Origin of the sequence: Acinetobacter sp. YH12137, assembly GCF_013418535.1 — a bacterium.
Taxonomy (GTDB): Bacteria; Pseudomonadota; Gammaproteobacteria; order Pseudomonadales; family Moraxellaceae; genus Acinetobacter.
Genome location: NZ_VPBW01000006.1, coordinates 57,362 through 115,032, shown reverse-complemented (window position 1 = coordinate 115,032; position 57,671 = coordinate 57,362). Strand labels below are relative to the sequence as shown.

The 57,671-nt window shown below is 44.1% G+C and carries 54 protein-coding genes and 1 riboswitch (2 of these 55 running past the window's edge); of the genes, 17 read left to right on the top strand and 37 right to left on the bottom strand.

All coding sequences use genetic code 11. From position 1 onward, the window contains the following. Positions 1-814, top strand: the 3' portion of a protein-coding gene (locus FTU72_RS05305; protein WP_180052521.1) for a deoxyribodipyrimidine photo-lyase. The gene continues 596 nt to the left of window position 1, outside the view; the window shows 814 of its 1,410 coding nt (coding positions 597-1,410); its start codon lies off the left edge, out of view; its stop codon occupies positions 812-814. 56 nt (positions 815-870) lie between these two features. Here FTU72_RS05305 and FTU72_RS05300 read toward each other — a convergent pair whose 3' ends face one another. Together FTU72_RS05300 and acs are read right to left on the bottom strand one after the other, a co-directional pair. Then, a complete protein-coding gene (locus FTU72_RS05300) occupies positions 871-2,052 on the bottom strand; it encodes an acyl-CoA dehydrogenase family protein (protein ID WP_180052520.1) in 1,182 nt (393 codons plus the stop codon). Between the two features lie 130 nt (positions 2,053-2,182). Then, on the bottom strand, positions 2,183-4,129 hold the full coding sequence (acs, locus tag FTU72_RS05295) for an acetate--CoA ligase (RefSeq protein WP_180052519.1): 1,947 nt from the start codon (positions 4,127-4,129) through the stop codon (positions 2,183-2,185). Positions 4,130-4,390: 261 nt separating this feature from the next. Here acs and FTU72_RS05290 point away from each other — a divergent pair, with 261 nt between their 5' ends. Both FTU72_RS05290 and FTU72_RS05285 read left to right on the top strand, forming a co-directional pair. Further along, a complete protein-coding gene (locus FTU72_RS05290; RefSeq protein ID WP_034170236.1) occupies positions 4,391-4,966 on the top strand; it encodes a DUF805 domain-containing protein in 576 nt (191 codons plus the stop codon). A 107-nt stretch (positions 4,967-5,073) separates the two neighbouring features. Further along, positions 5,074-6,054, top strand: a complete 981-nt coding sequence (locus tag FTU72_RS05285; protein ID WP_159123798.1) for a mechanosensitive ion channel family protein — start codon at positions 5,074-5,076, stop codon at positions 6,052-6,054. Here FTU72_RS05285 and FTU72_RS05280 read toward each other — a convergent pair. The 5 genes from FTU72_RS05280 to prfB all read right to left on the bottom strand — a co-directional run bounded on the left by FTU72_RS05280 (position 6,028) and on the right by prfB (position 11,022). Further along, positions 6,028-6,741 carry a 16S rRNA (uracil(1498)-N(3))-methyltransferase gene (locus FTU72_RS05280; protein ID WP_180052518.1) on the bottom strand — a complete coding sequence of 238 codons (714 nt, stop codon included), beginning with the start codon at positions 6,739-6,741 and terminating at the stop codon, positions 6,028-6,030. The genes FTU72_RS05285 and FTU72_RS05280 overlap by 27 nt on opposite strands. Before the next feature lie 276 nt (positions 6,742-7,017). Further along, the gene (locus FTU72_RS05275) at positions 7,018-8,298 is read right to left on the bottom strand and encodes a 3-deoxy-D-manno-octulosonic acid transferase (protein WP_180052526.1); all 1,281 of its coding nucleotides are present in this window, start codon (positions 8,296-8,298) and stop codon (positions 7,018-7,020) included. Between the two features lie 81 nt (positions 8,299-8,379). Further along, positions 8,380-9,465, bottom strand: coding sequence for an alkene reductase (locus FTU72_RS05270; protein ID WP_166139484.1), 1,086 nt, complete (start codon positions 9,463-9,465; stop codon positions 8,380-8,382). A 15-nt stretch (positions 9,466-9,480) separates the two neighbouring features. After that, positions 9,481-9,780, bottom strand: a complete 300-nt coding sequence (locus FTU72_RS05265; RefSeq protein ID WP_121979733.1) for a helix-turn-helix transcriptional regulator — start codon at positions 9,778-9,780, stop codon at positions 9,481-9,483. Between the two features lie 146 nt (positions 9,781-9,926). Continuing rightward, a protein-coding gene (gene prfB / locus FTU72_RS05260; protein ID WP_166139482.1) for a peptide chain release factor 2 occupies positions 9,927-11,022 on the bottom strand; the annotation gives its coding sequence in 2 pieces (ribosomal slippage) (positions 9,927-10,949 and positions 10,951-11,022; 1,095 coding nt in all). Between the two features lie 504 nt (positions 11,023-11,526). On the opposite strand from prfB, the gene FTU72_RS05255 reads away from it, so the two are divergent. Both FTU72_RS05255 and FTU72_RS05250 read left to right on the top strand, forming a co-directional pair. Continuing rightward, a complete protein-coding gene (locus FTU72_RS05255; RefSeq protein ID WP_180052517.1) occupies positions 11,527-12,312 on the top strand; it encodes a putative porin in 786 nt (261 codons plus the stop codon). Positions 12,313-12,484: 172 nt separating this feature from the next. Next, positions 12,485-13,285, top strand: a complete 801-nt coding sequence (locus tag FTU72_RS05250) for a putative porin (protein ID WP_179991927.1) — start codon at positions 12,485-12,487, stop codon at positions 13,283-13,285. Positions 13,286-13,344: 59 nt separating this feature from the next. On the opposite strand, the gene recJ is transcribed toward FTU72_RS05250, so the two are convergent. From recJ to FTU72_RS05200, 10 genes are all read right to left on the bottom strand, one after another. After that, on the bottom strand, positions 13,345-15,048 hold the full coding sequence (gene recJ / locus FTU72_RS05245; RefSeq protein ID WP_180052516.1) for a single-stranded-DNA-specific exonuclease RecJ: 1,704 nt from the start codon (positions 15,046-15,048) through the stop codon (positions 13,345-13,347). 2 nt (positions 15,049-15,050) lie between these two features. Further along, complete coding sequence (gene pdxH, locus FTU72_RS05240) at positions 15,051-15,707, bottom strand: pyridoxamine 5'-phosphate oxidase (protein ID WP_180025271.1); 657 nt, start codon at positions 15,705-15,707, stop codon at positions 15,051-15,053. A 15-nt stretch (positions 15,708-15,722) separates the two neighbouring features. Continuing rightward, complete coding sequence (gene glmM, locus FTU72_RS05235; protein ID WP_004781506.1) at positions 15,723-17,054, bottom strand: phosphoglucosamine mutase; 1,332 nt, start codon at positions 17,052-17,054, stop codon at positions 15,723-15,725. Positions 17,055-17,176: 122 nt separating this feature from the next. Continuing rightward, on the bottom strand, positions 17,177-18,643 hold the full coding sequence (guaB, locus tag FTU72_RS05230; protein ID WP_034170242.1) for an IMP dehydrogenase: 1,467 nt from the start codon (positions 18,641-18,643) through the stop codon (positions 17,177-17,179). A 262-nt stretch (positions 18,644-18,905) separates the two neighbouring features. Then, positions 18,906-19,271 carry a YkgJ family cysteine cluster protein gene (locus FTU72_RS05225; protein WP_166137458.1) on the bottom strand — a complete coding sequence of 122 codons (366 nt, stop codon included), beginning with the start codon at positions 19,269-19,271 and terminating at the stop codon, positions 18,906-18,908. 99 nt (positions 19,272-19,370) lie between these two features. Next, a complete protein-coding gene (locus FTU72_RS05220; protein ID WP_159123793.1) occupies positions 19,371-20,168 on the bottom strand; it encodes an MBL fold metallo-hydrolase in 798 nt (265 codons plus the stop codon). A 186-nt stretch (positions 20,169-20,354) separates the two neighbouring features. Beyond that, positions 20,355-20,930, bottom strand: coding sequence for a TMEM165/GDT1 family protein (locus FTU72_RS05215; RefSeq protein WP_159123792.1), 576 nt, complete (start codon positions 20,928-20,930; stop codon positions 20,355-20,357). Positions 20,931-21,003: 73 nt separating this feature from the next. Then, positions 21,004-21,144, bottom strand: a riboswitch (yybP-ykoY riboswitch). Positions 21,145-21,232: 88 nt separating this feature from the next. Further along, positions 21,233-23,260 (bottom strand): 2-oxo acid dehydrogenase subunit E2, encoded by a 2,028-nt coding sequence (locus FTU72_RS05210; RefSeq protein ID WP_180052515.1) that lies wholly within the window; start codon positions 23,258-23,260, stop codon positions 21,233-21,235. Positions 23,261-23,262: 2 nt separating this feature from the next. Beyond that, positions 23,263-25,965 (bottom strand): pyruvate dehydrogenase (acetyl-transferring), homodimeric type, encoded by a 2,703-nt coding sequence (gene aceE / locus FTU72_RS05205; protein ID WP_180011097.1) that lies wholly within the window; start codon positions 25,963-25,965, stop codon positions 23,263-23,265. 350 nt (positions 25,966-26,315) lie between these two features. Then, positions 26,316-27,005 carry a M23 family metallopeptidase gene (locus FTU72_RS05200; protein ID WP_034170247.1) on the bottom strand — a complete coding sequence of 230 codons (690 nt, stop codon included), beginning with the start codon at positions 27,003-27,005 and terminating at the stop codon, positions 26,316-26,318. Between the two features lie 110 nt (positions 27,006-27,115). On the opposite strand from FTU72_RS05200, the gene FTU72_RS05195 reads away from it, so the two are divergent. Further along, positions 27,116-27,556, top strand: coding sequence for a DciA family protein (locus FTU72_RS05195; protein WP_004781492.1), 441 nt, complete (start codon positions 27,116-27,118; stop codon positions 27,554-27,556). Between the two features lie 99 nt (positions 27,557-27,655). Here FTU72_RS05195 and lpxC read toward each other — a convergent pair whose 3' ends face one another. From lpxC to murG, 7 genes are all read right to left on the bottom strand, one after another. Further along, entirely contained in the window at positions 27,656-28,558 is a 903-nt protein-coding gene (gene lpxC / locus FTU72_RS05190; RefSeq protein WP_180052514.1) for a UDP-3-O-acyl-N-acetylglucosamine deacetylase, read from the bottom strand. Positions 28,559-28,684: 126 nt separating this feature from the next. Continuing rightward, positions 28,685-29,872 carry a cell division protein FtsZ gene (gene ftsZ, locus FTU72_RS05185; protein ID WP_179991920.1) on the bottom strand — a complete coding sequence of 396 codons (1,188 nt, stop codon included), beginning with the start codon at positions 29,870-29,872 and terminating at the stop codon, positions 28,685-28,687. A gap of 159 nt (positions 29,873-30,031) precedes the next feature. Continuing rightward, positions 30,032-31,294 carry a cell division protein FtsA gene (gene ftsA / locus FTU72_RS05180; protein WP_159123790.1) on the bottom strand — a complete coding sequence of 421 codons (1,263 nt, stop codon included), beginning with the start codon at positions 31,292-31,294 and terminating at the stop codon, positions 30,032-30,034. Positions 31,295-31,365: 71 nt separating this feature from the next. Continuing rightward, the gene (locus FTU72_RS05175) at positions 31,366-32,220 is read right to left on the bottom strand and encodes a cell division protein FtsQ/DivIB (RefSeq protein ID WP_159123789.1); all 855 of its coding nucleotides are present in this window, start codon (positions 32,218-32,220) and stop codon (positions 31,366-31,368) included. Positions 32,221-32,223: 3 nt separating this feature from the next. After that, complete coding sequence (locus FTU72_RS05170; RefSeq protein WP_159123788.1) at positions 32,224-33,153, bottom strand: D-alanine--D-alanine ligase; 930 nt, start codon at positions 33,151-33,153, stop codon at positions 32,224-32,226. Positions 33,154-33,206: 53 nt separating this feature from the next. Beyond that, on the bottom strand, positions 33,207-34,655 hold the full coding sequence (gene murC / locus FTU72_RS05165; RefSeq protein ID WP_005232692.1) for a UDP-N-acetylmuramate--L-alanine ligase: 1,449 nt from the start codon (positions 34,653-34,655) through the stop codon (positions 33,207-33,209). A gap of 12 nt (positions 34,656-34,667) precedes the next feature. Next, complete coding sequence (gene murG / locus FTU72_RS05160) at positions 34,668-35,765, bottom strand: undecaprenyldiphospho-muramoylpentapeptide beta-N-acetylglucosaminyltransferase (RefSeq protein ID WP_159123787.1); 1,098 nt, start codon at positions 35,763-35,765, stop codon at positions 34,668-34,670. Between the two features lie 409 nt (positions 35,766-36,174). On the opposite strand from murG, the gene FTU72_RS05155 reads away from it, so the two are divergent. Then, the gene (locus FTU72_RS05155; protein WP_180002590.1) at positions 36,175-37,377 is read left to right on the top strand and encodes a CynX/NimT family MFS transporter; all 1,203 of its coding nucleotides are present in this window, start codon (positions 36,175-36,177) and stop codon (positions 37,375-37,377) included. A gap of 39 nt (positions 37,378-37,416) precedes the next feature. Here the strand turns inward: FTU72_RS05155 and gshB are convergent, their stop codons facing one another. Then, positions 37,417-38,364 (bottom strand): glutathione synthase, encoded by a 948-nt coding sequence (gene gshB / locus FTU72_RS05150; protein WP_180052513.1) that lies wholly within the window; start codon positions 38,362-38,364, stop codon positions 37,417-37,419. A 130-nt stretch (positions 38,365-38,494) separates the two neighbouring features. Between gshB and FTU72_RS05145 the strand changes: the two genes are divergently transcribed. Continuing rightward, complete coding sequence (locus FTU72_RS05145; protein ID WP_180052512.1) at positions 38,495-38,689, top strand: DUF3565 domain-containing protein; 195 nt, start codon at positions 38,495-38,497, stop codon at positions 38,687-38,689. 144 nt (positions 38,690-38,833) lie between these two features. Here FTU72_RS05145 and FTU72_RS05140 read toward each other — a convergent pair whose 3' ends face one another. Both FTU72_RS05140 and pyrE read right to left on the bottom strand, forming a co-directional pair. Continuing rightward, the gene (locus FTU72_RS05140) at positions 38,834-39,145 is read right to left on the bottom strand and encodes a hypothetical protein (RefSeq protein ID WP_180052511.1); all 312 of its coding nucleotides are present in this window, start codon (positions 39,143-39,145) and stop codon (positions 38,834-38,836) included. Between the two features lie 425 nt (positions 39,146-39,570). Continuing rightward, the gene (pyrE, locus tag FTU72_RS05135; protein ID WP_125279724.1) at positions 39,571-40,221 is read right to left on the bottom strand and encodes an orotate phosphoribosyltransferase; all 651 of its coding nucleotides are present in this window, start codon (positions 40,219-40,221) and stop codon (positions 39,571-39,573) included. Positions 40,222-40,262: 41 nt separating this feature from the next. On the opposite strand from pyrE, the gene FTU72_RS05130 reads away from it, so the two are divergent. Both FTU72_RS05130 and FTU72_RS05125 read left to right on the top strand, forming a co-directional pair. Beyond that, positions 40,263-41,081 carry an exodeoxyribonuclease III gene (locus FTU72_RS05130; RefSeq protein WP_159124217.1) on the top strand — a complete coding sequence of 273 codons (819 nt, stop codon included), beginning with the start codon at positions 40,263-40,265 and terminating at the stop codon, positions 41,079-41,081. 469 nt (positions 41,082-41,550) lie between these two features. Next, on the top strand, positions 41,551-41,901 hold the full coding sequence (locus FTU72_RS05125) for a Spx/MgsR family RNA polymerase-binding regulatory protein (RefSeq protein WP_180030988.1): 351 nt from the start codon (positions 41,551-41,553) through the stop codon (positions 41,899-41,901). 86 nt (positions 41,902-41,987) lie between these two features. Here FTU72_RS05125 and FTU72_RS05120 read toward each other — a convergent pair whose 3' ends face one another. After that, complete coding sequence (locus tag FTU72_RS05120; protein WP_004781465.1) at positions 41,988-42,425, bottom strand: DUF2147 domain-containing protein; 438 nt, start codon at positions 42,423-42,425, stop codon at positions 41,988-41,990. A 155-nt stretch (positions 42,426-42,580) separates the two neighbouring features. Between FTU72_RS05120 and FTU72_RS05115 the strand changes: the two genes are divergently transcribed. Continuing rightward, entirely contained in the window at positions 42,581-43,492 is a 912-nt protein-coding gene (locus FTU72_RS05115; RefSeq protein WP_180052510.1) for an alpha/beta hydrolase, read from the top strand. A 71-nt stretch (positions 43,493-43,563) separates the two neighbouring features. Here FTU72_RS05115 and FTU72_RS05110 read toward each other — a convergent pair whose 3' ends face one another. Further along, positions 43,564-44,133 (bottom strand): FMN-dependent NADH-azoreductase, encoded by a 570-nt coding sequence (locus FTU72_RS05110; RefSeq protein WP_180052509.1) that lies wholly within the window; start codon positions 44,131-44,133, stop codon positions 43,564-43,566. A 263-nt stretch (positions 44,134-44,396) separates the two neighbouring features. Between FTU72_RS05110 and FTU72_RS05105 the strand changes: the two genes are divergently transcribed. After that, positions 44,397-45,587, top strand: coding sequence for a GGDEF domain-containing protein (locus FTU72_RS05105; protein WP_180052508.1), 1,191 nt, complete (start codon positions 44,397-44,399; stop codon positions 45,585-45,587). 58 nt (positions 45,588-45,645) lie between these two features. Here FTU72_RS05105 and dsbD read toward each other — a convergent pair whose 3' ends face one another. The 4 genes from dsbD to FTU72_RS05085 form a co-directional block, all read right to left on the bottom strand. Then, complete coding sequence (dsbD, locus tag FTU72_RS05100; protein ID WP_180052507.1) at positions 45,646-47,490, bottom strand: protein-disulfide reductase DsbD; 1,845 nt, start codon at positions 47,488-47,490, stop codon at positions 45,646-45,648. Between the two features lie 17 nt (positions 47,491-47,507). Next, positions 47,508-48,275 (bottom strand): transporter, encoded by a 768-nt coding sequence (locus FTU72_RS05095; RefSeq protein ID WP_180052506.1) that lies wholly within the window; start codon positions 48,273-48,275, stop codon positions 47,508-47,510. 24 nt (positions 48,276-48,299) lie between these two features. Next, positions 48,300-48,842, bottom strand: a complete 543-nt coding sequence (locus FTU72_RS05090; protein WP_004781453.1) for an ankyrin repeat domain-containing protein — start codon at positions 48,840-48,842, stop codon at positions 48,300-48,302. 128 nt (positions 48,843-48,970) lie between these two features. Then, positions 48,971-49,339, bottom strand: coding sequence for an HPF/RaiA family ribosome-associated protein (locus FTU72_RS05085; protein ID WP_005232722.1), 369 nt, complete (start codon positions 49,337-49,339; stop codon positions 48,971-48,973). A gap of 240 nt (positions 49,340-49,579) precedes the next feature. On the opposite strand from FTU72_RS05085, the gene FTU72_RS05080 reads away from it, so the two are divergent. From FTU72_RS05080 to FTU72_RS05065, 4 genes are all read left to right on the top strand, one after another. Then, positions 49,580-49,723, top strand: a complete 144-nt coding sequence (locus tag FTU72_RS05080) for a hypothetical protein (RefSeq protein WP_159124199.1) — start codon at positions 49,580-49,582, stop codon at positions 49,721-49,723. A 195-nt stretch (positions 49,724-49,918) separates the two neighbouring features. Next, positions 49,919-50,653, top strand: coding sequence for an outer membrane protein OmpK (locus tag FTU72_RS05075; protein WP_180017282.1), 735 nt, complete (start codon positions 49,919-49,921; stop codon positions 50,651-50,653). 97 nt (positions 50,654-50,750) lie between these two features. Next, positions 50,751-51,254: a GNAT family N-acetyltransferase gene (locus FTU72_RS05070; RefSeq protein ID WP_180017284.1), complete on the top strand. Its 504-nt coding sequence runs from the start codon at positions 50,751-50,753 to the stop codon at positions 51,252-51,254. A gap of 119 nt (positions 51,255-51,373) precedes the next feature. Then, on the top strand, positions 51,374-52,102 hold the full coding sequence (locus FTU72_RS05065) for a hypothetical protein (protein ID WP_180052505.1): 729 nt from the start codon (positions 51,374-51,376) through the stop codon (positions 52,100-52,102). A gap of 62 nt (positions 52,103-52,164) precedes the next feature. Here FTU72_RS05065 and parE read toward each other — a convergent pair whose 3' ends face one another. After that, complete coding sequence (gene parE, locus FTU72_RS05060; RefSeq protein ID WP_166137506.1) at positions 52,165-54,045, bottom strand: DNA topoisomerase IV subunit B; 1,881 nt, start codon at positions 54,043-54,045, stop codon at positions 52,165-52,167. Between the two features lies 1 nt (position 54,046). Further along, entirely contained in the window at positions 54,047-54,640 is a 594-nt protein-coding gene (locus FTU72_RS05055; RefSeq protein WP_180052504.1) for a YqiA/YcfP family alpha/beta fold hydrolase, read from the bottom strand. Positions 54,641-54,883: 243 nt separating this feature from the next. On the opposite strand from FTU72_RS05055, the gene FTU72_RS05050 reads away from it, so the two are divergent. Continuing rightward, positions 54,884-56,215, top strand: coding sequence for an alpha/beta hydrolase (locus FTU72_RS05050; RefSeq protein WP_166137513.1), 1,332 nt, complete (start codon positions 54,884-54,886; stop codon positions 56,213-56,215). Positions 56,216-56,303: 88 nt separating this feature from the next. Here the strand turns inward: FTU72_RS05050 and FTU72_RS05045 are convergent, their stop codons facing one another. Both FTU72_RS05045 and gshA read right to left on the bottom strand, forming a co-directional pair. Beyond that, entirely contained in the window at positions 56,304-56,831 is a 528-nt protein-coding gene (locus FTU72_RS05045; RefSeq protein ID WP_159124206.1) for a disulfide bond formation protein B, read from the bottom strand. Positions 56,832-56,849: 18 nt separating this feature from the next. Then, positions 56,850-57,671, bottom strand: the 3' portion of a protein-coding gene (gene gshA / locus FTU72_RS05040) for a glutamate--cysteine ligase (protein WP_159124207.1). 756 nt of this gene lie beyond the right edge of the window; 822 of the gene's 1,578 nt are visible here — the last part of the coding sequence; its start codon lies beyond the right edge, outside the window; its stop codon occupies positions 56,850-56,852.

Here is a 57,671-nt window from a genome sequence, read left to right as displayed (position 1 = left end):
TGCTGCCCAACTTTGGCCTGCGGAGGATCGAACTGCCTTGGATCTGCTCGATGATTTTATCGAGGACAAAATGGCTCATTATAAAACCGACCGTGATCTGCCAGCAGTTGATGGTACCAGCCGCCTCTCCCCTTATCTGAATATCGGTGTTATTTCAGTTCGCCAATGTATGCAAGCTCTTTTTCAGGATGGCTATTTCCAGATTGAGGATGTGGGTCAGCAGACCTGGTTAGATGAACTCTTGTGGCGGGAATTCTATCTACAGACCCTGTTTGATTTTCCACGTGTCTCCAAACACCAACCATTTAAGCAAAATACCAATAAGATCCAGTGGCGCAATGCCCCCGAAGATCTAGCTGCCTGGCAGCAAGGCCAGACCGGAATTCCAATTGTCGATGCTGGCATGCGGCAAATGCTGGCAACTGGCTGGATGCATAACCGGGTCAGGATGATTACTGCGATGTTCCTGTGTAAGAACTTGCTGATCGACTGGCGACTGGGTGAAAGCTGGTTTATGCAGCACCTGATTGACGGCGATCTGGCTGCGAATAATGGCGGCTGGCAATGGTGCGCATCAACCGGCATGGATGCTGTGCCCTACTTCCGGATTTTTAATCCGGTCAGCCAGTCCCTGAAGTTTGATCCCAATGGAGACTATATCCGCGAGTGGGTGCCTGAACTGGCGCATCTGGATGCCAAATCCATTCATGAACCTTATGCCAAAAATCCTGATCTGGAACTGGATTATCCAAAACCGATTGTCGATTTAAAAGCCTCTCGTGTACGAGCCATAGAAGCCTTTAAGCAGATTTAGAAGAAACTATCACTTCATCTAATATGAAAAGCCTCCAATATTGGAGGCTTTTCATATTAAGAATAAAAACTTGGATCAGGCACTTTCCCGGTCAATACCCATTCCCCAACTTCCTGATATTTATAATCTACCGGATCATGTAAGGTCTGGGTGCGAACATTACGCCAGAAACGGTCCAGATTCAGTTTGGCCGTGGTCGCACGCGCGCCCATCACCTGAAAAATATTCTGGGTGATATAAAGAGATGTGTTGGTGGCCGCGATTTTGGCTGTGGCAATCGCCACTGAAACTTCACCACGCTGCTCAGCAGTGAGATCACTTCCCAGATCCCAAGCAGCCTGTAAGGTTTGAATCGCTTTATCAGCTAGCAGACGTACACTTTCCAGTTGCACGTAGAACTCGGCAAAATGCTTCTGGGTAAAGGGGTCATTCACTGCATCTTCTACCAATGATTTTGACCAGGCTTTTTGAGTCTGTACGGTTTGTTTGGCCACTTCAAACGCACCTTCTGCTACCCCGAGGAACATGTGTACAAAGATCAGCTGGGCAATCAAAGGACGTAAGCTTGAATATGGTGTACTGAGTGGACCCGGATTTAACAGTAATTCATCTTCATGAATTTTGACCTGCTCAAAATGGCTGGTGCCGCTATCGGTCTGGCGTTGACCCATATTATTCCAGTCACCGAGAAAACTTACGCCCTTACGTGCTGTTGGAATTACCCCGATCAGTAATTTTCCAGCGTCGTTATAGCCTGAGCACAGTAAAATATCGGAATCAATGGAGCCAGAACAGAAACTTTTATTTCCATCAAAAATATATTCTTTTTCAGCAACTTTTGTTGCGGTAGTACGACGGTCCAGTGGATTTAAGGTATTGCCCCAGAACAGGTTTTCCCGAGCGGTCTGTTCAAACCATGGGCCATATTGTTCTGGTTGGGAAAATAATTGAACCGTTGCAATCAGCAAATGATGAAACCCATAAACATGTGCTAATGAACTATCAACTCGGGCAATAATTTGAATGGTTTTAAAAATTGTCTGCCAGTCTGCTTCCTGACCGCCGTACTGTTTTGGAATAGACAGGCCCAGTAAACCGCTCTGACGAATCAGATCACGCTCGGCTTTAGGATTACCGCCCTGCTTGTCACGAGCTGCGGCTGTTTGGGCAAAAGTTTCTGTCAGTTGCTGGGCAATTTGCAGGGGAGATTGATCTAGATATTGTTGTCGTACATTCATTCTTTTGACCTAAGTTCAGCATAGTTTTAGCTTAGCAGATTGCAGCTTGGCACTATATTCGAAAGCATGCAGAGCTTATTCCTGAGACAAAAATACCGGCAAATAATGCCGGTATTTGAACGTCCTAAACTTATGCCTGATTACGCTGCACTTCAGCAATTAACTGATCCACGACTTGTGGCTCAGCCAGAGTCGAGGTATCGCCCAGACTGTCCAGTTCATTGGCAGCAATCTTTCTTAAAATCCGGCGCATAATTTTTCCTGAACGGGTTTTAGGTAAAGCGGGTGCCCAGTGCAAGGCATCTGGCGTTGCCACTGGCCCTAAAATTTTACGTACCCAAGCTACCAGTTCACCGCGCAGCTGTTCAGTACTTTCAGTCCCTGCCTGCAAGGTGACAAAGGCACAAATCCCCTGACCTTTGATGTCATGCGGCATACCCACTACGGCAGCTTCGGCAACTGCCTCATGTGCAACCAATGCACTTTCAATTTCTGCCGTACCCAGACGATGGCCTGAAACATTGAGTACGTCATCGACACGACCGGTAATCCAGTAATAGCCATCTTCATCACGACGTGCGCCGTCACCAGTAAAATAGGTACCCGGATAGGTCGAGAAATAGGCGTCAATAAAGCGGTCTGGGTCACCCCAGATGGTGCGCATCTGACCTGGCCAGGAATCCTTAATTACTAGATTCCCTTCTGCCACCCCTTCAATTTCCTTGCCTTCTGCATCGACAATGGCGGGTTGCACACCAAAGAATGGCCGGGTTGCAGAACCCGGTTTCAGGTCGGTCGCACCTGGTAAAGGCGTAATCATGAAGCCACCAGTTTCGGTTTGCCACCAGGTATCAATCACCGGACAGCGGCTTTCACCGACTACCGAGTAATACCAGTTCCAGGCTTCCGGGTTAATCGGCTCACCGACCGAACCTAAAATTCTCAGGCTGCTACGATCACTTTCCCGTACATAGGCATCCCCCTCACGCATCATGGCACGAATGGCTGTCGGTGCAGTATAGAGAATGGTCACATTGTGCTTGTCGACGATATGTCCGGTACGTGCCCAGCTCGGATATTGCGGCACTCCCTCGAACATGACCGTAGTCGTACCATTAGAGAGCGGACCATACAGTACATAGGAATGCCCGGTAATCCAGCCGACATCGGCAGTACACCAGAACACATCATCCTGTTTGATGTCAAAAACTTCTCGGAAAGTACAGTTCACATAAGTCAGATAGCCGCCTGTGGTATGCAGTACGCCCTTAGGTTTTCCGGTTGAACCCGAGGTATACAGGATAAACAGCGGATCTTCCGCATTCATCGGTTCAGGGGGACAGATCTCATTGACGGTCATGATTTCCATGTGATACCAGAGATCACGTCCCTGTTGCATTTCTACCGGATTGCCGGTGCGATGTACAACGATGACATGTTCAATCGATTCGGTACCGGCAATTTTCAGGGCTTCATCCACATTGGCTTTCAGTGGAATGGCTTTGCCCCCACGCATGCCCGAATCTGCGGTAATCACCATTTTGGCCTGACTGTCTTCAATCCGGCTGGCCAGAGAATCAGGTGAGAAACCACCAAACACCACACAATGCACTGCACCAATTCGGGCACAGGCCAGCATGGCAATTGCGGCTTCCGAGACCATTGGCATATACAGCACCACCCGGTCGCCCTTTTTAATTCCGTTCTTTTTCAGGACATTGGCGAAACGGCAGGTTTCATCATAAAGCTCATGAAAAGAAATAATCTTGTGACGGGATGGATGATCCCCTTCCCAGATAATCGCCGGTTTATAAGGATGTTCCTTAAGATGGCGATCCAGACAGTTGGCACTGACATTGAGCTGGCCATCTGCAAACCATTCAATTTTAAAATTGTCTTTATCAAAACTGGTACTTTTAACCTGGGTAAAAGGTTTGATCCAGTCCAGGCGCTGTGCCTGTTCAGCCCAGAACTGATCCGGTTGTTCAATGGATTGCTGATAACGCTCAAAATACTCTGTATCAGTGGTACGTGCGGTTTTCTTAAATTCTGCTGGTACTGGATAGATTTCTTTCATTGTTCGCTTCCTTGATCTTGTTCTATCTCATCACGAGAGCTTGATGGCATTTTGTTGATTGTTTTTTATGCATAATGGCAGTATGTACTGCATATTTCAAATCCGACAATCATGCTTTCGTCGTAGATTATTTATTCAAATTCAATCAGAATAACTTCGGATAATGCTCAGCTATGGCCAAAGTCAGCTAGATATTGCTATCGTCAAATAAAATGAGTCGCCCACTCTCGCTGTATTTTATACAGGCTTAGGATCTTGCCCATGAATTCAACTGAACCTTCCTATTTCCCTCCTCCTTTTCCTGCAGCAGATCATCCCTTATCGATCAGGGGCCGATTTGGACGTTTGAGTTTTATTGCCTGGTCTGCATTTTTACAGTTTATTTTCTTATGCAGCAGTATTGCGCTAGGTTTAAGTATTGATATTGTGAACATTGCCAGCCTATCAGTAGATTCAAACTGGCAAATCTCCCTGCACGGCCTGTCCAGCCTGTTTGCCTTAGCGATCATGCTGGTCTATCTGTATTTCGGTATTGTGATTACGGTACGACGCTTACACGATCTGGACCGCAGTGGCTGGTGGATGCTGCTATTCTTCGTGCCTTTGATCAATCTGTTTGTCTGGATTTATATCCTGCTTTTTCCAGGAACAAGAGGCAGCAATCAGTATGGCCCGATACGTACAAGCCCCGTCTGGGAAAAAATTGTGGCCTGGCTGGTAATCATTTTTACCGTACTCAGCCTGTTGGCGACGACTGCGTTATTCTCTTATATGAGTGAAGGTGAACCTTCAAGAATCCCAAGTGAAGTGAAACAAAAAACGACTGAGTTCTTTTAAGACAGTTGTGTCTGTTTTGCATAAATATATTGTGTATAAATTTCGCTGTTGTTAATTTTTTGCTGTAGTTGAGGCAAAATAAGCGAAATTTAAATTGTGGAGTTTTTGTGGCTGAGCAAGAGAATACTTTAAGCCAGGTAACTGAAGGGACGACTGAGCTCCTGCATCAGGCGACTGAAAAAACTGCCCAAACCGTGATCGAACATACCTCCAAGTACAATGATGCCTATAGCACCATTGACAAGATCATGGAGGGTTTCTGGGAGCGTGTGCCTTATTTCTGCATCGCACTGACAGTCATTGTCATTTTCTGGTTACTGTCAAAACTGTTTAAGTTTTTTGTCCGTAAGACTTTAGAAAACCGTACTTATACCCGACAGAATCTGGTACTGGTGCTGAACCGTGTCGGTAGTACCGTGATTGTTTTCTTTGGCGTATTAATCGGGCTGGTGATTGCGATTCCAGGTTTCACCCCAGGTCAGCTGATGAGTGCGCTTGGGATTGGTTCGGTGGCGATCGGTTTCGCATTTAAGGATATTTTCCAGAATCTGCTCTCAGGTGTACTGATTTTGCTGGGTGAACCTTTCAAGATTGGCGATGACATTATCGTGAATGGTCTGGAGGGTACCGTGGAAGATATCCAGATTCGTGCAACTTTTTTACGCTCGCCAGATGGTCGTCGTATCGTAATTCCAAATGCTACGGTCTATACCAGTGCAGTCACGGTGAATACTGCTTATACCCGTCGCCGCTGTGAATTTTCGGTCGGGATCGGTTATGAAGATGATATCCAGAAAGCCAAGGATATTATTACTGCAATTCTGGATAAAGATCCGACCATCCTGAGTCAACCTGCATTTAGCGTCAATGTGATTGCACTGGCAGACTTCTCGATTACTCTCAAAGCCTTATGGTGGGTCAATACCACTGAAACAGGCATAGGCACCTCAATCAGTGCAGTTCAGGAACGGGTGATACAAGCCTTTGCTGAACATAATATTTCGATTCCATATCCGGTGCAGGAAGTGAAAGTCTATCGTGGCGATGGCCATGAAGATGCCTCAGCTCGCGCTAAACAGTCGACCTAAAACATATGAAATCGCCGTTTCAGTACGGAGAATACGGTTGCCAAGGCTCACTGCCTGGCAGCCGTTTTTTATGAGCAAATCAACTTCATACGGAATAAAGCCACCTTCGGGGCCAATGACAATCGTGCAAGGATGCTGAAGTGCATATGGCATCGGCTGTTCGGCATAAGGATGTGCAATAAAGGCTGGACGGTCTGCTGTAATGAGTCCCGGCAAGATATCTTCGACAAAAGGTTTAAAGCGTTTATACAGCTCAATTTTCGGAGCAACCGTATCTCCTGCCTGTTCTAGCCCGAGATCGATATAATGATTCAGTTGCTGCAAAAATGGGGTCTGCCAATAGCTTTTATCCACCCGGTAGCTATGCAGTAAAATGATCTTTTCTACCCCCATGGTCACAGCATCCATGATCAGACGACGCAAAACTTTAGGACGTGGTAAAGCTACAATTAGAGTAACAGGCAGCTTTGCAGGAACTGATTCTTCTTGAATGGGTTTCAATAAAATCGCTTTTTCAGAAATTTCGACAACTTCAGTTAAATACCGTTTCCCTTCCCGAATCCCGACTTTCAACGTATCGCCCACCTGAACCTCCAGGTGCTGTTGTAAATGTTCCAGCTGCCGCTTTGACGTAATTGACCACAGTTCAGATTCGGTTTGGTGGGGATTAAGCAGGACGATATTCATAAAAAATTAACTCAACAAATCCATCACTGGATACGCGGAAACGTCATCCACAACTGTCCGAGGCAGGACTCTTTTTGCCTGATATAGGTTCTGCGATATCTTTGCAAAAAGATGGTATATGACGAGTTTTGTGGATGACAAATGGTTTTGTTACTTTTGCCGAAACAAAAGTAAAAGAAAGAAGAGCGCTAGCATTAAATCTATAAAGATAAGGCTTAGTTTTAACCTTATACAATCAATCCATGAAAATCAGCTTCTTCACAAATCAGAATATAATCAAAGATATTGATCAATCACCTGAATATGCCTTTCAAGTGAACCCTGATTTTGCTGCATAATCTTTTGTGCAGCAGTATTCAAGCTTTCAGCTTTAGCTGAATTATTCAGAATTTCTAGCAAAGTCTCAGCAGCCTGCTTAGCATCCTGCATCACTTCTACGGCATGCGCCTGGACAAACTCATCGACAATCGTCTGAAAGTTAAAATAGTTTTTACCCAGAATCGTTGGAACATTTAGCGCAATCGGCTCCAGAATATTATGCCCACCACCTGGTTCATTTAGAGAACCACCAACATAACAGGCTTGGCTCAAGGCATACCAGAGCCACATCTCGCCCATGGAATCTGCAAGATAAATCTGAGTATCAGCTTCAATGCGCTGTCCCAAGCTACGGCGCTGGGTCCTTAAACCTAAGGACTGTGCAGCTTGGAACACCTCATCGAAACGTTCCGGATGGCGTGGCACCACGATACAAACTAATGTCGAATCTGCATCCAGCGCAGATTTAAGTTCAGCCATTAATTGCTGTTCTTCAGGCGCATGCGTACTGGCGAGAGTAATGATCTTCCGGCCTTGCAGAGACCATTCCTGTTTCAATTGGGCAGCATGATTAATAAATTGCTGCGGTGCCGTGATATCAAACTTGATATTGCCCAAGACCTGAGTTTTTTCTAAAACTATACCTAGATCAATATAACGCTGCTGGGTTGCTGTATCCTGAGCCAAAAGACCTGTTAAATTCTTAAGCATGCCACGGGTTAGGCCTTTGACTTTGCCATAGCCTTTGGCGGATTTTTCAGAAAGACGGGCATTCAGTAACAGACATGGCACATTAAAATTCGGTGCCTGGTCAATCAGATTTGGCCAGAGCTCAGTCTCCATCAATAACAGCAATTTAGGCTGATATTTTTGATAAAAATCACGAATCAGGGTTTTCTGGTCAGCTGGCAAATATACAGCCTGGAATAAGTCTAAATAAGGTTCTTTCAAGAAAAGTGATTTAGCACGTGCCTGCCCAGTCTTGGTGGTATTAGTCACTAGAACCGGATGCCCAAGTTTTAAGTAATGTTCAATTAAAGGTTGAGCGGCATTGGTTTCCCCTACGGATACCACATGAAACCAGATCGCCTGCAGATTTTTAGGGGACTGGAAAGGACCAAAACGTTCCAACAGTTCTTGTTCTAATTGTTCCGGACTGGTCGCACGTTTACGTATACGGGATTGATAAAGCGGTTTCGCTAGCGCCAAGGCTGCGTTATACCAGAATGGAGTAGCCACATTGCGCCCCAAAACAGATTCAATCGGCAAAATATAACAGAGCCACATCGACATGTTAATCGATGTGGCTCTTATTTCGAATTATTCTATGGTGCTTAATACTCTAACTTCTGCCAAAGTTGGATAATCAATATAACCTTCAGCCACCTGACTGCCGATCATATTTTCCATTTTCAGCTCATTAAGCGGTGCATTATCAAGCAGACGTTCGTATAGATCAGGATTTGCAATGTAGGCTTTACCAAATGCGACTGCATCTGCCTTTTCAGCTGCCAACAGCTCAATCGCATCTTCACGACTCAGTTGCATATTGGCAATATAAGGTACTCCACCTGAACGCTCTTTCATATATTCGGAAATACTGTCTTCAGCCAGATATTCACGGGTAAAGAAGAAGGCAATCTTGCGCTTGCCCAGCTGCTCCATGGCATAGCCAAATGTTTCACGTGGATCATTATCACCCATGTCATGGTCATCACCACGCGGAGCAAAATGCACCCCTACACGATCCGCACCCCATACTTCAATCAGTGCATCAGTTGCTTCTAGCAGGAACCGTGTACGGTTTTCGACTGAACCGCCGTATTCATCTTCACGCTGATTGGTTTTGCTTTGCAAGAACTGGTCAATCAAATAACCATTGGCAGCATGTAATTCAACACCATCAAAACCGGCTTCTTTAGCACGAATCGCGGCTTGTTTGTATTGCTCGGTAATCGCGTGAATTTCAGAAACTTCCAAGGGACGTGGCGTAACGTATGGACGTTTTGGACGTAATAAGCTGACATGACCCGCCTGTTGTACTGCACTTGCAGACACTGGTGTTTCACCATTTAACAGATCCGGATGTGATACACGACCAACATGCCAAAGCTGGGCAACGATTAAACCGCCCTTCTCATGAACCGCTTGAGTGACCTTTTTCCAGCCTTCGACCTGAGCATCGGTAAACAGTCCTGGAGTATTTAAATAACCGTTGGCTTCTTCGGAAATCACTGTAGCTTCAGAAATGATCAGACCAGCACTTGCACGTTGCGCATAGTACTCAACCATCATGGGGGTTGGAACACGATCAGCAGTTGCGCGGCTACGGGTCAGCGGCGCCATGATGACACGGTTTTTAAGCTCTAACGCACCGAGCGTTAAAGGAGAATTTAATTCAGCCATCGTTACTCCCACCTGTTAAAGGTGTTGTTGTAGGTGTTCGATAAATTGCTGAATCAAAGTTTCATTGCGGGAGAAATATGACCACTGTCCATGCTTGGTCGCAGTAATCAGGCCAGCCTGCTGTAATACCGACAGGTGATTGGACATGGTGGACTGTGAAACCTGGCCCAAACGTTCAATTTGACCTGCACAGACCCCACGTTGAAAGCCACCACACTCTTCCGCAGACAGATATTGCTCCGGAGATTTTAACCACTCCAGAATTTGTCGACGGGTCGGATTGGCTAAGGCTTTAAAAATTAGATCAAGGTCCATAGGCACATCACAATCAGTGGCGCAACGAAACTTCATTCAGCGTCTGTGATCATTATATCGTATTTTTTCGATTTATATATCGAATAATTTAGATATAAGAGTCACAGTCTGTTAAAGCTTTGTTACGCCAGCTTTTAAACGATTTCTTACAGGCCCTGTTTCAGGCTTGCTTCGATAAATTTGTCCAGATCACCGTCCAGAACTGCGCCAGTATTGGAATTTTCCACTCCTGTACGCAAATCCTTAATACGTGAATCATCGAGAACATAAGAACGGATCTGGCTACCCCAGCCAATATCGGACTTAGAATCTTCCAATGCCTGTGCAGCTTCATTACGTTTATTCATTTCCAGCTCATACAGCTTGGCACGCAACTGCTTCCAAGCATGGTCACGGTTGGCATGTTGTGAACGCTGGTTCTGACACGCCACCACGATACCAGTTGGAATGTGGGTTAAACGCACGGCAGAGTCAGTTTTGTTAATGTGCTGACCACCCGCGCCTGACGCACGGTAGGTATCGGTACGGACATCTGAAGGATTGATTTCAATTTCGATATTGTCATCTACTTCAGGTGAGACAAACACGGCAGAAAATGACGTATGACGACGGTTGCCCGAGTCAAATGGTGATTTACGCACTAAACGGTGTACACCAGATTCGGTACGCAACCAGCCATAAGCATACTCACCTTCGACACGAATCGTCGCAGATTTAATCCCGGCAACATCCCCATCAGATTCTTCCATCAGTTCAGCTTTAAAACCATGACGTTCGATCCAGCGCATGTACATACGTAGCAGCATAGATGCCCAGTCCTGTGCTTCGGTACCGCCGGAACCTGCCTGAATTTCCACATAGCAAGGGTTTGGATCCATCGGATTGCTGAACATACGACGGAACTCAAGCTTCGCCAGTCCTTCTTCAGCCGCATTCAGCTCAGCCTGCACATCTTCCAGCATGGTCTCTTCATCTGCTTCAACCGCAAGGTCAAGCATTGCTTGGGCATCTTCAAGCTGGGTCGTTAAGCCGTCCAGTACATTAAGTACATTTTCAAGCTCACCTTTTTCTTTGGCCATGGCCTGAGCACGACTCTGGTCATTCCAGATCGCCGGGTCTTCTAATTCACGCAGGACTTCTTCTAAACGCTCTTTTTTCAGATCGTAGTCAAAGATACCCCCGTAGTGTTTGACCACGTTCGTTTAAGTCTTTTAATTGGTTTAGATACGGATTAATTTCCACGTGAATTACTCTCAATCAAAATTAGGTATAAATTCTTAGGTCAATATTATATCACAGTCTATTTCGCCAATTTATAGCGATAAATCCATCTTTAAAGCTAAGCAAGAAAATGTCACTAGCACATTTTTTAATTACAAAATTTGTCAGCCCGATAAAATAGCTAAATATTATTTTTAATACTTTCTCATTCTATTCTTAAATATATTTCGCTGTATTTTTATACTCAGTTTTTGATTCATTTTAAAACCCTAAAAACCCTACAAAATAAGATAAAAAATAGCATTTTCAATACATTCCACAATATCTACACACTTTTAATAAAACAAAACATTTCATTTTTAGTTTTTGAATTCAATTAGTTATTAAATGAAAATTACATAATATTACCTTACTCACAATGTAGTAACTTTCCTTTGATTGACGATTATTGGAATTGGTCTAGACTTAAAGTTGTAACAAAAAGTGTATTAATTTTAGCCATATTTTTCAGAGGGGAGTATCCGCATGAAAAAACTAGCAATCGCTTCAGCATTACTTTCAGCCGTAGCTCTTACAGGTACAGCAGCTCATGCTTATCAAGTAGAAGTGGGTGCATCTGCAGGCCTAACAGACCCGGATAATGGTAGCTCAAGCGGCTCTTTTGGTGTTGATGGCACATACTACTTTAATCCAGTTCAAACACGTAATGCGCCATTGGCCGAAGCAGCTTTCCTTGATCGTGCAAGTAATGTGAAAGCTCAATATCAATATGATGATTACGACTCTTCAGAACGTCACCGTTATGGTGTAGGTGCTGAATACTTCGTACCAAACTCAGATTTTTATTTGAGTGGTAGCGTAGGTCGTGATGATTCTAAATACGACTATGCACCTGATTTTGACGAAACCGTTTATAGTGCTGAAGTCGGTTATTTACCTGCACCAGGTCTGTTAATTGCAGCAGGTGTGAAAGGTTATGACAATGACTATGATGACGGTGTAGATCCAACTTTACGTGCTAAATATGTGACTACCTTAAGCAATGGTAAAGATATTAACCTTGAAGCTGGCGCTGCCTTTGGCGACCTGGATGAGTACAACTTAAAAGCTGACTACTTCATCGACAAAACTTTAAGTGTTGGTGCTGATTATCAAAGCAAAGATAATGGCCCATATGACTCAAATGAATTTGGTGTAAGTGCACGTAAATTCTTTAATGAACAAGTGAGCTTGGAAGGCCGTGTAGGTTTTGGTGAAATTGGTAACCAAGACTACAACAAATTTGGTCTAGCTGCGAAATACCGCTTCTAATCCAAACTAAGAAATTTCATTATAAAAAACCCATCTTCGGATGGGTTTTTTATTGCACTTTAAACAAGCATTTAGGTAGTTTTTGCACATTGACGGGGCGATTATTATCTGTACAATTTGTTACAACTGTTAATAAAACAGCCATATTTTATAACAAAGAGAGAAAATCTAAATGTTTAAGAAACTTGCTCTTGCTACAGCACTTCTTGCTAGCCTAGGAACTGCACATGCTTACCAAGCTGAACTTAATGTAGGGTATGAAAACACTGATATCGATAACCTTGGGGATCTAGATACATTTTTCATCAATGGAAAATATTATTTAAATGATGTTCAAGTTAAGAACTCTCCACTTGCAGAAGCGGCTTTCCTAAATAAAGCAAGCAATATTGGCTTAGGTTATGCAAATGCAAGCGGTGATGGCGATGAAGATATTGATGTGTTTGGTGTAAGTGGTGAGTTTTATATTCCAAATACTCAATTTTATGTAAGCGGTACTATTAACCAAGTTGATTTTGCAGGTGACGATAATACCGGTTATGCGCTTGAAGTAGGTTACCTACCAGTTACTGGCTTGTTGCTAGCAGTAGGTGCCGCAAATGAAAGCGTAGACCCAGTTCAAGTGGCAAACTATGGTTTCACCGCAAATCTTTCAAATGCACTTACTGTAGGTGATGACACTGCATTATCTTTACGTGCCAAATACGTGACTCAAATTGGCAATCATTTCACCAATTTTGAAGGTTTAACTTATATTGGTGATGAAACAACCTATCGCTTAGCTGCTGATCTTTATATCGATCCAACTCTCAGTGTAGGTCTATCTATTGCTGATTCTACTGCAGATGGTTCAGATACACTGTTCGGTATTAAAGCTCAAAAATTCTTTACGCCAACTATTGCAGCAGGTGTAAATTACCACACAACTGACGGTATTGACTCGTTTGGTATCAATGGTACTTTCCGCTTCTAATCTCTCCGATTAGAAGTCAAAAAAACCGCTCAATTGGGCGGTTTTTTTATTTGAATAATTTATTGTTCCAGATGAGCAATTCGCATTTGCAGGCTGACATTGCCATTAAAGACATTTTTATCCAGTTCATAGACCAGACGTACATGCTGCTTCATCGGATCAAACTTGTATTTATCGATGGCACTAAAGGCAATCGCATCAACAACCTGTCCATTCTCTAAGGCAACACGTAATTTCAGATGTACATCCTTGAGCCAGCGGTAATCCAGAATCTTAAAGATGCCTTCAAAAATCGGTTGAGGAAACTTTTGTCCCCATGGACTTAAGTTTTGCAGTAAATCGACCGTTTCAATTTGGAAAGCTGATGCCGGTAGTTCCCCATCAGTCCACAGCGTAGCGGTAAATAGGCTTTCATCCATCTGTGCAATCAGCTGTTCAAAGACCTGTTTAAATTCAACAAAATGCTGCTTTTTAATGGTTAGTCCCGCTGCGGCCGCGTGCCCACCAAAATGGCTGACCAGATGCGGATACTGCTCTGCTATCCGTTCAATACTATCCCGGATATGAATCCCTTCAATGGAACGTGCTGAACCTTTGATATGAATCCCATCTTCATCTGCTGCGAACACAATACTTGGACGATGGAACTGTTCTTTTAAACGCCCCGCCACAATCCCGATCACACCCTGATGCCAGTGCTGTTCAAACATGATCAGCGCGGCTGGCAAAGTATTCTCATCCAGCTGGATTTTTTCCAGTTCAGTCAAAGCTTCTTGCTTGATTTTGCCTTCTACCTGACGACGTTCGACATTGAGTTTATTCAGCTGTTCTGCGAGTGGATAAGCGGTTGCCAGATCCGGAGCAAGCAAACACTCGATCCCGATATCCATGGTTTCCATACGACCCGCTGCATTAATGCGTGGGCCAAGCACAAAACCCAGATCCTGCGCTTTGAGCGTAGCTGCATCACGACCAGCAATCTCTAGCAAGGCACTGATGCCAGGTCGGCAAAGATGATGTTGAATCCGTTTTAAGCCGGCATCCACCAGAATACGGTTGTTATAGTCCAGACTTGCGACATCTGCATAAGTACCTAAAGCGACCAGATCCAGATAATTGGTAATAACCGTTGAAGATTTACCCAACTTTTTACGATGAGTCGATAGATTTGCCAGAACATAAAAAGCTACCCCTACACCTGCCAAAGCCTTACTTGGAAAATCACAACCCAGCTGATTGGGATTGACCACAGCCTCTGCTGCAGGTGTAGGCTTGGTAGTTAAGTGATGATCGGTAATAATCACCTGCATACCATGATCTTGCGCCTGTTTCACACCTTCATGACTGGAAATCCCGTTATCCACCGTGATTAAGAGATCCGGCGTAAAATTGGCAAAAGCCAGATCCGCAATCGCAGGTGTCAGGCCATAACCATACTTAAACCGGTCAGGAACCAGATAGTCGACATGAGCACCCATATCACGCAGAGCAAGTACCATCAGTGTGGTACTGGTCGCCCCATCAGCATCATAGTCACCGACAATTACGATTTTCTGGCCGGCATCTATAGCCTGATCAATCAGCTGGACCGCTTCCGTTAAACCTTTCATGGTCGGAGCCAGCAGATGCTTGAGTTTCAGCTCCAGCTCCTGTTCAGATTCCACGCCACGGCGTGCCAGAATGTTAGCTACAAATGAAGGCACGCCCTGAAAAGATTCAGGGCGTGTCAGTAAAGGTCTTTGCTTGATTTCAAGTTTAGGCATTGTTATGGCATCAATCGTTGTAGTTTCCACGCCCCATCGATTTTTTCATAACTCAGGCGGTCATGTAAACGGTTTGGACGGCCCTGCCAGAATTCATAATAATCTGGCTGCAAACGATAGCCGCCCCAGAATCCCGGCTTATCCAGCTCTTCCTGATTAGCGACCTGCTGATGCAGATCCCAGAAACGTTGCTGTAGTTCTTCACGACTCGCAACCACACCACTTTGCGGAGTACTGATATGAGCAGCGATCTGACTTTCACGTGGACGTTTATGATAATAATCAGTCGATTCTTCTTCCGAAATTTTAACTACCTTACCGCTAATCCGGATCTGACGTTCCTGTTCCTGCCAGTAAAACAGCAGTTCAGCATACGGGTTTTCGGCCAGATCCAGACCTTTTTGACTATCATAATTGGTATAGAAATCATACCCTGCTTCAGTCGCACCACGCAGCAACACTGTGCGCACATGCGGACGACCTTGTGCATTTGCGGTTGCCAATGACATGGCATAAGGTTCATGCAGCTGTGCAGCAAGTGCATGGTTAAACCACTGCAAAAACTGCATATGCGGATTGGGATTGACCTGATCTTCATGTAGCTCGCCTTTTTGGTAGTTCAGACGCAGTTCACTCAGATCCTTAATCAGATCGCTCATTCACTCTTCCCCCATTTAAGCGGCGTTGGCACGTACCGCATCAGCCAATGAATTTGCCAGTGTGGTCACTTCAGCAAGATCCTCGCCTTCCACCATGACACGGATCACCGGTTCAGTCCCTGATTTACGGATCAGTAAACGGCCACGACCTTTGAGCTGCTCTTCAGCTTTGTTAAATTCTGCAGTCAAAGCAGGCACTGAGTACGGGTCAAACATGGTATTCAGACGTACATTCACCAACACATTCGGCAATAATTTAAAGTCAGCCACTAACTCGTGCAGTGCTTTCTTCTGCTCGACCATCACGGTTAAGACTTGCAGCGCAGCAATAATCGCATCGCCTGTAGTGCTCTTGTCTAAAGTCAGGATATGACCTGATGGCTCGCCACCAATCGACCAGCCTTTTTCTTCCAGACCTTGCAGTACATAACGATCACCGACTTTAGCGCGCAACAATTCTACTCCGGCTTTTTCGAGGGCCAGTTCTAGTGCCATATTGCTCATCAAGGTACCAACAATCCCAGCTGGCTTATTTTTTGCCTGAGTCGCGAGGATATACAGAATATGATCACCAGTAATTTGCTCACCGTTTTTATCGACCATAATCACGCGGTCAGCATCACCATCAAAGGCTATGCCTAAATCAGCACCATGCTCAACCACTGCTTTTTGCAGATTTTCCGGATGAGTCGAACCACAGTTCTCATTGATATTCAGACCGGTCGGTTCATCATAGATGGAAATGACTTTAGCACCCAGCTCACGGAAAACCGCAGGACCTACGCTATAGGCTGCACCATTGGCACAGTCAACGACAATGGTTAAATCATTCAGGTCTAAATGGTATGGGAAAGTCGACTTACAGAATTCAATATAACGGCCATTGGCATCTTTCACACGGAAACTTTTACCCAAGTTCGCGTTATCTTCGATCACCAGTTCTTTTTCCAGTTCCTGGTTGATCTCATCCTGCAAAGCATCAGGCAGTTTTTTGCCTTCACTCGAAAAAAATTTAATCCCGTTATCGAAATACGGATTGTGTGATGCAGAAATGACAATACCGAGACTGGCATGCAAAGCACGGGTTAAATGGGCAATAGCCGGCGTTGGCAACGGTCCAAGCAGATGCACATAAACACCTGCCGCATTGAGTCCTGCCTGTAGCGCAGATTCCAGAATATAACCCGATAAACGGGTATCTTTACCCAGTACTACCAATGGTTTGTTTTTTTTGCTATTTCGTTTTAATACTTTTCCTGCCGCAAAACCTAATTTCAGGGCAAATTCAGGTGTAATTGGTAACTCACCAAATTTTCCACGAATACCATCGGTACCAAAATAACTCATGCTTTGTCTCACTTCTTAGCGGGTGATTTACATCATCCTTTTTCATTGTGCAACACTGTACACCAAAACAAAAAAGCCGTCATGAGGATGACGGCTTTTTTAGAGTAAACAATCAGCGAAAGTTAGCCCATACGGTAGTTTGGCGCTTCTTTGGTGATGGTTACATCATGCACGTGAGACTCAGACATACCGGCAGATGTGATTTTCACAAACTTGGCATTTTGACGAAGATCATCAATCGTTGCAGAACCGGTATAGCCCATAGAAGAACGCAGACCGCCCATCATCTGATGCACGATATTGCCCATTGGGCCTTTGTACGGTACGCGACCTTCAATACCTTCAGGAACCAGTTTTTCAGCACCGGCTTTAGAATCCTGGAAGTAACGGTCAGCAGAACCAGTTGCACCGGCCATCGCACCCAAAGAACCCATACCACGGTAAGCCTTGTAGTAACGGCCCTGGAAGAATTCAACTTCGCCCGGTGCTTCTTCAGTACCGGCCATCAGTGAACCCACCATGATGGTACTTGCACCAGCGCCAATCGCTTTTGCCATATCTCCAGAGAAACGGATACCACCATCAGCAATCAATGGAATCTGTTCTTTCAATGCACGTGCAACAGAATCAATTGCAGAGATTTGTGGCATACCAATACCAGCCACAATACGAGTTGTACAGATTGAGCCAGGACCGATCCCCACTTTTACGGCGTCCGCACCCGCATCAAGCAAGGCAAGCGCAGCATCACCAGTGGCGATGTTACCGCCAATCACTTGAACTTGCGGGTAGTTCTGTTTGACCCAGCGTACACGCTCGATCACACCCGCAGAGTGACCATGTGCAGTGTCCACAACGATCACATCTACACCAGCATCAACCAGTGCTTCTACACGGCTTGGTGTTTCAGCACCCGTACCGACTGCTGCACCTACACGTAGACGACCTAGATCATCTTTACAGCTATTTGGATAAAGTTCCGCTTTACGGAAATCAGTTACCGTGATCAAGCCTTTTAATTCATTGTTTTCGCCAACAACGATCACTTTTTCAATACGGTTTTTTTGCAATAAGGCCTGAATGTTTTCTTTCGATTCGCCTTCACGCACAGTCACCAGACGGTCTTGGCCAGTCATGATATTGCTAACCGGCTGTTCCAGATTGGTTTCAAAACGTGTATCACGACCTGTCACGATACCAACCACTTTACCGTCTTTAACCACGGGTACGCCACTGATGTTATTCGCTTGAGTTACAGCGATCAGTTCACGTACTGTAGTTTCTGGGGTAACTGTGATCGGATCTTTCACCATACCGGCTTCAAATTTTTTCACACGGCGTACTTCTGCGGCCTGGGCAGCAATATCCATGTTCTTGTGCAGAATACCGATACCGCCATTTTGTGCCATCGCAATTGCCATACGTGACTCAGTCACAGTATCCATAGCTGCTGAAACAAGTGGGATATTCAGGTTAATGCCGCGAGTCAGGCGTGTCTTTAGAGAGACATCTTTTGGGAGAACAGTAGAGTAGGCAGGGAGTAATAGGACATCATCGAAGGTTAACGCGTCTTGAACGATGGTCAACATAACAGTCTCACTGGTAATTTCCGTGCGCTATTATAAACAAATTTAGCTCTAAATTTCATTGCAATTGCAAAATTTATTTTGTCTAAATCTGGACTTAGATTTAATCCGAATATCTAAACCTGTAAATTTGACTATTCAATCAACAATTTAAATATGCCAGAGTAGTCATCATATTTATTTGCTTTACAAAATCCCTTACTAATTTTTTCTCCCATAAAAAAAGCAGAGTCCATACCCTGCTTTTTAAATCTTGAGTTTGAATTTAGCTCACCCGTTCGAAATTATCATCATTTTCGGCTTCATCCGGCTCAATCTGGATGAATGGAATCATATTGTGTGCCATCCGTGCTTTATTGCACTGGGCATCAGCGATCTGCACTTCTTTACAGGATGAGCTACGTAGCTCGTACATGCCGCAACTCACCTGCTCGCCAATCTTGCCTTCTAGCGCAACACAGCGCGGATTTTTCTGATTGGTTCCCGCCATGCATGAATAGACCGAGGTGACAGGCTCAGTATAGTGCTCAGGCATGGGAATCCCCTCTGCCCAATAAAATGAAACCCTGAAATAGGCGCAACATGCGCCACAACTTAAACATGCATCTTGTGTAGGAACTTGAGACAACATTTCTTATAAATTCTCGTCATCAAAAACAGTTTTTTTGCCGGCGGAAAATATAAAAAATGTTGTTTTTCTACTCAAGAAAAAATTTAAAATTTTCTTGAACTATTCAGGACAAGTAAAAACAGTTTCATCCATTAAATCAGTGCCACATTCCAGTGTTTCAATCCAGTCCAGAAACTGGTTAATCTGTTCTTTACCCACAAATGGTGTTCCATGTTGTGGCACAATCATGTCTACATCCATGGTACGTACCATCTGTACCCATAAACGAATCACCTTGTTATTGCACATATAGCGCTGGTGAAATCCTTTCATTTTCGGAATGTGCGCTGCAAAATTTTCCAGTGGCTTTGAAGCATCCTCGACCATTGACGCCCCCATATCACCAGAAAACAGGATCTTGGCAATCGGGTCATAAAACTGGAAATTACCGACTGAATGTAAAAAGTGCGCTGGAATAGCAATAATGCTGGATTGACCGAGTGGAATGATCTGACCATGATCCGGCAATTCAACCAGACGATCCAGCCAGTTACCTTTCATACGGTCACTCATAAAGGCTGAATTCAGATGCGGCAAGAAACGCGCCCAGAGCTTGGAAGCTACGACTTTGGCTTCGGTATAGACCAGCCAGCGCGGCATGGACGTAATAATGTCCGGATCCTGATGCGATGCCATCACATAATCCAGATTGCTTAACCGGGTATAGCGGTTCAGTTCCATGGTCAACGGTACATAAGTTAAATCACCGCCCGGATCAAGTACTGCAGCACGCTCATTGTCTAAAATCAGAAATTGGTTTGCCTGGACACCTTCACCTTTAACGAGACTGGTAAAACTAATACATTTATGTGTCCCATTATCAAACAAGACTTGCGATGTGGTGCGCTCGAAGGCCATCAGTAATCCCCAATTTTTTTCGTTTAGGATGGTTTTTCTATAGGCATATAACATATAGGGAATTAAATGAACTTACAATCAATAAAACTGGATATATAACTTTATTTATCAGCAAATTGAGCACAATTTCACAATAAAAAATCCCGAGTTTTTAGCTCAGGATTTATACGAAATTGATTTTTATTTTTAAAATAAATAATGTTGTGCCAAGGTGCCGACACCGATGATCAAGAAAATACTGGCGCCAATTTTATGAATCAGGCCGATTGGAAGTTTATTCGCCAGTTTATCACCGATAAATACCGCAGGTGCGTTGGCAATCATCATTCCGACGGTAGTACCCATCATCACCCAAAGCACACTGTCAAAACGTGCTGCCAGTGCCACTGTCGCAATCTGGGTTTTATCGCCAATTTCAGCCAGGAAGAACAGCACAAAAGTCGCACCAAACACGCCGTACTTTTGCCATTTATTGATACTGTCGTTCTCATCCCCTAATTCATCCGGAATCAGCATCCAGATTGCCATCCCAATAAAACCGACTGACACGATCCACAGCAAAATTTCTGGCCCAATAACGGTAGTGACCCATTGCCCCAGGGCTGCTGAAAGACCATGGTTAATCAGGGTTGCCAGTAAAATTGCAATTAAAATCGGTGTCGGTTTGCGGAAACGTGCTGCAAGAAGCAAAGCCAGTAACTGGGTTTTATCACCCATTTCGGCAAGTGCAACGATGGCCGTGGAAAGCAGGAATTCGTACATGCGGTCTTTCTCTGGCTGGCATTTTCTACCGATGATTCACCCTTCCCGCCAGCCAAAATCTGCAGAATGGTAAATCAAAGGTCTTGCCAACAAAAGAAAGCTTCGAGAAGCTTATTTGGTTCTTTGCTATGATGACCATGCCCTGTTGAGCAAATATGTTGACCATCACCCTTCTGCTTTGCGCAAAAGGCGGCTACTCCCCAATGAAGTGCGCCCATTATAGCCAACCGTGTTTATATTTACAAATTGTCATATAAAAAAACCCTGCCGGAGCAGGGTTTTTATTTTCATACATTCATGAATCAGATCAAGAGTGTACGAATATCCTTTAACAGCTTGGTCAGCTTATTGGTAAAGCGTGCAGCATCGGCACCATTAATTACGCGATGGTCATAAGACAGTGACAGTGGCAGCATCAAACGTGGATCAAAGCCCTCCCCATTCCATACCGGTTGCATGGTCGCAGGAGAAATACCCAAGATCGCCACTTGCGGCCAGTTCACCAACGGCGTAAATGCTGTACCGCCAATTGAGCCCAAGCTGGTGATGGTGAAGTTCGCACCTTGCAGATCTTTAGGTGATAATTTCTTATCACGCGCTTTCTGGCTTAACTCACCGAGCTCAATAGCGATCTTCTTGATCGACTTCTGGTCCGGGTTACGTAATACAGGAACAGTCAGACCATCTGGCGTCGCAACCGCAATGCCCATATGGATCTCATTCCGTAGCAATACCGATTTACCGTCATCAGACAGGTGACCGGCAAACTCACGCTCTTCTTTGAGCAGATAAGCTACAGCCTTGATAATGAAAGCCATGATGGTCAGGCCAATACTTTCTTTTTTGAAGTTGCCTTTCAGCTCATTACGCCAAGCTTCCAGCTCAGTGATATCGGCTGCATCAAACTGGGTCACTTGTGGGATGTAGTTATTTAAAGATAACTGCGGAATCGAAACCTGTTGCAGACGCGTCAAGGCTTTCTCTTCTACCCCACCAAAAGCACTGAAATCAGGCAGTTTTGGTAAGCCAGCAGGAGCTGTAGCTGCCGCAGGTGCGGTTGTTGTTTGCGGTGCAGTCAGACGATCTTTCACATACGCAAACAGGTCTTCTTTCATTAGACGCTCATGCGGACCAGAAGCTTTCACTTCTGCCAATACCACACCCAGTTCACGAGCCAGTTTACGCACAGCAGGACCAGCATAAACTTTGGCATTGGCAGCGTTCTGCTCTTTGGTGAGCTTGTCTGCACTATGCGTTTCAGGTGTCGCAGCAGGTTCAGCTTTTGGAGCTGTGGCTGGTGCAGGCGTAGCTTTGACTGCAGGTGCTTCTGATTTTTCCGCTGGAGCTGCAGCAGGTGATGCTTGTCCTTCAGCTTTAATCGTAATCAGTGCCACACCTTCAGAAACACTCTGGCCCAGCTCAACATGAATCGCCTTAATCACTCCGGCAGTCGTGCTTGGCACTTCTACTGTCGCTTTATCCGATTCGACCACGATGATGCTCTGGTCTTTCTCCACCGTATCACCGACCTGTACCAGAATTTCTGCTACAGCAGCCTTGTCGACACCCAAGTCAGGTACTTTTACTTCAATATCGCCTGCAGGGGATGCCGCCTGTTGTGGTGCTGTTTCAGTTTTGGCTTCAGGTGTTGCTTGAGCTTTTGGCTTTTCTTCTGCTTGAGGCGCTGCTTGCTCAGCAGCTGGTGCTGAATCTGCAGTTTTCACTGTCAGAATCAGCACCCCCTCTTTGACTGAATCACCTTCCTGAATATGAATCGCTTCTACAGTACCTGCAACTGTACTTGGTACTTCAACTGTTGCTTTATCCGATTCAACCACGACCAGGCTTTGATCCACCTCAACTTCATCGCCAACCTGAACCAGAATTTCACCCACCAGGGCCTTTTCTACGCCAATATCCGGCAATTTCACTTCTACAGTAGATGTAGAAGCCGATTGAGAGGCCTGTTCACTTTGGCTAGAGGCTTTAGGCTGATGTGCCGCCACTTCCTGCAGGATTTCCTCATCAGGCAATTCAGTTGGAGTATTTTCCGAAGTTTTGTCAGCAGCATCAGCTTCCTGACTTTCTACCGTACTGGCATCATCTTCAGCCTGCAGTTCAATCAGGACAGTACCTTCAGATACTTCATCACCCTGATTAATCAGAATATTTTTGACCACACCTGCTGAAGTGCTTGGCACTTCAACAGAGGCTTTATCCGATTCCAGCAGCACAATACTCTCATCTACAGCAATGGTATCGCCCACCTTCACCAGGATTTCTGCCACAGTTGCCTTATCTACACCAATATCTGGAGTCGTAATTTGCATGATTAGTTCTCCTCTTTGTAGTCAGCAACAGCATGCAGTTCCGGGGTCGCCTGTGGCGCCCAAGCCACCGGACGATCAGTATCTAACTCAAAGCTAGAGATCGCATCTTTCACTAAACGTGCATCGACTTCACCTTCATCTGCCAGCTTCTTCAAGGTTGCTACGACAATATGTGCAGCATCGACACCAAAGTAGCTACGCAGGTTGCCACGGGTATCTGAACGGCCATAACCATCGGTACCCAAGGCTACGAATGGACGGCTATCTGGAAGATAGGCACGGATCTGTTCGCTATAGGCACGCATGTGATCAGTGGCCGATACCACAATACCGTCCTTGTCACGTAACTGCTGAGATACCCATGGTTCTTTCGCTTCTTCAGCCAGTGGATGCAGGCGGTTATATTCTTCACATGCCATACCATCGCGAGCGAGTTCGTTAAAGCTGGTCACGCTCCAGACATTGGCATGAATCTGATATTCCTCACGCAGGATTTTTGCGGCCTTGATCACTTCACGCAGAATCACGCCTGAACCCATCAACTGAACCGTCGCTTTTTCGTCTTCTTCCAGCAGATACATACCACGCTTGATGCCTTCTTCTGCACCTTGCGGCATTGGCGGATGTTCGTAGTTTTCATTCATCAGGGTCAGATAATAGAACACACGCTCCTGATTCACATACATACGTTGCAGACCATCATGCACGATCACAGCAAGCTCATAGCCAAAGCACGGGTCATAAGAGACACAGTTTGGAATGGTGTTGGCCAGAATATGCGAATGACCATCCTGATGCTGCAAGCCCTCACCATTTAAGGTAGTACGGCCAGCGGTTGCACCCAGCAAGAAACCTTGCGCCTGTGCATCACCTGCGGCCCAGGCAATATCGCCAATACGCTGGAAGCCGAACATCGAGTAGTACATGTACATCGGAATCATTGGCAGGTTATTGGTTGAATAACTGGTCGCCAAGGCTGCCCATGCGCTCATCGCACCGGCTTCGTTAATCCCTTCCTGTAACATATGACCGTCTTTGGCTTCACGGTAATGCATCAACTGTTCCTGATCTTCAGGGGTATATTGTTGACCATGCGCTGCATAGATCCCCAATTGACGGAACATCCCTTCCAGACCAAAGGTACGCGCTTCATCTGGCACGATCGGTACCACACGGTCCTTGATTGCTTTCTCTTTTAATAATGCAGAGATGAGGCGAACCATGACCATGGTGGTGGACTGTTCTTTACCGTTTGAACCTTTAAGCACAGCATCAAATACAGAAAGTTCAGGAATCGGTAAAGATTCGCTTTCTTTGCGACGTGCTGGCAGATAACCACCCAGTGCCTCACGGCGTGCCTTCATATATTTAATTTCAGGCGAATTTTCACTTGGACGGTAGAATGGAATTTCTTCCAGTTGTTCATCAGTAAATGGCAAGTTGAAACGGTTACGTACATATTTCAATGATTCCAGCTGCATTTTCTTGATTTGGTGCGTCTTGTTCACCGCTTCAATTTCATCAGACAGACCATAACCTTTTACGGTTTTCGCCAGAATGACCGTTGGTTGACCTTTGGCCTTGGTCGCTTCTGCATAGGCAGCAAAGACTTTGTACGGGTCATGACCACCACGGTTCAGATTATCGATATCTTCATCGCTCAGGTCTTTGACCAAAGCTTCTGCTTCTGGATATTTACCAAAGAAATGTGCGCGTGCATAAGCACCACCTTTCACCTGATAGCGCTGATAATCACCATCTACTGCTTCTTCCATAATCGCTTTGAGTGCACCAGATTTGTCTTTATCCAGTAGCGGATCCCAATGACGACCCCAGACAACTTTAATCACGCGCCAGCCAGCACCACGGAACAATGATTCAAGTTCCTGAATGATCTTGCCATTACCACGTACCGGGCCATCCAGACGCTGCAAGTTACAGTTCACCACCCAGATCAGGTTGTCCAGCTTCTCACGACCCGCCAGTGAAATCGCGCCTAAGCTTTCCGGCTCATCCATTTCGCCATCGCCCAGATAAGCCCAGACTTTACGGTCTTCTTCCTTAATCAGGCCACGGTTCATCAGATACTTTTGAATATGCGCCTGATAGATCGACATGATTGGACCCAGGCCCATCGATACCGTCGGGAACTGCCAGTAGTCTGGCATCAAGTAAGGATGAGGATAAGAAGGCAGACCTTTGCCGCCGACTTCACGACGGAAATTATTCAGATGCTCTTCAGTTAAGCGGCCTTCTAGAAATGAGCGGGCATAAATCCCCGGGGCACAGTGACCTTGATAGTAAATCAGGTCGCCACCGAAGCTGTCGTTATTGGCACGGAAGAAATGGTTAAAACCCACATCGTATAAAGTGGCAGATGAAGCAAAGCTGGCCAAGTGACCACCCAGGTCATCACCGGTTTTATTTGCGCGAAGCACCATTGCCAAAGCATTCCAGCGGATCAGCGCGCGAATACGGCGCTCCATGTCCTGGTCGCCCGGCATCGCAGGTTGTTCTTCTACAGAAATAGTGTTTAAGTAGGGAGTATTTAAACGCTGAATAGGAACATGTTTGGCAATTGCGCGTTGATAAAGTTTTTCAAGTAAAAAGGCGGCGCGCTCGGTTCCCATGTGTTGCAAAACGGAGTCAAAAGCGTCTTGCCATTCTTGGGTTTCTTGAGCGTCGGTATCTCCATAAAACGCCATAATCTACAGTTCCTGAAAGCCAAATTGATCACTTATATGTATCATATTTACGGCTTATGCAGATATGGCTCTGGCTGAATGCGGTTCTGGAGTACTATTTATTATCTAAATATCCATTGACACTTTCTTACACAAAGTAACAAAAAGAAGTCAATAATGGCGATTTTTTATACGACAGTTATAATTCTCGGTGATAATATAATATCTAAAAGCAATTAGACCGAACTCCTTCTCTACTCCCTGGAAGAAATGTTCAGTCTAATTGCCTTAAAAGCGGTTTGATTGATTTTTTATGAGTATCAAGTATCAGACGTATTAAAGTATTTCAGTTATTTTGAGCAAAGCTACGCTTAAGGCAACATTGCTAAATAAGTTGAAGGATTTTTACGTTGACCGTCTTTTACTACTTCATAGTGTAGATGAGGACCAGTACAACGACCTGTACAACCTACATTCGCAATATGATCACCGGCTTGCACCTGATCTCCCACACGTGCAATCAAGCGTGAAGCATGGGCATAACGAGTAAGGTATCCATTACCATGGTTAATTTCGACATACTGACCATAACCTGTACCCCAACCCGATTTGGTTACGATACCAGGACCAGTTGCATAGATCGGTGTACCGCTTGCAGCAGCCAGATCTAGACCTGAGTGATTTTCAGCACGACCACCCATGGTACGGCCGCCAAAATTTGAGCTGACACGTTTCATGTCGGGTAATGGATGAGCCACTAACCACGAATAAGGATTATTTGAAGATGCAACTTTACTGGATGAAGAATTGCCATATTTTTGAGCAATGGTCTGATTATTCAGTTCAACCGGTTTTTCACGTAGCTGAACATTTAATTTAGTTTGTGCGGGAATATCAATATCTTCAGGATGGGTATAAGAACCCTGCGATAAAGTACGTGTTAACTGCTCAAGACGGTCAGGTGTAGCATCTTGTTGATTCAGATCCACTAAATCTGCAAAAGCTACTGAAGCAGCTGAAACCGAAATAGAAAATGCCAATAGGATACGTCGCATAGGCATATGCATAAAAAACCTCTCTAAACTGCTAATCGAGTTTCTTGAAGATCTCTTCCTTGATATCCACTTTAAGAAGCGCATAAGATTAAGACATAAACATGTAGGAATTATGTATGTCGGAACCTGTCAACGTCTTTCAAAAAACAAGAAAACAGATAAAAACAGGAAACTTTTCGTTTCTCTCATCACAAGTTTCTGCATGGCAGAAGCTTACGAAACTCGTACAACCGCTATTGCCTCAACCCGAACAATGGCAAGTTGCCTGCTATCAAAATGGTGTGTTAACGATTACTGGTGAAAACCAAGCCATGATTTCTCAATTGGCCTATCTTCAAAAGCAATACATCTCACAACTCTCTCAAATAAACGAATTAAAAGATCTCACTAAAATCCAGGTTTGCTTAAGGAATCCATCCCCTGTTCAACCGGTTCCAGAAAAATCTGAAAGAGCCTTGAGTCCAGAAACACAGGAATTACTTCGCGGTGCTGCTGACTTTATAAGCGACCCTAAGCTTAGCCAAGCTTTACTACGTTTGGCAAGCAATAAAAAGTAACATTGCAATGAGATGTAATAAATTCCAATGTTGTTTTTATGTGACAGGTGTCACATTAGATGCAGCTAAGTTATAACACAAAGACACAAAGACAAGGACTTATGCCACAGTTACATAACTAATTGGACATTGAGTTACGTCATCAAATGTTACAATTTCATAGCTGCTTGGGTCACTTTTCACGTTACGCAATAGTTGATTATTCAAAGCATGCCCTGATTTGTAACCATCAAATTTGGCAATAATCTGGTGGCCTAGCAGGTATAAATCACCAACTGCATCTAGAATTTTGTGACGTACAAACTCATCCGAGAAACGCAAACCTTCTTCATTGACTACACCGGTTTCATCTACACCGATCGCATTTTCCAAGCTTGCACCCAAAGCCAGATTATTGGCTTTCAAGTAGTCAAGGTCTTTCATAAAGCCGAATGTACGCGCTTCACTGACTTCATAAACAAAGGTTTCTGTAGAAAAATCGATGCTGGCAGATTGATGTTCTTTTTTAAAGGCAGGATGATCAAAATCAATAGTGAAATTTAGCTGAAAGCCGTCATGTGGGCTGAAAATCGCCCGTTTGTCATCGATCAGGGCTTCAACAGGTTTAATAATTTTAATAAATTTCTTTGGTGCATCTAGTTCTTGCAAGCCGCCCTGCATGAGCAGATAAATGAAAGGTCCGGCACTGCCATCCATAATGGGAACTTCTGAAGCTGACACTTCAATAATCAGGTTATCAATACCTAACCCTGCAATGGCGCTCATCACATGCTCAATCGTACCCACTTTGGCATTTGACTGAACCAGGTTCGAACACATGAAGGCTTCCTGGATCAATAAGGCATCTGCAGGAATATCGACAGGTGGATCCAGATCAATACGACGAAACACAATGCCCCCATCGGCGTGGTGTGGCACAAAGTTAATCATAACCTTCTGCCCACTATGAAGACCGATTCCGCTCGCTTTCACGATACGTTGCAGGGTACGTTGTTTCAACATGCTTTTTATCATCTGTTCACCAATAAAACCGCTATACGTTAGCATATTTGGCCATTGATAAAAAACAAAAGGTGGCTCTAAAGCCACCTTTTCTGTGCAATCATCGTAAACACATGCTGTTACATATTATTTGCGCTGTTGATTTTTAAGATAATCTTGGATGCTCATTGGCGTTGGACGCGGACTAGAAACTGAAGCGGCAGGATTAGCTGCTGCACCTGCTTCATTTTGCTGACGCTGAATTGCCGGTACATCATCATCTTCAACTACTGCCTGTGATGATGATGGACGTACTGCCTGTACATTCGCGCGTTTAGTCGGCTCAACCGAATCTGCAGCATGGCGAGTCAAACCAGTCGCAATCACCGTTACACTGATTTCATCACGAGCATCAGGGTCAAATACTGTGCCGTAGAAGACCTGACCTTCGTCCAGATCCACGATCTGGTTTACAACATCAGTAATTTCTTCGATTTCACCGAAGGTTACGTCATCACCACCCGTCACGTTAATCAGAATACCTTTGGCATTCATGATGGTGACGTTATCCAGTAATGGGCTGCGAATCGCCTGTTCTGCTGCCTGACGTGCACGGTTTTCACCACGACCCAAGCCTACCCCCATCATGGCATAACCACGTGTACTCATTGCAGTTTTCAGATCGGCGAAGTCAAGGTTAATGTGACCAGGACGTACCACCAGGTCAAAGATACTACGTACCGCATTCAACAGTACATCATCCGCTTTTTTATATGCATCCTTCATTGAAATATCACGGAAGACTTTCAATAGACGCTGGTTTGGAATGATGATCAGAGAATCTACGTGCTGTTCTAACGCTTCAATCCCCTTCTCGGCAGATTGCAGACGGCGTTTACCTTCAAAGTTGAATGGTGTAGTTACGACACCAACAGTGAGGATACCCATTTCTTTAGCAATTTCAGCAACGACTGGCGCAGCACCGGTACCTGTACCACCACCCATACCGGCGGTGACAAATACCATATCGGTACCTTCAAGCTGCTGGCGGATCAGTTCACGGCTTTCTTCTGCTGCCGCTTGACCGACCTGTGGATTTGCTCCAGCACCCAGACCACGTGTACTTTGCTCGCCCAGCTGAATTTTAAATTCGGCTTCCATGCGATCCAGTGCCTGTTTGTCTGTATTGGCACAGACGAACTTTACGCCCTGGATATCGGACTGCAACATATGCTGTACAGCATTACCACCCGCACCACCTACACCAAATACAGTGAAACGGGCTTGACCATTGCTATCGCTATGATCTTCTTCGAAAAATTCAAATGAGGCCATGACCTATAAAATTCCTAATTCATAATTGGCAGTCACTAAGCCCGTATACTGCCTTAATCTTGATAAAAATTGTTTTTAAGAATGCTGCTCAAGCAAGCACTTGTCAAGTACAAGCCCGATTAACTACAACTTCCCAACAATATTCACAATAAAAATCGCTTAAAAGATCGCTTTTAACGTTTCGTTAAAACCTGACCATGCCCGTTTAATGCGCTGTGTTACTGATAACTTGTCCCCGTCTTCGGTCTCAACGAGGGTTTCCTGGGTATCACTCTGGCTAAACATCAGCAAACCAGCCACTGTTGCGTACTGGGAACGACGTAAAGCCGCCTGGTGCTGTTCATCCGCATAGACCTGTACCGGCGGATTGCCCAGATGTGCAGATACACCCAAGGTACGGCGTACAAAGCTGACCATACCTTCAATCTGACTGGCATCCCCAGTCAGCACCACACCATGATACAGTCCCTGCATCGCGCCATGGTTCACCAGTTCATCACGCACCAGACCCATGATTTCTTCATAACGCGCCATGATAATTTCAGTCAGTTCAATCCGGCTAATGGTTTGTGGTCCATCAATGCCCTGGAACTGAATCATATGCTCTGGTTTAACCACTTTTAGGTCAACACAGCCATAGAGCAATTTCAGACGTTCTGCTTCTTCTGTCGTGGTCTGTAAAACTGCTGCAATATCACGGGTCACATGTTCACCGCCACGCTGAATAGTATGGGTTAACGCCAAACGGCCATCCAAATAAACAGCAATATTGGTGGTTCCCGCACCGATATCTACCAGACACACGCCATATTCTTTTTCATCTTTCAGCAGGCTGGCTTCAGCAGTAGCTAGACAGGACACCACCATTTTCTCCACACCGATATTGGCCCCTTTTAAAGCGCGGTCAATATTCTGCATGGTGCTGATCGGTAACATCATCAAATGATAATGTCCCGTCATGCTATGTGCCGACATACGGATCGGGTTGAGTACCCATTCCGGTGCATCATCCAGCTCGAAGCCTAAAGGCACCGCACTGACCAGATAATGATCTGAGGTGACATGACTGGCTTTGGCCAGCTCAAGTGCCCGTACCACTTCACTGGTCGTAATTGAATGTTCACTATTATCAATGGTGGTACGACCCGAGGCATAAAAGCTTTTTAATTCAGCACTTGGGATCGAAATCCACGCAGAATGCACACGACATTCAGCCATATCTTCCGCTTCTTGTACGGCGTTTTTAATGGCGGTAATGACTTTATCGAGACTGACAATTTTTCCTTTATTCATGCCTCGGTTACGAGCGGTCGCCATCCCAATCACTTGGATATTGTCTGGCGCGTGTACCTTACCAATCAAAACTGAAACTTTGTGTGTCCCAATGTCAATCGCCACAACCGAGGGAACAGCTTCACTCATTATTAACTACTACCATTACGTGTTTGTTAGATTTATGGCTTTATAAGGCCTCTAGTTTTTAAAGCCGGTCATTATGGCTTTACTGTTACATTATTCTCAACGCCCGTGTCATTAATGGTTACAATAAATTGACCATTTACAATTTTAGGCGGAATTGAATTTTTCCATTGAATCGCCAATCCATTGCGATAACGCAGGTCAATCGCTGAAATTTTCGACCATACCGGTTTTAGTTCGCTATAGGACAGATGACTCAAACGTTGCAATTTACTCATGGTCTGGTCTTTATCGACAATCACACGCAAACCTGAATCAAACTGCATAAACCACGTCATTCGTTCAGTTAAATATAATTCTTTTAAACGAATACCTTGTGGTAAAAATAACTGGTTGATTTCATTATAACGTCGCATCATGGTATTTGCATGAGTAGAGGGTCCATGCAGCAACGGTAAAGCTGAATAATCTTTAGGACTGACTTCAGTGAAAATAATGCCACTATCACTTAGCAGTCGTCCTGTACCCCATCGTGCAATAGCATGATGCGGCATCACCCGGACATGAATCTTGTCTGGCCAGGCACGAGACACTACGACACGGTCCACCCAGGACAATTCCAGTGCGCGGTCACGAATCGATTCCAGGTCCGAAGTGAAATAGTTTTCAGTCACAATCGGTGAAACGTACTGCATGACCTGACGCTCTTCAGCTGCTGTACGCGTTCCTGCCACTTTCAGCTCTGCTACCTGAGCATCAGTCATCACCTTGTACAGGCCAAAAATCCCAAAAGCCAGCACCACCAGCGCGACACACAACAAGGCCCAACCACCCAGGTTGGTTAGTTTCTCTTTGCGTGTCGGCGGCTTGTCGTGAATTGAGGTAATCGCAGCACGTTTACGGCGCATGGTTGCTGGGAGTTGAGCCATAACTTAGTGTGCCGCACCGTTTAATGTTTGTTCCAGAATCGCTACACAGAGCGCATCAAAACTATAGCCGACGGCTGCTGCCGCTTTTGGTACCAGAGAATGACTGGTCATACCTGGAACAGTATTCACTTCCAGTAACCAGAACTTACCCTGTTCATCCTGCATTGCATCAATACGGCCCCAGCCACTTGCACCCACCGCCTGGAAGGCACGTAGAGCCAAGGCTTGCAATTCTTTCTCTTCAGACTCGCTTAAGCCACATGGAATGCCATATTCCACATCATTACGCTGATATTTAGCTTCATAGTCATAGAAAGCCACATCTTCTGGCGGTTGCAGACGAATGACAGGTAGGGCCTGACCATTCAGAATTACAATGGTAAATTCACGGCCTGTGATCCATTTCTCTGCCATAACCACGGCATCATGTTCAGTGGCTTTGGCAATCGCATCAGCAAAGTCTTCTACTTTTTCAACTTTACTCATGCCAATACTCGAACCTTCGTGTACAGGCTTAATAATCAGCGGCAAATCTAGAGCAGATACAATTTCTTGCGCATTCGAGTTCTTGGTCACGATACGATATGGCGCAGTAGGTAATTCTGAACCCTGCCAAACCTGTTTGGTTTTGACTTTATCCATACCAATGGCAGAACCCTGTACGCCTGTACCGGTATATGGAATATTCAACCATTCCAGCGCACCCTGAATCTGACCGTCTTCACCGCCACGACCATGCAATACCACAAACGCACGATCATAATTTACCAGCTCGGTAACACTACGCTCTTGTGGATCAAACGCTTCTGCATTGACCCCAGAACGCATTAATGCCTCAAGTACGGCGGTTCCACTATCTAGCGAAACCTCACGCTCTGCAGATTTACCACCCAGCAATACGGCAACTTTTCCGAATTTTGAAGCATTTGACACGTTTATATCCTTAAACTTTTTGAATCTGTTCAATCAGTCATAACATGACTATTTTACTTTACATATAAATGATTTTGAGCAAGTTCGATTGAGATTGCTCCAACATTACCTGCGCCTTGGGTTAATAACAAGTCATTTGCTTGCAATACCTTTTTCATCACCTGGCTCAGGTTCCCCTCAACCGGATCAATCAGGATTGGTTCAACTTCCCCACGTAAACGGATACTACGTGCCAATGCGCGGCTATCTGCACCTACAATTGGCTTTTCCCCTGCCGGATACACTTCAAGTAAGAGCAGCTGATCAACTTGTGAAAGCACTTCTACGAAGTCATCAAAACAGTCACGGGTACGGCTGAAACGGTGCGGCTGGAACATCATCACCAGACGGCGATCTGGATGGCTGGCACGAGCCGCTTTAATAGTGGCTTCTACTTCTTTTGGATGGTGACCATAGTCATCGACCAGTTTCACATCGCCGCCTTCAAGTTCGAATTGACCTTGTACCTGGAAGCGACGACCTACACCACTGAAGCCTTCCAGTGCACGGCAAATAGCTGCATCGGATACGCCTTCATCCGTTGCAATCCCAATTGCAGCCAAGGCATTGAGTACATTGTGCAGACCCGGCTGATTCACAGTCACGCGTAGCGGCTCACGATCTTTACGTAATACGGTAAAGTGGCTGCGCATACCTTCCTGTACGACATCGACGGCACGAATGTCATTATCTTCATTAAAACCATAAGTCAGTAATGGACGACCAATACGTGGCATGATTTCACGGATATTGGCATCGTCACCACACACAACCGCTAAACCATAGAATGGCAGTTTTTGCAGAAACTGGATAAAGGTATCTTTTAAAACATCGAAACTACCGCCATAAGTATCCATATGGTCAGCATCGATATTGGTCACCACGGCAGCCATTGGTTCTAGATACAGGAATGAGGCATCTGATTCATCGGCTTCTGCCACGATATAACGACTTGCACCCAAAGCGGCATTCACACCGGTACGGTTCAGCAAACCGCCGATCACATAAGTTGGATCCAGATTTTCTTCTGCCAGCATACAGGTGATCAGGCTGGTGGTTGTGGTTTTACCGTGAGTGCCTGCAACCGCGATCCCGTGACGGTAACGCATCAGCTCACCCAGCATTTCTGCACGACGGACTACCGGTGTACGGGTTTCAAGAGCTGCCTTGATTTCCGGGTTTTCCTTATCAATCGCGGTAGATACCACGATGACATTGGCACCCTTAATATTGCTGGCTGCATGGCCGATATAGACCTTGATACCATTTTCTTCTAATTGAGCCGTAGTTTTAGAGGCCTTGATGTCTGAACCAGAAACTTTATACCCCTGGTTTTTCAGTACTTCCGCGATCCCGCACATCCCTGCACCACCAATCCCTACAAAATGGATATGCTTGATCCGGCGCATTTCCGGGACTTTAATTAATTTCTTTGCTTGGTCTGCTGGGGTTACTGGAGACATAATTTACTCGGATTACAATTCTTGAATTAAACGGACCACATGCTGGGTCGCATCGGGTTGAGCCTGACGGCGTGCTTTGATCGCCATTTCCATCAATACCTGACGGTCAAGCATCGGCTCTAATAAGGTTTTTAAACTGTCTGGCGTCAAAGTAGCCTGCGGGCAGATTTTGGCTGCCTGCTGATTGGCCAGGAATTTGGCATTCGCAGTTTGGTGATCATCAACCGCACTTGGTAGCGGTACAAAAATCGCAGCTACACCAGCAGTTGCAATTTCAGTAACTGTCAGTGCACCGGCACGGCAAATGACCAGATCGGCGTCGCTATAAGCTTGAGCCATATCTTCAATAAACGGCTGAACTTCAACCTGCAAGGAGGCGGGTTTGTCTGCATAACGTGCGCGCGTTGCTTCAGCATGATTTTGACCACACTGATGATAGACATTTAACGGCACATTCAACTGTTTCAAGGCTTCCGGCACACGTTCATTTAAGGCTTGTGCCCCAAGTGAACCACCAACAATCAGAATTCGTAGCGGCTGGCCAGCTTTTTCCCGCTCCTGATAACGCCAGGACGGATTTAAAATTTCTGTAATTTCTTTACGTACCGGATTACCGGTGGTTACTACTTTATCTTGTGCCGGGAAAGTATCAGGAAAAGCCTGACATACCGTTTTAGCGACCCGTGACAACTGGGTATTGGTAAAACCCGCGACTGCATTTTGCTCGTGAATAATTACAGGAATACCCAGGATCCGCGCTGCCAGACCACCCGGTCCTGCCACATAACCGCCAAAGCCTGCAACAGCTTCGACTTTGAGCTGTTTCATATGCTTCATAGCACTAAGAGTGGCTTTTAAAATTTTAAACGGGGCCAAGACTTTACGCACAAAACCATTGCCACGCACACCTTGAATATCGATTTGATAAATTGGAATATTATGGTTTTTTAATAATCGGTTTTCCATGCCCGCTGGTGTTGCCAACCAGGACACTTCAATTCCTTGTTGTTGTAGATCTTTTGCAACGGCTAACGCTGGAAACACATGTCCACCCGTACCTGCGGCCATCATCATGACATGTTTAGGCTGTTTTTGCTGAGCGTCGGTCACGGTCTAATTCTTCAATTAAAAAATGAAACAGGAGGTCTAATTTAAGTCATCAATTGTAATCACAAACGCTTGCCCTTGAAAGTTTATTTACCTTATTTCAACAAGCGTTTCATTGTTTTTTTCATACTAATTTGAAGTTTAAACTAGTTTTATTATAAGGTCTGCATTTTTCCTTAGACTTAAGTGAAATATAAGCATAATTTTTGAATATTTTTCATTTAATCTTTTTATAGTCATTCCCTAAATCTATACATTTTTCACTATTTACTGGCTATTTTTCCATTTAATTCATCCTATTAACTTATGCCTAAATCATATAAATCTGAATAAAATTTTATGTTATCCCTATCTCTATATAATTTTTTTCAAATTGATCCGCCTATTCCTTAACTGGACTCAAGCATTATAGATGTCAAAAATATCAATTCGTGATCTATGGATTATTTTAGCCGGTTATCTGGCGGCCATGCATGTCGGCAAACTGTCTGCTATTATTCCTATTCTGCAACAGGATTTAGGCTTAAGTTTTACGCAAGCCGGGTTTTCCCTATCTTTAGTACAAGGGGCCGGGATGCTATTCGCCCTTTGTATTGGTGCTTTTTCGGAAAAAGTGGGTTTAAAGCGCTGCATGATTTTGGCGTTAATCATTTTAGGACTGAGCAGTATCGCTGGCCTTTGGATTCAGCATGCCACAGCCTTATATTTCTTCCGCTTTACCGAAGGGATTGGATTTTTAACTATTTCCTTGTGCGCGCCTGCAATTTTAAAACGGATCAGTCGGCCTGAAACACTGAATTTTAAAATGGGACTCTGGAGTTCCTATATGGGTGTCGGTGTCAGTCTTGCTGTTTTTAGTATTCCTGTTTTACTCGAATACCTGAACTGGCAGAATATTTGGGCTATTCTCGGCAGTCTATGCTTGATTATTGCAGGCATCATTAAACGATACCTGCGAATAGATTCAATGGCATTTGCATCTAACACAATTCCTCAACCAGTACCGTCAAATACTTCATTCTGGCAGATTGTCAAAGTTACCCTTACCCATCCACCCATTCTGTGTTTAGCTATTATTTTTGCCTGTTATACCAGTCAGTGGATTACCGTGACCGGGTTCCTGCCCAGCATGTACGTCGAACATGGTATTGATTTAAAAGTTGCAGGCGTTCTGGTTTCAATCGTGGTACTTGCCAATCTGGGCGGCACTTTTGGTGCAGGTATGTTGTTACAACGTGGCTGGAAACCCAAGACGCTATTCAGTACCGGATTTACAGCCATGCTGTGCAGCAGCTTTCTGGCTTTTGCAGCCAGTTCATGGCTCATGTTCGACTTACAGTTTATAAGTGCTGTACTGTTTTCACTGATTGGCGGAATTATCCCGACCACTGTTTTTGCCATTACTTTGCAGCATGCCCCGCGTGCCAATGCCGCAGCAGCCAGTGTGGGTCTGGTTTTACAGCTTTCAGCCTGTGCTCAATTTTTTGTGCCGCCTTTGAGCGCAGCACTAGTTTCGACTACACAGAATTGGGCTTATATCGCGGCAGTTACCGCCAGCCTCTCTATATTAGGAATCTTAATGACCCTGCTTTTATTCAAGCATTATGGCCAATAAAAAGAGCCTCAGACGAGGCTCTTTTTTATTATTGAAAGCTTAGGCTTGACCCAGACCGGCTTCCAGTACATCAAACAGGTCATCTGCAATGGAGGTACCAAACTGAGTATCAATTTCACGGATACAGGTTGGACTGGTGACGTTAATTTCAGTGACATAATTGCCAATCACATCCAGACCGACAAATACCAAACCTTTTTCTCTGAGATAAGACCCCACTTGCGCTGCAATGGCTCTATCATTCTCAGTTAATGGACGTGCTTGACCTAAACCACCTGCTGCCAGATTGCCACGCACTTCACCATTTTGCGGAATACGGGCCAGACAATACGGTACTGGTTCGCCATTGATCATCAGGATACGCTTATCCCCTTCTACAATTTCAGGAATATAACGCTGTGCCATAATCGGCTGGTTACCATTGTTGGTCAGAATCTCAATGGTTGAGCCAATATTGATACCATCCTGATAGAGACGGAAAATTCCGGTGCCGCCCATACCATCCAATGGTTTTACAATCACATCAACATGCTCTTTTAAAAATTCACGGATCAGGCTTTGTTGCGACGTTACCAAAGTCGGAACTTGCAGGTGCGGGAACTGAGTAGCAAACAGCTTTTCATTGCAGTCGCGCAGGCTTTGCGGTTTGTTGATAATCCATGCCCCTTCACGTTCTGCCTGTTCCAGAATATAAGTGGTATAAACAAAGTTCATATCGAATGGCGGATCTTTACGCATCAGCACCACGTCATAAGCCGCAATCGACTCTTTTTTCTTTTCACCCAGTTCGTAGTAATGGTTATAGTCTTCAAATACCTGCAAAGGCGAGATCAGACCAAAGGCCTTACCTTGGTCGATATATAAATCTTGCTGTAATGCATAACCGAGTTCATGTCCACGGCGTGCAGCTGCCCATAACATGGCCATGGTTGAATCTTTTTTCAGGTTTACATTTTCGATGGGATCCATCACAACAAGTACGCGCATGTCTCTGTGCTCTTTCTTAAAAATACATTAGCAAGGAGTATAGCCTGTGCAGTTTCTTTTGTTTATGGTGATTTTGCATGACTAATTTTGTATAAATGCTTAAATACTTTAATCAACAAGAGCACTTATCATGCAGCAGGCAATTGTCGGCTTTCATCTGGATGAAGAAAATCATTGGGTCGCTGAACTGGCCTGTGGCCATGGTCAGCATATGCGGCATAATCCCCCTTGGCAAAACCGTCCCTGGGTCATGACTGAACAAGGCCGCAAAGAAAAACTAGGCGTCTTATTGGACTGCAAAAAATGTGAAATACATGAGGATTAATATCTTTTAAATCAACATAGTATATATACTCACCCTAAGTATTTTGTCTTCTTTATAAAATTGATTAAAAAACCTGAATAAAAATAATAATACCTTGCTTATAAAGGTATTATATTTTTTGATAAATGCACTTAATTTTATGATTTAACGATTATTTTTTGAAATCATGGTTCCCAGCATAATAATAAAGGTACTGACTCCGCCAATCAGTAAGCTCATTAGGGCAATTTCCAAGGTAATTTTATGATGCCAGCTCTGATCAGGAATCCAGGGCAAATTCAGATTTTCACCAAAGATAAAGTTAATAGTACATATGATCAGAAAGCCGATTGTTGTAGAGATCAGTAAAGTCACCACCAGGTTTTTCCATATCTTGTAGCCCACCAGCATGACAATAATGGCCAAACCTACCACCGTTATAATCGATATAAATAAAACACTGTTCCAATAATCCATTCCTAGTACTCTTATTTTAAATCAATTAAAATTATGAAATTCTTATAATTAATTACTTAATGTTTATTTTAATATAGGCGGATTACAATTTGTAAACAATGACCATAACTATCTTATTCATTTTATTTGTAAAGAGACTTTATGAGGTTTAATTCATGCTTTAATGAGTTTCTTTTAAAAATATTGTTCTTTTTAGATAAAATAATTTTGACCAAGATTTATATATTGAGAAGAATATTTATATAAAATTTAATTTTGAAGAAGATAATATAACTTATCAAATTTAAAGTTTATCCAGATCAGAATTTCTATCTTATTATTTATATTTCTTTTAAATACAGTCGCCTGAACAGAATCTTTCTTCCCATAAAAAGTAAAGCCCTAGATTACTAGGGCTTATACATCTTCATGTGGTGAATTGGATTTTAGATTCCGTATTTCACACGATAAGCTTCCATTTTCGCCAATGCTTCGCTATCGCCTTTTGCATCTAGGTAATTCATTAAATCTTTCATAGTAATCAGTGCATGTACTGGAATTTCCAGCTCTTTTTGTACTTCCTGAATAGCAGATAATTCACCTTGGCCTTTTTCCTGACGGTCAAGAGCAACCAGTACACCTGCAATTTGCGCACCGGCATTTTTCAGGATGGTGACTACTTCACGAATGGCAGTACCGGCTGTAATCACATCATCAATGATCCAGACTTTTTTCCCTTCCACTGAAGCACCGACCAGCACACCACCTTCACCGTGATCTTTGGCTTCTTTACGGTTAAAGCCCCATGGCACGCTGACGCCATGATTTTGTGATAGTGCCACTGCTGTAGCTGCTACAAAAGGAATGCCTTTGTATGCTGGTCCAAAAATCACTTCAACATTGTCACATTCAGTTAATTTTGCAGCATAGCCAGAAGCCAGTAGTGACAAGGCTTCACCATCATTGAGCAAGCCAGCATTAAAAAAATAAGGACTCACACGTCCTGATTTTAAAGTAAACTCACCAAATTTAAGCACACCACGTGATAATGCGAGTTCGATAAAAGCTTGCGGGTTAAACTGAGCTGGCGTTGACATGAGGTGCTCCTAAATCCATTAATTAAGGGTAAGACTTGCGCATGATACCAAAGAGTAGCTATCCAGGTGATCAAAAAATTCTTCGTGTCGTTTCAATTAATGTCAACGGTTTACGTTCCTCTGTCAGCAAGGGCTTGCTAGAGTGGATCGAACAGTCTGATGCCGATGTGATCTGCATGCAGGAAAGCCGGATCACCCATGCGCAGTGGACTGATAAATTTAAGCCTGAAGGCTGGTATACCCACCTGTTCCCTGCCGAGCGTCCAGGTTACGCGGGTACAGCGATTTACAGCCGTCTGCCATTTGTTTCCATTACCGATGGTTTGGGTTTTGAACTGGCCGATTCTCAAGGTCGCTTTATCTCGGCAGAATTTGACTTGGGTCTAGAAAAAACAGCACATATCTGTTCGCTGTATTTACCTTCAGGTTCTTCGGGCGATGAAGCGCAGGCACGTAAAGATCACTTTCTGGAAGAGTATAAAAAGATCCTGAAACAATGGCGCGATGAAGACAAATCCATCATTGTCTGTGGTGATTACAATATCGTGCATAAACGTATCGATATTAAAAACTGGTCCGGTAACCAGAAAGCATCGGGCTGCTTGCCGCATGAACGTGCATGGTTGGATCATATCTATGATGAACTGGGTTATGTCGATACGTTCCGCGAAGTCCGTAAAGAAGCCGAGCTATATTCCTGGTGGTCGAATCGTGGTCAAGCCCGCGCCAAGAACGTGGGCTGGCGGATTGACTATCAGGCCTGCTCACCGGACTGGAAAGACCGTACTGTAAATGCCTGGGTCTATAAAGATGAATGGTTTAGTGACCATGCACCCGTGATTATTGACTATAAAATCTAAAACTGACCGAAAGATTGAGTGAACATTCGTTCACTCAATTAAGGTTTATTACCTACACTACATGACGTATTTTCAGGTTTATCTTCAGACCCTAACAGCGCATGATACTCACACGGCACAGGGATATGTCAGGATGACACTATAAGGACAGGACGCCGTAGGAAGAAAATAAAACAAACTATCAGATTTAGCTTGTTTTTCATGGATGTGACAACGGACGTTGTATTGAGACCCGCATAATCAGGATGATTAGATGCGGGTTTTCTCATTTCAGTACCTTCATTTTTTTCTTATTCTTAAACTTTACCATTTACTTTTTAATACCCATTCTGCTCTTAAACGATGTCAATCGAATGACATGTCTTTTAAATATTGCTTAAAAACAAGCTTCTTGGAAGCACATAGGCGATCGGCATAAATTCAGCTAAGCTAAGCCATCAATAAATAAACTGTTTGGGATACAGCGAGCATGCTCAAGATTTATGGCATTAAAAACTGCAATTCAATGAAAAAAGCTTTTGATTTACTTAATGAATTGGGACTGGCTTACGAATTTCATGATTATAAAAAACAGGGGATCGACGCGGATACGGTTAAAACCTGGCTAGATGCTTTAGGTCAAGATGTGGTACTGAATAAGAAAGGCACCACCTGGCGTAAACTTACTATTGAAGAGCAGGAAAATGCCCTTGCCAGTGAAGATAATCTGATTACCGCCTTAACTACTCATACCAGCCTGATCAAACGTCCGGTATTACAGACTGCAACTGGTTTTATCGCTGGTTTTGACGAAGCCGCTTATCAAAAGCTAAAAGACTAATCATCCCAGATGATCTGGAAGAATAAAAAAAGCCTGACTTCTGTCAGGCTTTTTTATGGTAGTTTTTAGAGAACGGTCATGATCTATTATTTGGCACGAATCCAGGTTTGGTTACGACCTAAAGCAGACACGCCGATATAACCGCGCAGCTCAAGCTTCTTGCCACCATCTGTCAGGTTGCCTTTCAGCTTATAAGTTTTACCAGATTTTGGATCTAGGATCGAACCACTGTCATAGCTGGTTCCGCCTGTATTTTTCAGGCCTTTCACAATCGTTAAACCTTTCAGCGATTTATTGTGATACGGACCTTCACATTTTGTACAAGCATTTTCTTCACCCGGTGTTAATACCGATTGGATGCTTGCAGATAATGTCCCATTTTTTTGCTCAGTAAATTTTACTATAGCCTTTGGTTGTTTGGTTTCGTCGTCAATCGTTTTCCAAACGGTACCATTTAAAGGATCTGCAGCATTGGCCAGCGCAGATAAGCCGAGTAGTCCTAACATTAGCGTAATTTTTTTCATTTTTCTTCATTTCCCTAGTCTGAGATAGACCGATGTAGTATTAAAAAGTCACAACATTTTTGCAATTTTTACCTGTGACTATTTAGTGTAACCTTGTAAATATTGTTGGTAAATAATCTACATAATCAATAAAAGCAGAAAAAGATGGAAAGAAGATGAAGATGAGCCCCGTGACGAAACAATTAATTACAGAAAGTCTTTTAAAAGCGACCATCCGCGCGCCTAGTCGGTTCAATCTTCCTCCAAGCTCCTTACGGGTCGCACTGGAGCAGATGTGCAAGATTTTTCCGCAAGATAAGTCCGTACAAATCCGTTCGCTCCGGCTGGCAGGTGTACATGCCGAGGAAATCAAACCACAGCAGGAATCCAGCCAGCTGATTTTCCATATTCATGGTGGTGCTTTTTATCTCGGTTCCTTAAATACCCATCGTGCCTTTATGACCCAGATTGCCGCTCGCACCCAGATGCAGGTACTGCATATTGATTATCCTCTGGCACCTGAATCTGCTTATCCTGAACCTTTGGAAGCTGTGTTTGATGTCTATAACCTGTTATTAGATCAGGGCATTCAGGCTAAGGACATTGTTCTGTCCGGAGATTCGTGTGGCGCTAATCTGGCGTTGGCGTTGGCACTCAAATTACAGCAGGAAGGCCTGCCACAGGTGAGTGGACTGATTCTACTTTCCCCTTTCCTTGATCTGACCCTGACCAGTGAATCACTACGCTATAATCAAAAGCATGATGCCCTGCTGTCGATTGAAACCCTGAAAACCGGGATTCAGTATTATGTACCGAGTACAATGGATCGTGGCGATCCGGAAATTTCCCCATTTTTTGCCGATCTCAGTGGTTTGCCACCGATGCATATACAGGTGGGATCTAAAGAAATTCTGCTGGATGATGCCACACGCTTCAAGGAAAAAGCGGAACAGGCTGGTGTCGAGGTTGAATTCAAGTTATATACCGGGATGTGGCATAACTTTCAGATGTTTAGTGCCTGGTTTGAAGAGGCTCGACAAGCGCTAGCGGATCTTTCAGAATTTGCTCATCGTCTAGATCAAGACTAGAAATTTAAAAGAAGCCATAAAAAAGGTCAGCGATTGCTGACCTTTTCTGTTTAGTGATTATCTATCGCTTTTTAGATCAGGCTTACTTGCGTCATCGCAGTTTCAATTGCCTGCTGTTTCGCAGCATCGCCCATATTGACGCCTTCAGCACGAATCACGTGTACATCAGTCACACCAGTAAAGTTAAATACAGTTTTCAGGAAAGCTTCCTGGAAATCGACTGGGCTTTGTTCGCCATAAATACCCCCACGGCTACTGGCAATATAGACTTTCTTTTCACCTGCCAGACCCACTGGGCCATTTTCTGTATATTTAAAGGTACGTCCCGCCACACTAATGCGGTCAATCCAGGCTTTTAAAGTAGAAGGTAGGCCAAAGTTATACATAGCAGCCCCAACCACCACGATATCCGCCTGTAAGTACTGCTGTAAAATCTGTTCACCTAAAGCCGCCTGCTCAAGATTTTGACCCATCAAAATTTCGGCAGTTAAATGTGGAATCGGCTGTGCAGCCAAGTCCAGATATTCAAGCTCAACTGCCTCACCATGTTTCTGTTGAAGCTGTCCCACAATAGCTTGAGTCAACTGACGGGAAATAGAGGCATCGCCTAAAATACTGGAATCAATCTGTAAAATTTTCATTGCTTAATCTGGTCCGTTCATTGTTCGGGAATGGACATAGCTTAATAAATTTTAAATAATGAAATAATGGGTTTAAATAAAACACTTCATTGCGTATTTAGAACAATAAATTTCCAGCTTAATTTTTCTCCTTTTTTTAATTTTTGATAAATATTAATGATTATCAATGAATTAATTTTATGTTATATTTCTGTAAATAATTAAAGCAATATTTTTCTATCTTTTAAAAACTTAGCAATAACAATAAAGGTCAGACCTGTTGTATGAAGCGAATGTCAGCAGTATTACAAAAATTCCAGAATCATCGACTCAAGAAATATCTGATCGAAGATGAAGTAGTGATGAACTGGGGGATTTTGAAAAAGTGTATCCTGATGCTGGCACTGGGCTGTGGCATACATATTAGCTGGTTAAGTTGGGATCTGTTTGTCCTGTCACATCCGCAATACTGGCAGCATGTCCATATTGACGTCGTTCGTTCACAGGTTCACATGAATGGCCTGTTTTTACTGGCGCTGGTTCTTCTGATTTATCCCTGTTATAAATTTCAGGGCAATGCACTGATAGAACGATATTTTCCTTATCTGGCAGTGGGTATCTTCGTCGTTTCCTTATGTCGCGACGCCTATATCGTGGGCGTGATCAGCCCGGTAGCCACGATTGCCTATGTTTGCCTGATGACGGTAGGACTGGTCCTGTTTCACCGGAGACTGGTCTATAGCATGCTGATTCCCGCCTCCCTGTTTCTGGTGACTTGTGCCTATCTAAGCTTTACCCAGCAACTGCCTTATTCGCCACTCTTCAATATTCAGGATCAGTTTTTCCATAATAGCTTCTGGCTATTATCAATGCTGTATTTTATCCTGCCAATTCTTGCTGTCTGCATGATTTTATTTGAGATTTTACTCAGTCAATGGCGTTATCGCGAACAGCTGATTAACCATCTCAGCCAGATCGATCCTCTGACCAATCTGTTTAACCGCCGTAGCATTAATCAATGTCTGGATCAGTTAAATAGTACTGCAACTTTTAACTATGCCCTGGTGCTGCTGGATCTGGATCATTTCAAAAAGATTAATGATTACTATGGACATCACAAGGGCGATGAAACACTGGTACAAGTCAGTGCGGTACTGAACCAGCAATTGCGTGAGAGTGATGTCGTCGGACGGTTCGGTGGTGAAGAATTTATTCTGGTCCTGAATAATTCCAGCCTGGAAAAAGCTCAGCAGGTTGCAGAGCGTTGCCGAAGCGCGATCCAGCAACTACAGATTTTTAGTGATGAAGGACAATTGATCCCAGTGACGGCCAGCTTTGGCATTGCTATTTCAAAACCTGAATTACGCCCGCAACAACTTTTAAGCCAGGCCGATCAAGCCCTTTATCAGGCCAAAGCTAGTGGACGGAATCAGGTGAAATCTTATCTGGAACCTTTGAAAGTTCAACCAGCCTGATATTTTTATCGGCCTTATTCACTTTAAAGCATGTACCAGAAAAGCCTTAAAGTGAATGCTAGAGCTGCTCTAAACGCTGTAGCTGTGCCAATAACTCTGCTTCACTAAATGCACCTGTCAAACGTAAGCTGCGAATCTCCTGCTGCTGAGTATCGAGAAATAAATAAGTCGGTGGTCCCAGAATTTCCCATCGGTTAAGCAAAGCCTGATGCGTAGCATCATACTGACTAAGATCAAGCTTGATCAGAAAATAAGGAGCTAAGGCCTGCTGGACAGCAGCTGCCTTTAATACTTTATGTTCAATCGGCTGACAGGCCACACACCAATCAGCATAGACATCAATAATGACCTTCTGCCCTTGCGGTACTGTAGCCAATAACTGTTCAAATTCAGTGGCCGTTTTTGCTATATGCCAACTCGCCTGTTGTTGGGCAGTTTCAACAAAAAAACGCTGACTATGCTGATACTGACTATATGTAATATAAGGCACTGCAATAGCCAAACAGATGATATAGAGCCAGCGCAGTCCGGTATTTTTCCAGAATAATCGTGCCAGAACATAAACAACAAAGCTTAAGCCCAGCCCTAGCGACAGCCACTGCAATGCCGCTTCTGAAATCAGCGGACGAATAAAATACAAGGCCAAAGCTAGCATAATGAAAGCAAAGAGCACTTTCACCTGATTCATCCAGTGCCCGGCTCGAGGTAGAATACGTGCCCCCATAATACTGGCCAGCAGTAACGGGGTGCCCATACCGAAACCCAACGTAAACAACAGCACTGCGCCTTGCCACTGGTTCTGAGTCTGGGAAATAAATAATAAAGCACCGGCTAATGGTGCCGTCATACAAGGCCCAACCAGCAAGGCAGAAACAGATCCCATGATCGCAGCGCTAACCAGAGTTCCCCCTTGCTGCATCGCCTGAACCCGGTCCAGACGTTGCGTCAGACGCTGTGGCATTTTAATTTCAAACAGGCCAAACAGGTTGAGGGCAAATACCACAAATAATGCACTAAATGCCATCAGGGTGGCAGGTTGCTGTAACCAGCGCTGAAAGTTGAGTCCGGCTGAAGACGCGATCAAGCCTAATACCGCATAGACTGCGGCCATACTGCTTACAAAGCTTAGGGCAATCATCCAGGCCTTGATGCCTTTGCTATCACGAACAATTAATGAAGTCAGAATTGGCAGCATCGGCAAAGAGCATGGCGTAAATGCCAGCAAAATGCCCAAGCCGAAAAATAACAGCAATCCATAAGCCAGCGAACTTTCAGCCAGACGTGTAGACCATTGCTGGTCTTGTGCCGAGTCGCTGTTGGATCGTGTAGAAATGACTTCAACGATTTTACTGTCTGTATTTCCTGATTCTAGATCATCAGCAGAATTTTCCAGAATTCGGTTGTGCTGTGAGGAGGAGGTACTTAGATCCAGTAACCGTTTATTACCCGAGCCAGTAGATTCATATTGCACCAGACCAGATAGGTCAGTCTTGAATTTAATGGTTTGGGGTGGGTAACAAAGCCGGTCTTTGGCACAGCCTTGCCAGCTAACCTGATAAGTTTGACCCGCCTGTATCGGAATCTGAACTTTTAATTGCTGATAATAAACCTGGGTATGACCATAGTTTTCATCATATAGATCTTCAGCAGGTGGCAATTGCAAGGTCATCGGCTGACTTCCCTGCTTTAGCTCTACCTTATGCTGATAAAGATAATAGTTTTGCGGAATTTCCCAGCTAAGTTCAGCCTGTTGCTGAGTGACTGAACTAATACTCAGAGGAAAAGCCTGCTCAGGCGACAATAAGGGCGCTTCTGCCTGAGCAATATTGCTAAGCAACACTGTGCCCAATAAGACTGGAGAAAATACTTTTCTCCCGATCTTAAACTGAAGTGCTTTGGTCATATCGAAATAAGAGCAGCTTAGAATAGGAACGATACGCCCAAGCCTGAGAAGTAACCTTTATTCTGGCCTTCCAGATCCACCCCGATACTGGCATCAAGTTGTACCTGATCATTCAATGCATACATGACACCAGTGCCTAGCGCATATTCATTATCCTGACTTTCGGCTTTACGATAAATCAGTTCCGAATAACCTGACCAGCGCTCAGTAATCTGATAGCCTAAAGCTGGAATCGCAGTAATTGCCCAGTTGCTATCCTGCCATTCATAACGCATGGTCAGTGCAGTATTCACCAAATCATTATATTGATAAGCAACTGCTGAGCTCAGGCTATAAATATCTTCTTCATTACTAAAATTAGCATTACCTGTGGCAATAATAGCTTCAGCCATCAGCGCCATACTGAGTTTTTCATCATCCAGATCAATGGCTTTTTTCAGGCCAATACTGACATCGCCTAAACCATCATCCTCTTCAGTCTGACCATTGAACTTGGTTTGTGACCAGGCCGGACCAGCCCAGCCTAAACGTAATTCCAGATCATCAGTCAAACCGGTACGCAACAAGACGTCGGCATTTAAAGTGGTTTGTTTCAGCTTGCTTCCATCCACAGTCGCTTCGCTATAAGAGAAACTCGGTAAACCCTGTTCCCAAGCTAACTGACCCACTGGTACGGTACTGGTACCCAAACCTTCACCTGGTCGGTCAAATTCAACTGCAGCACAAAGCTGTGCACTGACACCCGTCAGTGCCATCAAACCCAATATTCTTAAAGTTGTCTTCATCTTGTTGGAGCTCTTTCTTAAAATTTAATGTAATTCCTTGGTCATTTTTGCGCCATGACTACGCAATAATTCTAGGGTTTGTTTTTCTTCTTCCAGTGCTTCTGCCCAGTTAATTTCATCAAAATCACAATCAAAGAATAAATCACTAATCGATGACAGAATGGTTAATCCTTCTTCATCCTTGCTGTTCGGATTGACTTTTTCTTCTAATAGGCGCTGCACTGCAGGTACACAGGCTGCACTGGCCGCATCCCAAAGCGGGCCATAAACTTCTTCAGCATCCCAAAGATGCAAATTGACTTTGGCCTGGATCAGCGCTTCCAGAATCTGTAAATGTACATCCAGACGTTGCTGTTTTTCTTCAGCAGTTAAGGGACTGCCCGCTTCATAAGCTTCACACACTTCTTCCCACCATTTGAACAGGCCATCTGACCAGATGGAAATAACTGGGCCTTTTTCCAGATCAATAAAATTCGGGTTAAGTCCATCTGCCAAAAGCTGTTTGACCTGACCCAGATTGAGTTCTTCGAGTGCTTGCACAAAAAGCTGTTGTTGCGCAGTTAACATGATGGAGCTCACTTTAAATTCGTTTTTCACTATTATGCCGAATAAAGCGGGATTTGTTTTGTTCTCATTCGTTTATTTTATCTAAAATTGAAAAAAGCCCCGTAGGGCCTTTTTCATCTGCGAATTATTTATTGTTCTAGATCTGTACCTGTATCTTCTTCCGCAAGTTTTAGCGGAGTGCTACGTACGTTATCTTTTTTCTCAATCACATGTTCCAGACTGCGTTTTAAACGGTCGATGGCACCATGAATGGCAGTATCAACATTATGACCATGATGATTCACGACAATTGGCTTCAAGCCGGCAGGACGTGCTTCGATCATGCAGCGAATATCATCATCGCCTCCTTTGGCGGCATTTTCATCGCTAAGATGCACTGAGAAATGGGTAATACGCTCACTGTGGCGCTGAAATTCCTGATTTAATTCGGTACGAACGTAAGTAATTAGACGATCACTATTGCGAATGTTTTTATCGGTACGGAGTTCAATGTTCATAAAATACCATCCTCAAATCATTTTAACTTTTTAGTGCAGAATTTTTATCTTGGCACGTGTATAGCTTGCTGTTTTATATTGCATTTCAAATCTTCAAATCGCTTTGGATAAAACCCTCCAGATTGAATGATGAACACATTTTTGAGTCTGCAGAACCGTGTTCCTATACTTCGAATATCGGTCCTCTCTTGAAAATATGCAAGTGATATTTTGATTTTTTTAGCAAAAGGACAACCGATCGTGACAACTGCTTACCGGATCGTGATTGACCTTCCAGATTTGGAACAATCGAAATACTATTCACATGACCTTCCCAAAATTAAAGCAGTCTTTGCCCTGTTCATAAAAGATCTATGTAATTACTTTAATCAGCTTCAAAATTGAGTCTCAATTCTTAAAATTAATTTAAATATAAAAACTTAACTCGCTTCAAATATCCTATAAACCTTCTTCTCCCAATATCTCAAATTATCATCAGCTCAGGACGATGAAATATTTCTGTCAGTGATCAATTTTGACTTTATTTTTACTTATTAATCTGTAGTATCCTTAAGCTGCTTTCTCGGGGGAGATATTTAAATGAAATTTACACAAATCGCGGCACTTTGTGCATTGGCTTCAACAGCAGCTTTCACTCAGGCAGCAGTTTGGCAGGATTTTAGTCTGTCAGCTTTATATGGTGAAAACTATAAAGCACCATTTGCAGCTGGTAATGAAAAAATTGATCAATCAACCATTACTGCTGAATATGCAGCTGGTTTAAAATATGGTGATATCTTTGCCTTTGCTGACCGTACCAATAATGACTTCGGTAATGAAACTTACTTCGAAGTTGCACCGCGTTTAAGTTTAGGTGCAGTCACTGGTCAAAAGCTTGAGCTTGGCCCAATTAAAGACGTGCTTATTGCGACTACTTGGGAAGGCAATAGCGGTGCGAGTGACTTTAATAACTACCTATACGGGATCGGTTTTGCACTTGATATTCCATATACTAGCTATGCGAATATTAACTTCTACAAAGCTGACAATGACCTGCAAAAAGACGATTATCAAATGACGATCACTTATGCAGTTCCATTTAAAATTGGTGGCGAAGAGTTCCTGGCAGATGCTTTCCTGGACTGGTCAACCGCTGAAGGTCCTGATCACAAAAGCGAATTGAACTGGACTTCACAATATAAATGGAACGTTGGTAAGCATATCTCTCCTGAGACTAAACTTTACCTTGGTATTGAACATTCTGTTTGGAATAACAAATTCGGTACTGACGTTGATCAACACGATGTCAGCGCATTGGTTAAATACCACTTCTAAGTTTTTAGAATGAATAAAGCAGGACTTCGGTTCTGCTTTTTTATTGCCTAAATTCAGGTTATGGTTAGATATTCTCTTTCTTTTTTGGCATCTGCTTATGAGCTTTGTTATTCGTCCTGCTCAAATTCAAGATTTGGAACATCTACTCCCGATCTACAATGCTGAAATCTTATACGGAACCTCAACCTGGAATAGCACGCCAAAAACGATCCAGGATTTTCAGAACATGCTGAATGAATTAAATGCTCAGCAATTTCCTTTATTAGTAGCTGAGCATTCAGCATCCAGGCAAATTGCAGGTTATGCGGATTATTCTATATTTCGACCCATTCAGGGCTTTAAACACACTGTTGAACATTCTGTCTTTATTCATGCAGACTTTATTGGGCAAGGTCTGGGTAAAGCTTTGATGCTCAAGCTGATTGAACATGCGCGGCAAAATGCTATCCATGTCATGGTCGGTGCCATTGACCATGAAAATCATGCATCAATTGCCTTACATGAGAAATTAGGTTTTAAACAAACCGGTTATATGCCGGAAGTTGGACAGAAATTTGGACAATGGCGCGATCTGGTATTGATGCAACTCAACCTGAATTAAACCAAAATATTTTATTTTTTATGTAAAACTTAATCTAATTGGATCAATAATCTGTTAGAAAAATTACTGATAGATAAAATTTTCTATTAAAACCAGAATAATGTCAGTTGAGTAAAATTATGAATAAATGGCTTATCTTTATCAGTATTCTCTCCCTGAGTAGTTTTAGTTTCGCCAATTCAGACTTTGAAACTGAACTCCGATCCGAATGTGCCAAGGTGAAAAGCTATGCCAACTCGGGAAGAAAATTTTATGATCAGAAACAGTATCAAAATGCGCTAGGACAATTTCAACAGCAAGCTTCCTGGTCTGCCTTTTGTGCAATGCATAGTGAAAATAGCGGTGTATCTTTTTCCGAGAATGCCATTACCACTGCTTTTAATAATGTTGGCTTAAGCTATTTTAAATCAGGAAAGCCACAATGGGCACGGGCCTGGTTTTCAGTCTTTCCTCAGGCCAAAAGCAGTCAATTTAATTTAAAACAGCTTCCTCCTCCGCAAAAAACTCAAAACTTGGCAGGCATTTATATACGGCATGCTGGCTTCGGTCACTGGAATACCATTCAAGTCAAACGGATTAAAAATTCTTATCAGATTCATTTTAATGGCTTATATATGGGACTAAATAGCATGATTTATGGTCCAAATATAGGTGAATTTGAAACCACAATGCCTCTTAATAAAACCCAAACGACCTACCGATCAGATGACTGCAAAATTAATCTCAATTTTGCTTTTGATCCTAAACAGGGACAACAGGTGATTTTAAAACAGGACAATGGCAGTTCAGGTTGTGGCTTTGGACATAATGTCTATGCAGATGGACACTATTTAAAAGTTGAGTCTTAAATTGAGTTGTTAAAAAAGCCCGTGATTACGGGCTTTTTAATAGGTATTAGCAGCAAATCATTTTAAACAACGATATCTGCCAGATTACCTTTCTGTTCCAACCAGTCTTTACGGTCACTGGCGCGTTTTTTGGCCAGAAGTTTATCCAGTAAGCCTGAAGTCAGGTGCACATCATCCAGATCCAGTTGTACCAGACGGCGAGTATTAGGATCCAAAGTCGTTTCGCGAAGCTGGCTGGCATTCATCTCACCTAAACCTTTGAATCGGGTGATCTGCGGGTTCTTGGTTTTACATTTTTTCAGGATGCCTTCCAGTTCATCTTCATCCAGCGCATAGTGCACATCTTTAGCATCATCGATACGGAATAGGGGTGGCATTGCCACAAACAGATGCCCTTCTTCGACCAGAATCGGGAAGTGTTTTACAAACAGCGCACATAACAAAGTCGCGATATGCAAGCCATCCGAGTCGGCATCGGCAAGAATACAGATCTTGCCATAACGCAGTTCAGACAGGTCATCTGAACCTGGATCGACCCCAATCGCGATTGCAATGTTATGCACTTCCTGAGAGGCCAGCACTTCATCCGAAGAGACTTCCCAGGTATTTAAAATTTTCCCGCGAATCGGCATGATCGCCTGGAAATTCTTGTCACGTGCCTGCTTGGCCGAGCCACCTGCAGAGTCCCCTTCCACAATAAACAGTTCAGACTGATCCAGATCATGTCCCACACAATCTGACAGTTTCCCAGGTAAAGTCGGACCAGCGACAATCTTCTTACGTTCAACTTTTTTGGCCGCTTTCAGACGGCGACCCGCTTTAGAAATCGCCATTTCTGCCAGTTGCATAGCGATGTCTGAATTCTGGTTTAACCATAGCGCAAACGCATCTTTGGCAATATTCTGCACAATGCCTGAGGCTTCACGACTAGATAAACGTTCCTTGGTCTGACCAGAGAATTGTGGCTCCTGGAATTTCAGTGACAGGATATAGTTCACCCCATCCCAGACATCTTCTGCAGACAGTTTCATATTCCGTGGCAACAGGTTACGCAGCTCACAGAACTCACGCATGGCATCGGTCACACCTGAACGTAAGCCATTCACGTGAGTACCGCCTTGTGCGGTTGGAATCAGGTTGACGTAGGATTCCTGAATACTTTCTCCACCTTCCACGTTCCAGCAGATGGCAAATTCTGCACTGGCACGCTCAGCATCACCTGTCGCCACAAAAGCAGGAGCCGGAATGATTTCACGGTCTTCCAGCTCGTCCATCAAATAGTCAACCAGACCATTTTCAAACTGCCAGGTGATCTTTTCATCATTGATCTGGTCGATATAGTTAATTTGCAGACCAGCAGCCAATACCGCTTTGGCTTTTAAGTTATGTTTTAAGGCTTTAAGCGCGAATTTTGGAGAATCAAAATATTTGGTTTCTGGCCAGAAATGAACAGTTGTCCCTGTGGCACGTTTCGGTGCCTTGCCTTCTAGCACTTCTAGCGGTGCAGTCGGTTCGCCATTTTCAAAGGCCATTTTATACAGGTTGCCATGACGCTGAACCTCAACTTCTACGCGGCTAGAAAGCGCATTCACTACGGAAATCCCCACCCCGTGCAGACCGCCAGAAAATTGATAGTTATCAGTACTGAACTTACCACCGGCATGCAGTTTGGTCAGGATAATTTCAATCCCGCTCTGACCATATTCCGGATGAATATCGACGGGCATACCACGGCCATTGTCTTCAACAGATAATGAACCATCCTTATACACCGTGACCGTGACTTTATTGGCATGTCCCGCCAGTGCCTCATCGACCGCGTTATCAATCACTTCCTGCGCCAAGTGGTTTGGACGAGAGGTATCGGTATACATGCCCGGACGACGACGGACCGGATCTAGACCAGATAAAACTTCAAGAGATTGAGCCGTATATTGAGACACGTTATTCGGTTTCCTTTTTTATGCAGTCGGATAAAAACTGTAAGAGCAGCGGAATTTTCTCCGCAAAATCATCCATGCCATGGCTGCCATTGGCCTCGGTCATCAGCAGTGCAGGTGGACGAGCTGAACTATAATAGCGATGTGCTTCACGATAATCCAAAACTTCATCGCCTTGTTGTAACAGCACTAACATTTTGTCTGCATCTTGTGCAGTTGGTAGCGCCATGGCTTCGAGCTGACCAAGATCTGTGTCATTCAGGCACCAGTTCGGATGAACCTGCAGGGGCAATTCATCATCAAACAGTTCACGAAACAGCTGCCATGGTCGCATTGCCGGATTGATCAGTACAGCCGGCACATGCGCTTGAGCGACCAGATATGTCGCATAAAATCCCCCCAAGCTACTGCCGACTAATGCTACCTGATCCATCGACTGGATCAATTTAGAAATCTTCTGAATTGCAGCTATGGGCGGCATGTTCAAATCGGGTAAATGCACCTGAATATCCGGGTACTTTGCACAGTATTGTTCCAATAACTGGCCTTTAATTGAGCTGCTACTACTCTTGAACCCATGCAGGTAAATGATATTCATCGGCAATCAATAAAAAACAAACAAAATGTCAAAATTTAATTTAAAAGTGTGAAATACACTTCATTTTATAACCACTTAATTGCTTAAATTGTCTGACAAAAAAGCCTTTAATGTTATGCAATTCTCGCTATTTTAAGAGTATTCCGAATAAATTGAGAATCAAGAATACTGAAAAAAAGAATTTATACCGCGAAGTGCTCAAAAAAGAAAGATGTCTACGGCTCATATAAAGGATAGGATCAAATGCCAAGTTTAACGCCATTGCATGAAACCTATTGTCGATGGGACCGAACTCCGCTTAGCCAGGCAGATGTCCTGGAAGGCCTGGCACAATTGGTCACCATGCGCTTTAGTGATGTAGTACAGGAGCTGATTAAATCGATTCAGCGTGAAATTTTAATGAGCGTATTCGGGCTGAGTGAAAAAAATTCCAAAACTTTCCAGAATATTCCTTATATCGTACGTCTGTATCAAATGTCTTATGACATGATCTTTCATTATGGCAATACTCTGATTGCGCCTGGACTGCGCCGTATTATTGAAAGATTTCCAAAATTACATAATAAACCTCTGACCCCGACCATGCATTTTATGGTCAGTGCCCTGAACGGGATTATTGGCGATTATCTGCTGAAATATCAGAATCCTCTCGCCCTGCCGATGCTCATTTACGATCATTATGGTTCTCTGCAACAAGGTGAGCTAACCGGACGCATTACCCTATTTGTGCATGGTCTGTGCATGAACCATCTGGACTGGTCAACTCGTAAATACCCAGGTATTGGGGAAAAATTACTGGCTCAGCGTGACCATAACACCATGCTGTACCTGAACTACAATACCGGACGCCGCATTTCAGCCAATGGCCGCAGTCTGGCCAATGCCTTGCAGGATCTGGTCAAACGTAATCCAGGAATTACCAGTATTGATCTGATCGGACACAGTATGGGCGGTCTGGTGTCACGCAGCGCCTTGTTCTATGGCAAACAAAATGTTTATGACTGGATTCCGATGGTAGAAAATCTGGTCTGTCTGGGCTCACCGCATCATGGTGCGGTACTGGAACGTTTTGGTTTTAGTTTGCAGGAAAAGCTCGGACATTTTCCTTTAGTGAAAATTGTGGGACATGTGGTGAATATTCGCAGTAACGGAATTCTAGACTTACGTCATGGCAGCGTCCGGGATGATGACTGGGAACATAATCCGGTACGGATTGGCTTTATGGACGACAACCGTAAACCGGCACCGATTCCTGCGCATATTGATGCCTATCTGGTGGCAGGTACGATCGAGTTTGAACACCATACCAACAAAACGCTTAATGTGATCGGTGATTATCTGGTCAGTGTCAAAAGTGCCTTGGGCGAACATCCCCATCCGCGTTTTGATCTGAAAGTACCCGACGCACATAAGGCGATTTTCTATGGACTGAATCATTTTGAAATTCAGTATCATCCACTGGTGGCCGAACAGATTGTGCGCTGGTTCTATCCAAGTGTGGAAGATGAAACCTATACGCAAATTCATGAATACGTGACCGATCTGGACAGTATTGAAGGCATTGCCCTAACCTGATTGAAGGTAAAAAATTTGGTTCGCCTCTAAGAGAGTGATAAAAAAAAGCCAGTCTGTAGACTGGCTTTTTTGATTCCAATTTTGAAAATCAGTATTTATCTCTTAGACGTTTGACGGGCGCAGTCTGATATTTGCGAAATAACTGCCACAGGCTGATCAGCAATAAAATACTAAAGAACACCAATGACCAGACCGGTAAAGATTGCCCCAGGAACGTCCAGTCAATTGCGGCACATTCACCTGAACCGTTTAATACCTGCTGTAATACCGATTTCATCGGCAAAGTTTCCAGCCAGTAATCCAGACCTGGGCCACAGCTCGGCACTTGATCTGGGGGCAGGTTCTGTAGCCAGACATGCCGTGCAGCGACACCGACTGACCATAAGATACTCAGCGAGCCTAAGAAAGCATAACCACGCTTCATGGCATTGGATTTCGGATTATGCAGCAAGGCAATCAGGGAAATAATCCCTAGTCCGATCAATCCGATTCGTTGAAACACACACAATGGGCAAGGGTTCAGGCCCTGTCCATGCTCAAGATATAAAGCAAATGCCATCCCGGCAACAGATGCCAAAAACAACACACCACTCACGAAGCGATAACCCCATTGCATGGTTAATCCTCTTATTTATTATCGATATTGGGCTAAATATTCAGTAAAACTGATCGTGTTATCTTGCTCGAGCTGCTGTTGTTGCTGCAATGACTTTTGTGACAATTCATTGAAATATTTAAGTGTTTCTTTGCTTAATCGATGTGATTCATAGAGATTGCTATGCTGATGGGCCAAATGCTGACCAAACTGCCACATGCTGCTGTGGCTACGAATATCTCCGACAATCAGGGCTGACAAGGTCGCATCAACTTCATCGACACGGATCTGCATGGCTTGCATAGCATTGCTATATAGATCAGTTTCATAAGCCTGATCGAGCAATTGAGCCAGTGGCTGCATACGTTGCAAATGCAGATTACACCAGTCTTCAATCATATAACGCTGGCCATTTTCCATAATCGCAGCGTTATAGGCGCGGCCACGATTGACCACTTCAGCCTGATTCTGGTCAATGATTTCCTGTTCGGCATCCAGCAATGCCGGGCTGTCTTGCAATAAGCAGTACAGTGCCACTACTTCCAGGAAGCCGGCAGTATCTTCATTGATCCCGATCGCGCTATACGGATTGACATCTACAGCACGCAGCTCAACATAGCCGATCCCGCGATTTTGCAAGGCTTGCGATGGAGTTTCACCTTCTTTAGGTACCTGCTTTGGACGCACCAGACTGTAGTATTCATTTTCAATCTGTAGCACATGGTCATTGATCTGAATTGGCTGACCATTGGCATCATCCAGACCCAGACGGGTAAACTGTTTGTACGGTGTTCTGACCGCTTTTTGCAGACCTTCCAGATAATCCTGCAGATTATTGTAGTGAATACCCAGCTGTTTCTG

Bases quoted from the DNA above. Each gene is read 5' to 3' on its own strand.
- FTU72_RS05050 (WP_166137513.1), top strand. From the start codon at position 54,884: ATGCCAAGTTTAACGCCATTGCATGAAACCTATTGTCGATGGGACCGA.
- FTU72_RS05175 (WP_159123789.1), bottom strand. From the start codon at position 32,220: ATGGCTCAACTCCCAGCAACCATGCGCCGTAAACGTGCTGCGATTACC.
- FTU72_RS05110 (WP_180052509.1), bottom strand. From the start codon at position 44,133: ATGAAAATTTTACAGATTGATTCCAGTATTTTAGGCGATGCCTCTATT.
- pdxH (WP_180025271.1), bottom strand. From the start codon at position 15,707: ATGAGCGATCTGATTAAGGATCTGAGTGAACTGCGTCTGAACTACCAA.
- FTU72_RS05120 (WP_004781465.1), bottom strand. From the start codon at position 42,425: ATGAAAAAAATTACGCTAATGTTAGGACTACTCGGCTTATCTGCGCTG.
- FTU72_RS05070 (WP_180017284.1), top strand. From the start codon at position 50,751: ATGAGCTTTGTTATTCGTCCTGCTCAAATTCAAGATTTGGAACATCTA.
- FTU72_RS05220 (WP_159123793.1), bottom strand. From the start codon at position 20,168: ATGGCCTTCGAGCGCACCACATCGCAAGTCTTGTTTGATAATGGGACA.
- FTU72_RS05215 (WP_159123792.1), bottom strand. From the start codon at position 20,930: ATGTACGAATTCCTGCTTTCCACGGCCATCGTTGCACTTGCCGAAATG.
- FTU72_RS05270 (WP_166139484.1), bottom strand. From the start codon at position 9,465: ATGGCTGAATTAAATTCTCCTTTAACGCTCGGTGCGTTAGAGCTTAAA.
- FTU72_RS05195 (WP_004781492.1), top strand. From the start codon at position 27,116: ATGTCGGAACCTGTCAACGTCTTTCAAAAAACAAGAAAACAGATAAAA.
- FTU72_RS05045 (WP_159124206.1), bottom strand. From the start codon at position 56,831: ATGCAATGGGGTTATCGCTTCGTGAGTGGTGTGTTGTTTTTGGCATCT.
- ftsZ (WP_179991920.1), bottom strand. From the start codon at position 29,872: ATGGCCTCATTTGAATTTTTCGAAGAAGATCATAGCGATAGCAATGGT.
- FTU72_RS05075 (WP_180017282.1), top strand. From the start codon at position 49,919: ATGAAATTTACACAAATCGCGGCACTTTGTGCATTGGCTTCAACAGCA.
- FTU72_RS05250 (WP_179991927.1), top strand. From the start codon at position 12,485: ATGTTTAAGAAACTTGCTCTTGCTACAGCACTTCTTGCTAGCCTAGGA.
- FTU72_RS05155 (WP_180002590.1), top strand. From the start codon at position 36,175: ATGTCAAAAATATCAATTCGTGATCTATGGATTATTTTAGCCGGTTAT.
- murC (WP_005232692.1), bottom strand. From the start codon at position 34,655: ATGTCTCCAGTAACCCCAGCAGACCAAGCAAAGAAATTAATTAAAGTC.
- guaB (WP_034170242.1), bottom strand. From the start codon at position 18,643: ATGTTGACCATCGTTCAAGACGCGTTAACCTTCGATGATGTCCTATTA.
- FTU72_RS05210 (WP_180052515.1), bottom strand. From the start codon at position 23,260: ATGCAAATTACGACTCCAGATATTGGTGTAGATAAGGCAACTGTGGCA.
- FTU72_RS05280 (WP_180052518.1), bottom strand. From the start codon at position 6,741: ATGAATATCGTCCTGCTTAATCCCCACCAAACCGAATCTGAACTGTGG.
- FTU72_RS05090 (WP_004781453.1), bottom strand. From the start codon at position 48,842: ATGTTAACTGCGCAACAACAGCTTTTTGTGCAAGCACTCGAAGAACTC.
- FTU72_RS05200 (WP_034170247.1), bottom strand. From the start codon at position 27,005: ATGCCTATGCGACGTATCCTATTGGCATTTTCTATTTCGGTTTCAGCT.
- dsbD (WP_180052507.1), bottom strand. From the start codon at position 47,490: ATGACCAAAGCACTTCAGTTTAAGATCGGGAGAAAAGTATTTTCTCCA.
- aceE (WP_180011097.1), bottom strand. From the start codon at position 25,965: ATGGCGTTTTATGGAGATACCGACGCTCAAGAAACCCAAGAATGGCAA.
- FTU72_RS05115 (WP_180052510.1), top strand. From the start codon at position 42,581: ATGAAGATGAGCCCCGTGACGAAACAATTAATTACAGAAAGTCTTTTA.
- FTU72_RS05140 (WP_180052511.1), bottom strand. From the start codon at position 39,145: ATGGATTATTGGAACAGTGTTTTATTTATATCGATTATAACGGTGGTA.
- pyrE (WP_125279724.1), bottom strand. From the start codon at position 40,221: ATGTCAACGCCAGCTCAGTTTAACCCGCAAGCTTTTATCGAACTCGCA.
- FTU72_RS05130 (WP_159124217.1), top strand. From the start codon at position 40,263: ATGATACCAAAGAGTAGCTATCCAGGTGATCAAAAAATTCTTCGTGTC.
- FTU72_RS05145 (WP_180052512.1), top strand. From the start codon at position 38,495: ATGCAGCAGGCAATTGTCGGCTTTCATCTGGATGAAGAAAATCATTGG.
- ftsA (WP_159123790.1), bottom strand. From the start codon at position 31,294: ATGAGTGAAGCTGTTCCCTCGGTTGTGGCGATTGACATTGGGACACAC.
- FTU72_RS05095 (WP_180052506.1), bottom strand. From the start codon at position 48,275: ATGAAGACAACTTTAAGAATATTGGGTTTGATGGCACTGACGGGTGTC.
- recJ (WP_180052516.1), bottom strand. From the start codon at position 15,048: ATGCCTAAACTTGAAATCAAGCAAAGACCTTTACTGACACGCCCTGAA.
- lpxC (WP_180052514.1), bottom strand. From the start codon at position 28,558: ATGTTGAAACAACGTACCCTGCAACGTATCGTGAAAGCGAGCGGAATC.
- FTU72_RS05085 (WP_005232722.1), bottom strand. From the start codon at position 49,339: ATGAACATTGAACTCCGTACCGATAAAAACATTCGCAATAGTGATCGT.
- FTU72_RS05290 (WP_034170236.1), top strand. From the start codon at position 4,391: ATGAATTCAACTGAACCTTCCTATTTCCCTCCTCCTTTTCCTGCAGCA.
- FTU72_RS05225 (WP_166137458.1), bottom strand. From the start codon at position 19,271: ATGTTGTCTCAAGTTCCTACACAAGATGCATGTTTAAGTTGTGGCGCA.
- FTU72_RS05255 (WP_180052517.1), top strand. From the start codon at position 11,527: ATGAAAAAACTAGCAATCGCTTCAGCATTACTTTCAGCCGTAGCTCTT.
- acs (WP_180052519.1), bottom strand. From the start codon at position 4,129: ATGAAAGAAATCTATCCAGTACCAGCAGAATTTAAGAAAACCGCACGT.
- FTU72_RS05125 (WP_180030988.1), top strand. From the start codon at position 41,551: ATGCTCAAGATTTATGGCATTAAAAACTGCAATTCAATGAAAAAAGCT.
- FTU72_RS05065 (WP_180052505.1), top strand. From the start codon at position 51,374: ATGAATAAATGGCTTATCTTTATCAGTATTCTCTCCCTGAGTAGTTTT.
- FTU72_RS05265 (WP_121979733.1), bottom strand. From the start codon at position 9,780: ATGGACCTTGATCTAATTTTTAAAGCCTTAGCCAATCCGACCCGTCGA.
- glmM (WP_004781506.1), bottom strand. From the start codon at position 17,054: ATGAGTTATTTTGGTACCGATGGTATTCGTGGAAAATTTGGTGAGTTA.
- gshB (WP_180052513.1), bottom strand. From the start codon at position 38,364: ATGCGCGTACTTGTTGTGATGGATCCCATCGAAAATGTAAACCTGAAA.
- FTU72_RS05105 (WP_180052508.1), top strand. From the start codon at position 44,397: ATGAAGCGAATGTCAGCAGTATTACAAAAATTCCAGAATCATCGACTC.
- FTU72_RS05300 (WP_180052520.1), bottom strand. From the start codon at position 2,052: ATGAATGTACGACAACAATATCTAGATCAATCTCCCCTGCAAATTGCC.
- FTU72_RS05055 (WP_180052504.1), bottom strand. From the start codon at position 54,640: ATGAATATCATTTACCTGCATGGGTTCAAGAGTAGTAGCAGCTCAATT.